Genomic DNA, 54,923 nt, shown 5'->3' on the forward strand with positions numbered 1-54,923 from the left:
CCATCCAGTCCATTGTAGCGGCACCATCATGCACTTCACCGATTTTGTGAGACACACCTGTGTAATAAAGGATACGCTCTGTTGTAGTTGTTTTACCAGCATCAATATGTGCTGCAATACCTATATTTCTAGTATATTTTAAATCTCTTCCCATTTTCTTAATTAAAATCTAAAGTGTGAGAATGCTTTATTTGCTTCTGCCATTTTGTGAGTGTCCACTCTTTTCTTAACGGCCGCACCTTCCTCTTTAGCTGCAGCTAAAATCTCTGCTGCTAAACGTTGTGCCATAGATTTTTCGTTTCTTTTGCGCGCATAACCAATCAACCATTTCATAGCTGTTGATACTTTGCGGTCTGGACGAATTTGCATTGGAATCTGGAAGGTTGCACCACCAACACGACGGCTACGTACTTCTACGTGAGGCATCACATTAGATAAAGCGTCTTTCCAAACTTCTAAAGCTGTTTTTTCGTCATTATTTTTTTTCTCTTCAACAATATCAATTGCATCATAGAATACCTTAAAAGCTACAGACTTCTTACCATCCCACATCATGTTGTTCACAAAACGTGTTACCAACTGATCGTTAAATCTTGGGTCTGGTAAAAGTGGTCTCTTTTTTGCTGCTCTTTTTCTCATGTCTTCTTCTTAAAGTTTTAAATTACTTTTTAGGGCGTTTTGCACCATACTTAGATCGACGTTGTGTGCGACCAGCAACACCTGCTGTATCTAATGCACCACGAACAATGTGATATCTAACACCTGGCAAATCTTTTACCCTTCCACCTCTAACCAATACTATCGAGTGCTCTTGTAAGTTGTGACCTTCTCCACCGATGTATGCATTAACCTCGTTTCCGTTTGTTAAACGAACCCTTGCTACCTTACGCATTGCTGAGTTAGGTTTCTTAGGTGTTGTTGTATAAACACGAGTACATACACCACGTCTTTGCGGACACGAATCCAAAGCAGCCGATTTACTCTTCTTGGTTATTTTGGCTCTTCCTTTTCGTACTAATTGTGAAATTGTTGGCATATATTACTATATAAATATTTGTTTAACCCTCACTTTTGAGGGCTGCAAAGGTAGAAATATAAATTTATAATTCAAATAGATGAGAATTTATTTTTTGAAGAAATAATAGGATTCATTTTTTACATATATATAATGGTCTATTTTTACGTTATAAATTAGATTTGAGACTAATAAAAATAAGAATCAGGACAGCCTGAAAATGCCGAAAAAAAAATACTCATTTTTTATATTCTTTTTATTGATTTTTGTCAATGAGACGTTCAGTCAATCGCTTTCTTTGGAGGTTAAGCCTGAAAGTGAGCGGAAAACAGCAATTGTTGATTCTATTGGCTACAAAAAGAAGTTTAGTAATTATTTAAGTATCACATCAGAACTGGATACGCTAAGATACAAACTAACGCGATTAGGGTATATAGACACCACTTTAGATTCTGTAACTAAAGAAAATGACACCTTATTTAGAGCTAAAATGTTTTTAGGTGAAAAAATAAATCGAATAAGAATTCATTACGATTCAATCTTTAATACAGAACTATTAAATTTTATAGACCATACTTCTGGTGATCATTTTTTTGAATTGGATATTGCCCAACTAGAGTCTTCACTTAATGAACTCAATTCAAAAGTCGCAGAGCAAGGAGATCCTTTTTCAACGCTACAGTTAGTGAATATTTCTAAAATGACTTACGACTTGATATCTGCGGATTTAAAAATTGTCTCTAATCAGAAAAGACGGATTGATAAAATCATCGTAAAGGGCTATGAAAAGTTTCCACAATCTTACATAAAAAGATTTATGAAATTAAGAACTGGCAAAACCTTAAACCTAAACGACATTAAGGACAAAGTAGAGCTATTGGATGATTTGCGTTTTGCCAATAAAATAAGAGATCCTGAAGTACTTTTTACAAAAGATTCTACAACTTTATATCTATACTTAGAAAAAACTCGGGTTAATAACTTTGATGGTTTTTTAGGTTTCGGCACCAATGAAAATACCAATAGAATTGAATTTGATGGTTATCTGGATTTAAGATTGATAAATAATTTAAACTTTGGTGAAACCTTAAATCTTTTCTACAAAAGCGACGAGATTGATCAGCAAACCTTTAGGGTAGATACCGACTTACCATATTTGTTTGGCTCGCCCATTGGCTTACAAATTGGATTAAATATTTTTAGAAAGGATACGACGTTCTCAAATGCAAGTCAATATGCAAAAATTAATTACCAAATTAATGCACAGCACAGAATTGCTGCAGGAATAACTTCTACGAACTCAACAAATCTTTTAGACAATGACACCTCTATTCTAAATGATTACACGTCTAATTATTACACTGTAGGTTATAATTACACCAAATCACAATTTTACGACCCACTGTTCCCCATAAACTTTTGGTTTGACCTATCGGCCGGCTTTGGAAATCGAGAAAATGATTTGGGAAGTCAAAGTCAAACTGTTTTTAATTTAAACACTTACAAGATTTTTAATTTAAATCCCAAGAATAGCATTTATGCCAGACTTAATGGAGCCATCCTCACATCGGACGATTATCTGGATAATGAACTGTTTAGGTTTGGAGGTATCAATTCTATTCGTGGCTTTGAAGAAAACAGCTTAGTAGCAAATCTATTCGGTGTTATTAATACTGAGTACCGTTATCGCCTAAGTAATAGCATATACGTACATTCTGTCTTGGATGCAGCATATTTTGAAAACCAAATTACAGATGCGAAGGAAAAATTATTTGGTTTTGGGTTTGGATTAGGTTTGCTAACTAACGCAGGGCTTTTCAGATTAAATTACTCTAGTGGAAAATCTGAAAATCGACAATTTAGATTATCGGACTCAAAAGTCCATGTAAGTTTAACGGCCACTTTTTAGTTAGGTTTCTATACCTTTGCAACTAATGAAAAAAGACACTACAATTTTTGGAATAAGGGCAATAATCGAAGCTATAAAATCGGGTGAAACGATTGATAAGGTTTTTGTTCAAAAAGGATCAAGAAGCGAACTCTTTCAAGAGCTCGAACACCTACTTAGATCCGAAGGCATTAACGCTTCTTATGTCCCTATTGAAAAGCTAAACCGATTGACCAAAGGCAATCATCAAGGTGCAGTTGCCCAAATTTCACCGATTGCTTTTCATACTATAGACGACCTTGTAATGAACGCCTTTGAATCTGGAAAAACCCCCTTATTTTTATTATTAGACCAATTGAATGATGTCAGAAATTTTGGTGCCATAGTCCGCACTGCAGAATGTACAGGTGTTTCTGGTATTATCATACAGAAAAAAGGAGGGGCTCCCATAAACGGCGACACTATAAAAACCAGTGCTGGTGCCATTTTTAAAATACCCATATGCAAAGTTGACCACATTAAGGATGCTGTTTTCCATATGCAATCCTCAGGCATTAAAGTTATCGCTGCTACCGAAAAAGCCGATGATTTCATCTACAATATATCTTTTAAAGAACCATGCGCTATTATAATGGGTTCTGAAGGTAAAGGAATAAATCCTTCAGTTTTAAAAGTCGTGGACCAACAAGCCAAGCTTCCTATTTTAGGTGAAATAGCATCTTTAAATGTTTCTGTGGCTTGTGGAGCATTTTTATATGAAGCCGTGAGACAGCGTAATTAATGATTAGTGAGATTAAAACAGGTTTAAATTTTTACCCTAAGCAAAACTTAATCTTTATTTTTCTTAAAAATGTAATTGATCTGTGTTGTTTGCTTGGATTCTGATTCAGGCTCAATGTCATCTTCTGGTAGAACCTCTATAAAATTTCCGTTTTCATCAAAATGCTTCATAAAAGGATCGTCCTCTTCATTATAATCGGGTTGTTCCCATTTGTATCGTTCTGGTTTTGCAATTTGCTTTCTAAATATAAAAGCAAAAATGAGGCCTGAGATTAGTCCACCTAAATGACCTTCCCAAGAAATTCCATCCTTAATTGGAAATACGTACCAAATCATACTTCCATACAAAAATATAACCATTAACGACAAAGCAATTAGTCGGTAATGTTTTGCGAAAACCCCTTTAAAAAATATAAAACTCACCAAAACATAAATTAATCCACTGGCACCGATATGGTTACCTGGCCTACCGATAAGCCATGTCAACAAACCCGATAATAAAACCCCATAGAGAATAACCTTCCAAGCAATTCTATTATAGAAATAAAAAAGCGATAATGACAATACTAAAAGCGGAATGGAATTGTTATACAGGTGGTCAATGTCCGAATGTAAAAAAGGACTGGTGAAAATTCCTAAAAGCCCTTCTATTTTTTGTGGTTTAATACCAAACGATTTAATACCATAATCAATATTTATCTGGTACCAAAACACCAGCCATATTAAAAAGACCATGAGTAATGGGTAAATAATTATTGAATTTGAATATTTAAATTGCTCTGCGGACATCGTAAATTTTCAATGATTACTTCAAATTTATAACCAAAATATGATACCATGAAAAATTGTCATAGACACGCACTTTATATTCGCATTTTGTAATTTTGAATTATGAACACTCCTTTAGCCGAACGACTGCGCCCAAAAACGCTCAAAGACTACCTAAGCCAACAACATTTGGTTGGGAAAGATGGTATGTTGTACGCACAAATAAAAAGCGGAGTTATTCCTTCCCTCATTTTTTGGGGTCCTCCAGGTATCGGAAAAACAACGCTGGCCAATATCATTGCCAACGAATCTGAACGACCATTTTACAAATTGAGTGCTATAAATTCTGGTGTAAAGGATATTAGGGATGTTATAGACAAGGCCAAAAAAAGTGGAGGCCTTTTTACCGCTAAAAATCCTATTCTTTTTATTGACGAAATTCATCGTTTTAGTAAATCGCAACAGGACTCGCTTTTGGAAGCAGTTGAAAAAGGCTGGATGACTTTGATTGGGGCCACAACCGAGAACCCTAGTTTTGAAGTCATTTCCGCTTTACTTTCAAGATGTCAAGTTTACACTTTAAATCCTTTTAATAAAGCCGATTTAGAAGCATTACTGAAACGTGCGATGGAAGAGGACGAGTTAATTTCTAAACTGAACATTAAGTTAAAGGAAACCGAAGCTCTTTTAAGGCTTTCTGGCGGAGATGCTAGAAAACTACTCAATATTTTTGAGTTGTTGGTAACGTCTTTTGAAAATGAACCTATCGTTATTACTAATGCACTTGTCACGAAACAAGTTCAGCATAAGGCAGCACGTTACGACAAAACAGGCGAACAACATTATGATATCATTTCGGCTTTTATAAAATCCATACGTGGTAGTGATCCCAATGCCGCTGTGTATTACTTAGCACGAATGATAGAGGGTGGTGAAGACGTAAAATTTATTGCTCGGCGCCTTTTAATCTTAGCTAGTGAGGATATTGGCAATGCCAATCCTACGGCCTTGGTTATAGCTAACAATACCTTTCAAGCGGTCTCTGTTATTGGCAATCCTGAATCTCGAATTATTTTAAGCCAATGTGCTACTTATTTAGCAAGTTCACCTAAAAGTAATGCTGCTTACGAAGCTATTAATAAAGCGCAACAACTAGTTAGGGAAACAGGAGATCTATCTGTACCATTGTCTATCAGGAATGCTCCCACAAAACTTATGAAAGAATTAGGTTACGGAGATGACTATAAATATGCCCACAGCTATGAAAATAATTTTGCAGAGCATGAATTTTTACCTGAAGAAATTAAAAACACTAAACTTTACGACCCTGGAAACAATGCTAGAGAACAAGCGCAACGCAATTATTTAAAAGCGCTCTGGAAAGAAAAGTACGGTTATTAAAATTTAATGTTCAAAGGTTTTTCCTTAAGTTGACCCTCTTTATTTTCTGAATAAACCCACTTCCCTTCTCTTTTAATAACCATGGCATTTTGATCCTTTACCAAAAAGATATCTGGCGAAGCTGTTTCTAAGAGTACCATAACTATTTTTGGTTCGGAATCTAGTAATTGAAATCCGCCTGAAATTTTTTCAGCATAATAGACAATATCTGTCTTTGTATTTGATGTAACTGACTCCTTTTTCACTTCCTTTTCTTCAACAGTATTAACTTCTTTTGTATCAGGAGTTGAAACTTCTTTTTCTTCTATTTTTTCAGCCACTACATCTTTTTCAGTTGTAATTTCTTTTGTCTCCTTTTTGACTTCTACAACTTGCTTAACTTCTTCCATTACCTCAGGTTCCGTAGTCAAAGTATTTTGCAGTTTTGAAAAATTCAATGTCACAAAGGCTCTCTTCAAGGCTTCCTTATAGGCAATATCTAAATCTTTTTTATTGGTCGCCCCCTCTTCTGATTCTAAAATTGTTTTTCCAAAACAATCTTTAAACGAGATCTTCAACTTTGTTTTTAGAAATGTACCCTTCACTTTATGAACATCAGCGTACATCGCCAAGCATCTATTATTAAAAAGATCTTCTGGGAGTTCTTCTCCTTCATCAAAATACACATCAAATCCTTCCTGTTTAAGTAAAAATCTGGTTTGGGTATTTAATCTATATGAGTCCTTGCCCTTTAAAAAATCATATTGCAATGGCACAATAATGTATTTGTAGTCTTTAGTCTTAGATTGCGACTTTACGCTCAAAACTGTACATATTACAAAAAGTATGATGACAAAATTCCTCATTATAGTAGTGTTTTTATCTCTATTAATTGATCGATAGCTTTATAGGGTATCGATAAACTCTGTTTTCTAACATTAAAAAATATAGTATTCATGCCAACGCGATCTGCTCCTTCTATATCTGCTTCAAGGCTATCTCCAATCATTATACTTTCTTCAGCATTAGCATTGGCAATATCTAAAGCAAAATTAAAAATTTTTGGATTGGGTTTCTTTACGCCAACCATTTCAGAATTTGTAATGGTCTTGAAATAGTGTCGTATATTGGAATTCTTTAATTTTCGCTCTTGGGCTTCCTCAAAACCATTGGTGATAATATGTAATTCATATTTATCTCTTAAATAATCCAAAACTTCGGAAGCACCTTCAAATAAATGGTTAAACGTCGTTAAATACTCAATATATAAAATTGATAACTGGTTAATTGTTGTATCGTCAACGTCTACTTTTATGGCATTAAAAGCATCTTTCAGTCTTCCATAGCGTAAATCTGACTTAGAAATTCGTTCTTCTCTGTAGAGTTTCCAATAGTTAAGGTTGATCGGCTCATAGACTTCTAAAAATTCATTTAAGCGCACATCAATATGGTTTAACTCAAAAATCTTTTTAAACGTTAATCCAGAGTTTTTGTCAAAATCCCAAAGTGTATGGTCTAAGTCAAAAAACACATGTTTTACCCTATCCTTCATTCAACAGTTTCTATAATTAAATTAAAAAGTGCTTTATACCCTTTCCAACGTTCTATATTACTAAATGTATAATTATGGAATACGGGAACAAAGGTACCATTTACAGCCTTTACCTCATCCATAAGTTTCTGTAAATGTTCGGATTTGTCCAGTTGTGAATCGTACTTTAACAAAGCATAATCCAAACAATGGTAAGGGTGTATTCTTAACGGTGTCTGTACTTCATAATCCAAATCGTACCATTGAAAAGGTGTACATGTGCCAGCCCTAAAACCCAAGGTATCTACATAGCCCATTGAAAAATCCTCGTTGATTTCTAACTCAATTAGATTTCTATAGGACTTCGGAAGGTTTAACTTGGAAAACGAATGCCTTACGGCTTTTAACTCCGAGTTAATAATACTTTCCATCTTAAGCTTTTCTTTCTTTAAAACCGAAATATTTTCCAAAGCAAAATAAGAAGCTTTCAGACCAACATCACTATAGTCGGCAACAGATTTAATAAGCGATACAAATTCTTTTTTGTTGATGCTTATGTTCTTATCATAGGTTGAATAATCTCCTATTAAAAACAAGACCATAAATTTAAAATCACACTGTTTCTGTTTTGTAATAATCCATTTAAAAGTGTCATATGGATCTCGTTTAAATCCCATAAGAACAGAGTAACGCTGATATAATTGCCTTAACTTAAACCTACCTATATCACTAAGGGTTCCTCCTATAGTACGGAGCAATCCTTTTTTTCTAAAGTAATAAGCCATGGGTACATCAATGATAGGCTGTAGCTTAAAGCTTCTCTCGGAGAATATAAAATCGGGAAAACGCTTTTTAAGAACATCCTGCAATTTAAATGCCCATATGTCTACTATGGGTTGATTCAAAAACCGATGCTTATAAGCTAAGCTCTCTTGTGCCATAAATCGTCCATAGTCATCCTTTACATGAGGGAGATATTCTTCATATCGGCTTAATAAATAGAATGATGCTGCAAAAATATCGAATGGCAAATCGCTGCGCTCTCCTGTTGGAAAAAACCCTTTGGTCTCATCCCACTGTTGCACGGTAATATCGATATCAGACAAACCCTGTTCAAACAACAAATTATTGCTGCGCACAAAGAACTCACTACTTAGCGGCTTTTTTGTGTAAGACATTTTTAAGCTGTTGTGTGCAATAAAATCTTCAACCTTAGATGTAAACCCCACTTCTATATTGAGAATGCGTTTGCATATATGTTTAAAGGTATATTTTAAACGTGGTGTAATCTTATGGGTGTAGACTAATAACATTACAACAATTCTTCATCAGCGAAACTAAAATACGCTTTCTCGGTTATAATAAGGTGATCTAAAACCTTGATATCCAAACTTTGTGCCGCTGATTTCAGTTTTTGAGTAATATCTTTATCGGCCTGACTTGGCTTTAAAGTCCCAGAAGGATGATTATGGCATAAAATCAAGGATGTAGCACCAACCTCTAGGGCATTCTTTAAGACTAGTCGCACATCGACTAAAGTCCCAGTAATTCCACCTTTACTTAATTGATTTTTATGAAGGATTTTATTAGAATTATTAAGATATAATATCCAAAATTCCTCATGAGGCAATTCGCCTAAAATTGGTTGCATAATTTCATATACTGTACGGCTCGATGTTATCTTCTTGAGTATTGAAGCGTCCTCTAATCGTCGACGTCTTCCAAGTTCTAAAGCTGCTGCAATTGTTATGGCTTTAGCTTCACCTATCCCCTTAAATTCCATCAATTGCTTGATAGATAGTTTTCCCAAAGCATTAAGATTATGGTCTACACTTGCTAAAATACGTTTACATAAATCCACAGCACTTTCTTCTCTGCTTCCTGAACCAATTAATATGGCAACGAGCTCAGCATCACTTAATACAATTTTCCCTTTATCTCTTAGTTTTTCTCTAGGTTGATCATCTTGTGACCATTTTTTTATGGAGAGTGAAATCGATTTTTCTGACATGCCTTAAAGATAAAAAATTGTAATTTTATGCATCTAATTAAATCAATATTTATGCAATCTATTTTTGATGAGAATGCTTATAATGAAATCAAAGCCCGAATGGATAAACTCAATGAAAATTCAGAAGCCGATTGGGGAAAAATGAATGTTGGACAAATGGTTTGGCATTGTCAAGGCCCACTTAATATTCTTTTAGGAAAAACCGATTATGGAATGAAGCCAAGTTGGTTAGCAAAATTATTTTTTAAAAAATCATTGTATAATGATAAGCCCTGGAAAAAAGGGCTTCCAACTGCTAAATTCTTAAAAACAAAAGATGAGAAAGATTTTAATGCTGAAAAAAATAATCTTGAAACTTTAATTGATGAAGCTTATGCACAAAGAGAAAAAGCTGAATGGGAACCTCATCCCGCTTTTGGTTATTTTACAGCTCAACAGTGGGGACAAATGCAATATAAGCACTTAGATCATCACTTAAGACAATTTGGTGTATAATGAATTATCCCCCAAAACATCATCAAAATGATAATATCAATCGCATGATTGATGTTATTAAAACCTATCCTTTAGCTACGGTAATTTCGGTAAAAAACAATGAACCTCTCATTACGCATTTACCTTTGGTTTATGATGAAGGAAAACTGATCGGACACATTGATATTTATAATCCTCAGGCGCAATTACTCAAAGATGATAACAATGTTACTATCATCTTTGGTGGTCCACAATGCTATATTTCACCGACTGTGTATTCAACAACTCAACTACCGACTTGGAACTACATAAAAGTCCACATAAAAGGTATAGTAAAAGCTATTGAGAGCAAGAAAGCTTTAAAGCAGTCCCTAATAACCATGACCGAATTTTTAGAAGCACCTGACCATGAATATGTGCTAGAGCCAGACAATCCACGTTTGAATACCAATCTCAATTACATTGAAATGTTTGAAATAGACATTGCCCATTGGGAAGGCAAATTTAAACTCTCACAAGACAAAAAAACGAGTGACATGAAAGCCGCTAGAGAGGAATTGATACGGGCTAATCAAGAAAGTATCCGCTTATTTTTGGATAAAGTATTCTGAAAATCAATACCTTTAAGAGACCATCCTAAAACAGCTAAAAATGAAAGACATTAAAAAAGAAGACATCAAACAAGAAGTTTTTGATCTTTACGATGACTATGCACACAATAAACTCAACCGCCGTCAATTTGTTGAAAAGCTATCTATTTATGCTGTTGGTGGCTTAACAGTGCCATCATTACTAAGCTTCATGTCCCCAAATTATATTGATACGCTCTTGGTGAAACCAGATGACCCCACCCTTGATTCTAATTTTATCGACTACGAATCACCAAAAGGTGGCGAAACCATTAAAGGTTTATTATCCAAACCCAAAGTACATGAAGGAAAACTACCTGGAGTCGTGGTTGTCCATGAAAACCGTGGACTTAATCCATACATTGAAGATGTTGGAAGGCGTGTTGCTAAGGCCGACTTTATCTCATTAGCTCCAGATGCCTTATCACCTTTAGGCGGCTATCCAGGGAATGATGATGATGGTAGAACCATGCAAAAGAAACGCGATAGAAACAAAATGCTAGAAGACTTCATTGCGGCTTACAACCATTTAAAAAACCATAAGGATTGTAATGGTAAAGTAGGTGTCGTTGGTTTCTGTTTTGGTGGTTGGATTTCTAATATGATGGCTGTACGATTACCCAATCTTGGTGCCGCAGTGCCCTATTATGGCAGACAGCCTGAAGCTGAGGATGCTAAAAAGATTAAAGCACCGCTTTTACTCCAATATGGTGAGTTAGATACAAGAGTAAATGCAGGCTGGCCAGCATTCGAAAAAGTACTCAAGGAAAATAATATCGAATATGAGGCGTATATCTATCCTGGAGTTAATCACGGTTTTCATAATAATACAACACCGCGTTATGATAAGAAAGCCGCACAACTATCTTGGGATAGGACTATTGCTTTCTTTAATAAGCACCTAAAGTAAACTTCAACAAAGGAATTTGCATACAAGGTTTTTTAATTTCTGAAGTGTATGAAACGTATACAACTTTTTGAATTTGAAGATTTAAATTGGTTTCCAAGTACCATTAGAACTGGCATGACCAATCTATTAGTTGTATTACAAAAAATGATGGGTACATCAGATATAATTGCCTCAATTATCTCCAATATCAAACTAAGAAATGACTTTTCTAAAATTATTGATTTGGGCTCAGGCTCTGGAGGTATTATGTTAGAGGTTATTGAAAAATTAAATAAGAATAATCAAAAACAAATTCAATTACTCTTAACCGACCTGCATCCAAATCCTAAAATAGTAAAACGAATAAATTTAAGTAACATTGCTAATGTGTCTTATAATGAAAATTCGATTGATGCCACTAGTTTAGGTAATTCACCAACAGGGTTAAAAACCATGATGAATAGTTTTCACCATATGCCTCCAGATGTTGCTAAACGTATTCTAAAATCGGCACAAGATAATAAGGAAGTGCTCTTGATTTATGAAATTGGGGAAAACACCATTCCAACCCTACTTTGGTGGTTGCTATTGCCGTTATCTTTAGCGATACTCTTTATCATGGCATTATTTATGACGCCTTTTATAAAACCTTTGAGCTGGAGTCAATTACTCTTTACCTATCTAATTCCTATTATCCCATTGTGCTATGCTTGGGATGGACAAGCTTCAATAATGAGAATCTACACATTTAATGATATAGAATATCTCATAAAGGATTTTAGAAATGAATCTTATAGTTGGGAAATAACCCAAGCCCAAAAACCAAATGGGAAAAAGGCAGGCTATTATATTTTAGGACTACCTAAGTAATTATTTAAAGAAATACCACTTCAAAAATTCCCAACTAATCATTATGTAAGAATCCAACCGCCTCACAACCGATGGAATGTCTTCACTCTGATAAGAAGAAGTATCACAGATTAGATAGTTCTTTATTGATTTTATTCTACAAAAAAATTCATTCCTCAAAAACAGAAGTTCTATCTTTATTATAAATTAAGTTATTGATTCATGCATCAAAGGGCTATAAAAAAAGGGGAAATAATTCAACGAAGTGGTGAATTAAATTCAAAAATCTATCATGTTCACGAGGGTTTATTGAGAGGTTACAGTATCGATGAAAAAGGCAAAGAACATATTTTTATTTTTGCTCCAGAAGGATGGACCATCGCTGACAACCAGTCACCAGAGGCTCCATGTGATTTGTTTATTGATGCCCTCGAAGATTCCATTGTTACAGTCCATGAAAAGGATATTTCCAAAGAACATCAAAATGTAAAACCTTTGGTAAAACGACTTGCCGTTTTACAAAAACGAATTATTATGCTTATGAGCTACTCAGCTAAAGAGCGTTATGCTCATTTTTTGGAAACCTATCCAAACATCATACAGCGCGTACCCCAAAAAATGATCGCTTCTTATTTAGGTATCACACCAGAAGCCTTGAGTACCTTAAAGCGCAAGCTCATCAAAAAATAGTACGTTCTTAATCTAGATTAATGCAAAAGTGAATGGGTTATCGCATTTTTGAATAAACCAATTATTTTTAAAATGAAAAACCTAGCGCTACTATTTAAAATTTCTACAATACTTTGGATTATATGGGGACTTGTCCATGTGCTTGCTGGCGTGATGACCATGCGAGGTATATTAACAGATGATATTACCGCCTCTGTTGCCGGTATCGCAGATGCTGTGGATCCAGATACTCTCAGAGTGGATTATCCAAAAGCTTCAGGAGCTATAATTGGGCAACATGGTTTTAACCTATTTTGGATTGGTGTTGTGACGTTTATTTCTGCTTTTTACGTTTGGAAAGGCAATAAAAATGCCATTTTCTTAGCCGCTATAACTGGTGGTCTAGCGGATTTAGGCTATTTTTTATTTATGGATTTGGGTGGCTATGTAAAGTTTATGCCAGGCACTGTGATGACCATTGTGTCCTCCTTTGCTATTATATTAAGTTTCTATGCTTATTTTAAAACGAAAGCAGCGACTAAATAATTCATTAAACCAATTCACTCTTCTACTAAATAACTATCCAATCGTCTTACAATCGATGGAATATCCTCACTTACAAAAGAGGATGTATTGTAGATAAGTCCATAGCCATCCGCATAATAAATATGATCCAATCCTGGGGATTGGCTTCCATTATTTAAAATCGCATAACGTTGCGAGTAGGTGCTTATAAAACTACCAGCCTCAACGGTAATCTCATTATCCAAGGCAATTAACTGGTCATAGACAGTTCCCCAATCTGAGGTAGTCAAAACTCGAGCCGTGAAATGATTATTAGTGTATTTGATTCTACCATTGTCTTTCACCAAATAGCCCAAAGAATCCCTCAGCAACTCAAAATGCTCACCGTTAGGGTTGCAAAAGGCAATGCCAGCTTCGTTACCTGTGGTCCATCGTCTAAACTTGTAATAGGTTTTATTATTTAAAACTTCAGTGCTTACAATGCTTACAGAATCAATGACACCAGTATCCTCATAGGTCTGCGTCGTAGCATTGTATTGGTAATTTTTATAAACCCATTGATTGCCTACGGTGAGCGCATAAAAATTTGAACTTGGATCTTGATGATCTTGATTATGATCCGAGGTGGAACAAGAAAAGGCTACTAAGGCGAGAAAGCATAAATAAACTGTTCGTTTCATGATTGTTGTGATTGACTAATACTTTGAAACGTAAAGCTGCTTTATCTTTTTTGAGGTTGGTTAAACTAAATAATTTAACGCTTTGAAAAACAAAATATTGTATGAAAGGCGGTGAAATCAATTTAAAACAATCGTTTAACCTCATCAAAATCCAAACCTCCATAATTGCCTGAGCTCATTAAGAGCAACGCTTTATTTTCAAAATTTTGAGAAAACAAGAAATTTTTAAAATCATCTGGATTGGTGTAGATAATTAAATCATCACATTGAAAAGCATTTGAAATTTGTTCGTGTGTTACTTCTTCCAGCTTTTTAATTTGAACTGCATGCGGTGAATAAAACACTACAGCAATATCAGCAGCATCTAAAGCGCCTTTATATTCCTTTAAAAATTCTGCGTTTAAACTGCTATAGGTATGCAACTCCAAACAGGCCAACAAAGCCCTGTTGCTATATTGTTCCTTAACCGCTTTCGTCGTGGCTTCTACCTTACTTGGTGAATGCGCAAAGTCTTTATAAGCCACACTTTTAGAGTTTTCTGCAATTTTCTCCAAGCGTTTACTCGCCCCTTTAAAGGTAGAAATGGCTTCGTAAAAATCATCTTCATCTATACCCATATGCTGGCAGATCCATTTGGCACCTGCTAAGTTGTTTAAATTATGCGCACCAAAGACTTCAATCGGCATAGGCCCTTCTGGAGTTTCTAATAAAGTTTCACCATCTTCAACGGTATACTCGGGAGTCGTATAGGGTATTTTTCGTATTTGATTCTCCGAAGCTTCCACGACACGTTTGACTTCAGCATCTTCTTCGTTGTAATTAATACTACCACCTAAAACAATGGAATCAATAAAGATTTTAAACTGCTCGACATAGTTTTCGTAGGTTGGAAACACATTAATATGATCCCAAGCAATGCCACTTAACAAAGCAATATTCGGTTTGTATAAATGAAACTTTGGTCGTCGGTCCATCGGTGAGCTTAAATACTCATCCCCTTCCAAAACCATAAAATCATTGTTTTCAGTCAGTTTTACCATCACATCAAATCCTTCCAACTGCGCTCCGACCATATAATCCACATCTTTATCGTGATAATGCATTACATGTAAAATCATAGAGGTTATGGTTGTTTTACCATGGCTTCCACCAATAACAACACGTGTTTTGTTTTTGGCTTGCTCATACAAAAATTCAGGATAACTGTAGATTTTAAGACCTAACTCTTGGGCCCTTAGCAGTTCAGGATTATCCGCTTTGGCATGCATTCCTAAGACTATAGCATCTATATCTAATGTGATTTTTTCTGGATACCAACCAAATTCTTCCGGCAATAAACCTTTAGCTTTTAACCTTGATTTTGAGGGATCAAAAATTTCGTCATCACTCCCAGTAACGTTATAGCCTTTGTTATGAAGTGCCAAAGCCAAATTGTGCATGGCTGCACCGCCAATGGCAATAAAATGTACGTTCATAGTTTTGCTTTGCAACAAATATCAATCTACAAAAATCAAATTCCAAATAACTCTCCACCTATTATGTCAATTCGAGTGAATTCTATTCATTTCAATCATAGAATTCACTCAAACCGACAGTTAAGAGATTGCCGCGCGAAGCTCGCAATGACATTCACGGGTTTTTATAATTCAGGATTTACAGCTAGACTATTAAATAGCTTTGCCTTGGTACTAAAGAACTTAAACTCGATAGAAATGGCTTTCAACTGGCTATCAATCAGCTTAGATTCACGAGAATTCACCAAAAACAAAGAGCTTTCTCCTAGTTCAAACTTTCGTTCTTCAGCTTGCAGTAAGCGCTCGGAATCAGTCACCATTTGCTGCGTAATATCATTTTGCAATACATAAGAATCAAGTTCTTGTTGTAAGGCATCTATCTTATTCCTAAGGTTGACTCGCGTAGCATCGATTTCGAATTCTGTGTCTTGTAATTTGATTTTTGCCAATCGTAAATCCCCGCGTTCTTTCCTTAAGAATAATGGAAAACTAATATTAAGACCTCCTTTATATTCTGCTGTATTAAACGTACGAGCTACATCTGGATTTTCAGTTAAGAAATTATATTCCACATCCACTTTTGGCAATAACTTATTAGCTTTTAATCTAGTATCAACTTCCAAACTTTGTAATTTGTAATCCAAAGAAATCATTTTAGGATGCGCTTCTACTATAGCTTCATTATCTTGTAATTGATTAATGCTAAAAGTCATATCGATAATCGGCTCAGAATTAACATCTGGAATGACATTGGGTTGTAGTTCCACAGGAATATTATTTTCTAGCCATAAGAATGTCGATAATTCTAAAGCTGCTTTCAATAGTTTTACGCGTGATTGTTCTAGGCTTAAACGACGTTGATTAATGGCAATCCTGGCTTCTACCACATCGATTTGAGCACGTTCACCAACTTCTGCGCCACGCTCTACACCTCTAAATCGTTGCTCGGCATTAGTGAGGAAATTTTGAAATAACAACAACTCATTATACGCTTGTAACCATTTAAAATAAGCCATTGAAGCTTCAAATAAGATGTTGTTGACAAAGATATCTCGATCTGCTTTGGCTTGTTCTCTAAATAATTTCGCCTGCTTTAAAGAAGCCATACGATCATTTATTAGAAAACCTTCTGCCAGAGACATTTTAACTCCAGCCGAATATAAACCATCATCTGGAACGTCAAATTCAGGATTTAAAAAGTCCCCTGAATTTTCTTCAAAGGTAGCCTTAAGCTCAATCCCATACCAGGTTGGAATTTTAAACATTCCATTGAGCTGATCCCAATACTCTTGTCCTTTAAACTTCTTTCGGTCGTAATCTACTTCAAACTTTGGATCAAAAGCTCCCCTTGACCTAAGCAGTTCTGCCTGACTTTCGTCAATGACTAACTCTGCCTGCTTGACTATGGGGTGAAACTTTTTAACATACGCCAAGTACTCGTCAAACCTCAGTATTTCAGAAATATTCTCTGTCTGCCCAAAGCTCGAAAAACCGATACATATTAGAAGTAATGTGCTTAGATACTTCATGATTTATTTTTTGTCTTTTTTAGAACTATCACTGCCCTCAGGTTGATAATAATTAGGTGGGAAACCATTTAACTGCCGCCATAGCTCAAACCATATAGGCACGTCCTCTAATAAGGCGATAGTTCTTGCCCCAGAACCAGCTCTTATATCTTTCGGCCAAGGATGATCCTCTGGGTCTGGCTTTAATAGCACCCTAAATCTGCCATTAGAACTTATAAAACGTTCTACAGCTACGACCTCAGCACCGTAAGTACCGTAGGACACATTCGGCCATCCGCTAAAGATAATTGCCGGCCATCCATCAAACTGAATCCGAACTTTTTCACCTTTATGAATTAGAGGTAAATCTAAAGGTTGCACATAAGTTTCAACAGCTAAATCAATATTTTCGGGTATGATGCCTACCAGCTCTTCACCTTCCTTAAAGGTTTGCCCTACTCCACCGCGAAATGCTGTATTTATAAAACCATCATAAGGTGCCGTGATGTATTGCATATCTCGCCTTAGTTCATAATTTGAGACCAAGTTTTCTAATTTTTGCACATCTGCCTCAGTACTGAATTGACTGGATTGGGCTGAAAATTTTTCACTACGGGCCTTAGAAATCTTATCAGCAAATTCCTGCTTTACACGATTTATTTCCAATTTGGCATTAGTGACTTCTGTTTTGCTCACCAATAATTTTGCTTCTTGGGATGTTTCTTTTGCTTGGGTTTCTTGAAGTTTTATGGCGGCATCTTCCAAATGCTTTCTAGCTACAAAACCGTCTTGAAATAAACTGTCTGCCCGATTGTATTTGATTTGGGCTATTCTTAGATTGGTACGCGCTGCAACCAAATCTATACTATCCGCTTTTACCTTCTGTTTAGCCTGAGCTAATTTATTGTCGGCTTGCTCTAGTTTCAATTTACGTTCGTTTATTAATGCACCTATTCGCACCTCTTGTGCTTTTACTTTTTCTTCGTACGACTTCGCAGAAAACTCCTTAGCATCTCGCTGTTGTTCGGTTCGTTCTACCAAATTAGGATCAAAATACTCACTTTTAATCTCTGCAATCTGCATAATGGTGTCGCCCTTTTTCACCGTTTGGCCTTCTCGTACATACCACTTCTGAATACTCCCTGGTATAGGAGATTGTATGGTTTGAGGTCTTTGCTCAGGTGTCAGTGAGGTCACCTGTCCTCTTCCTGAAATATTTTGCGTCCAAGGCAAAAACAAAATGATAAGACATACAATTGCAAAACCGGTTAAAAATTTTTTGCCCTGCTTGTAATAGTCTTTATTAAAAACATGCTTTGAAGACTTATACTTCGTTAAGTCAACCGTTTTATTCAATGGGTTTCTAGATATATTTAACATGATATTTTGCTTTAAACGATTTCACCTCTTTTTAAAGTAATTGTATCCGTACACTCACTTGCCCAGTCATTATTAAAACTGACTACAATTAGTGTCCATGGATTAGATTGATCTGTCAAGAACTTTATAAGTTCTTGAGCTTCCTCGCGTTCAAAATGTTCTAAAGGATCTTCTAACAATAATAACTTAGGCTTGCGTACAATCGCTCTAGCCAATATTAACTTTTTGGCTACGGTGTATGAGGTTTGCTTTGCTTCAGGATAAATTATAGTATCCAAACCTTTTTCGGTATCCTTAATATATTCTGATAGCTTTACATTTTTCAGTGCCTCCCGAACTTCATCTAGCGAGATGTCTGGATCACCAAACGTAATGTTATCCTTTAAGGTACCTTCAAATGGAGTTTCATCAGATAAAGCAACACCCAAATTGGATCGGTATTTGTTTGTATGAATACTTTTTAAGTTAACATCATTAAGATAAATGACTCCTTCAGTGGGTTTAATTATACCAGCAATTAGCCTCAATAAGCTTGATTTTCCTGCACCACTTGCACCACGAACCAGAACCTTGCTTTTTGCCTTAATATTCAAAGAAATACTCTTTAATATTGGCATGGGTCTATCAGGAACCGTATAGCTTACGTTATCAAGTTGAATATTAAAATCATCTGTAAAAACCGGATCTTCACCTTCTTGACTCTCGATTTTCTTATCAACGACTTGTCCCATTTTTTCTAGAGATGTTAAAACATCATAAAAAGATTCCAGACCCAAAATGAGCTTTTCAACTGAGGTGATAATCAATAAGATAATAATCTCAGCAGCAACGAACTGACCTATGTTCATTTCCTGACTCAGCACCAACAAACCGCCAATGATTAAAAGCCCTGCAGTTACAATGACCTTAAAGCCAATCATTTGAATAAATTGAAGTACTAAAATCTTAAAGTGATTTTCTCGGTCTTTCAAATAGCCATCTACCAAATAATCGTTCTTGCTTAATGCCATTGTCGTTTTACCCGACATTTTAAAACTGATAATTGATCGTGCTACTTCTTGTATCCAGTGGGCTACTTTATATTTTTGTTTGGATTCCTTTAAACTGGTCACCATACCGCGTTCTATGGTGTACTTAAATACGACATATATCAATACAATCAATAAAATACCAAAGGCAATAAAGAATGGATGATACAGTGATAGTAAAATCAATGCAAAAACAATCTGTAAGGCTGCTGCCGGTACATCCAATAAGAGTTTCGCTAGGCCTTTTTGAATATTAAGGACATCAAAAAAACGATTTGCTAATTCTGGTGGATAGTAATTTATCAACTCATCCATCCTTATTTTTGGGAATCTGTAGGTAAACTCAAAAGATGCTCTCATAAAAATGCGTTGTTGTATCGTTTCTATGATTCGCATCTGCATTAATTGCAGAACACCAACAAATGCCACACCTAAAGTAACAAGTATTACAAGTACGATCCAAGACGTGCTTACCTGCGCACCTTGAATGAGGTTTATAATGGCCTGGATTCCTAAAGGAAGCGTCAGTGCTATGAGTCCTGAAAATACAGCATAATATAAAACCTGGGTTATATCTTTTCGCTCTAGCTTTAATATGCCAACGAAGCGCTGCCAAGGAGTTAATAGTGGTTTATTTTGATCCATGAGTTGTTGTCTTTAATGCGTTTTGGGTTAGATTTAGAAAAAATTCTGTAGGTGTAACGTTCTTACCACAGTCCGTAATAGAGCTGAAATGTACCTTCAAAAAATGTTGATGTAATGCACCTTCTACAATAGTGCTTGCTAAACTCAAGGGAAACTTGTAATCCGAGTTACAACTTTTAATTATTTCACTCAAACGTTTAATCAATCTTTTGTATATAACAAAGTAACCCTCTTTATTTTCGCTATCAACTTCTTTAGTTAAGTATGATTTTGAATATTCATTAATAATTATCCTATTAAGAATAACTTCATTAATATGTGTATAAGTAACATCTTCCTTTATGGTGCGAGTTACCACCTCTATAGCTTTCAATAACTGTTCTTTATTGTCAGGAACATTATGCGTAGCAAAAACCATTTGGTACTCTATCCAAGCCCAATACCAAGATGTCAAATAAAGGAGCAGCTTATGCTTACTTTCAAAATAGCGGTAAATTGAACTTTCGTTAGAACCAATTTTTACTCCCAATTTTTTAAATGTAAAACTATCGAAACCAATTTCATCTATCAACAAAATACTATGCTCAATAATCCGCTTACCCAAATCTGAGGACTCTGGATCTTTGATATAGATCTTATCAGGCACTGCAATCTTTAAATTTGATAGTAGATTAATCATATTTTAAATTTTAGATTGCAAATATAATAGCAATACTATCGATTTTGCGTATTTAACAAATATTTAGGCTATTAAAAATAGTTATAGATATTATAAATAAAGTTTATGATTTGATTGTTACAGCTTGGAAATAGTGACTTTTTCTTTTTGAAAAACTTTGATTTTTGGCAAGCCAGCAATGGCTTTATCAATCCATATAAGTGCTTCTTCTTTATTCTCTTTATGCTTGTAGATTTGAGCTAAGCGATAATAAGCCCAAGCTTTTGGAACTCCATCTTGTGCAGAATGATTTGCTAAATAGGCCTTAAGGCATTTTTCACCTTTGTCTAACTGAATATTATAATCTGCACAGACTTTTCCTATTTGATAATGCATGGCATTACGTTGGTGTTTTTTATGTGCTTTTTCAATATTGTCTATGGCCCGATCTGGCTCGTCTTGTTCTTCATAAAAGTTGGTTAATTTCTCATAGCACGTTACCGAACCTCCAACTTTAATAGCAAGTTTATAATATTTTTCCGCCAGTTCTGGCTCATCATCATATTCATAAACATAACCTTTGGCCAAATACCCGTCTACTTCCGATAGATTTTGTAACTCGCTAGCATACTTTAATGCTTTTGAAGTACTACCACCAACAATCCCTGGAAGTGACACATATAACTCTACCAAAGCCCAGCGCGTATCAATATGGTTTGAATCTAATTCTGCTGCTTTTAAAAAGGAGCGTTTTACATCACCAATAAGACCCAATGCTCTTAGTTTACTTACACTTAAAGCTTTCATACCTAAAGCACCTCCATACTTGTAATGGTAATTAGCATTATTGGGTTCATCCTCAGCCAATGTTTTATATTGCGCAATGGCTTCATCCCACTTTTTCTGATGCCCAAAAGCGTCACCCAATAATTCTACAGCTTCCTTGTCATTAGGATTAGATTTCAAAAAGGACTCCATTTCCTGTTGTGCTTTTTGAAAGTTCTTCTGATCTAAATAGGATTTTGCATTCTCTTTTGAAGCCTGGGAAAAACAAAACGAAGACATTAAGATTAACCAGAAAAATCTATTCATACCTGATGCAATTTTTTACAAAAATACAATTTATTAACGTGCGCATTCACTCACAAATTGCTTAACTTAACTCATTGAAATGTCGTATTGCCCATTTTGAGCTTTTTTTGGAATACCTTTTGAAGGTATTTTGCTGAAAATATTATTATCAATGAAAAACCTTATCCCAATACTAATGCTAATTTGCTTTGCTTCTTTTTCTAATGCACAGAATAATTTTGACGACCAATGGAAAAAGGTAATCAAATTTGAAAATGAAGGTTTAACCAAGAGTGCAGCCAAACTTGTTGACACGATTTACAAAGAAGCTATAAAATCTAAAAACGAACAACATCAGATTAAGGCACTGCTTCATAAGAGCAAATATATGCTTACCCTTGAAGAGGACGCACAACTCAACATTATAAACCGCTTTAAAACTGAAATTGAAAAAGCAGATAAAGTCGTAATCAAGCATCTACTTGAAAATATGTTAGCCACCCTGTATTGGCAATATTTTCAACAAAATCGATATAGGTTCTATAACCGCACCAACACTAAAAAAAAAGTTAGTGACGATTTTAGAACCTGGGATTTAGAAACCTTATTCAATGAAATTCATGTCTATTATCAACGCTCTTTAGAAAATGGACTCTTACTTCAGCAAGAATCTTTAGAGAACTATAAGACACTTCTAAATGAAGTTGAAGGTTCTAAAACCTACCGGCCAACCCTATACGATTTGTTGAGCCATAATGCGCTTCAATTTTATAAAACCAGTGAAAATAGTATCACTAAACCTACCTATCAATTTAAAATTGAAGACAAAGCCCTAATTAGTGATAGTGAGCAGTTTATTAATGTTGATATATCCTCTAAAGATTCACTGTCCTTACAACGCAATGCGCTTAAAATCTATCAGAACCTTATAAAGTTCCATAGAGGCAATGTAGTTACTAAAGCTTTTGTTAGTGCAGATATAGAACGTTTAAAATTCGTAGCGCAACATGCCATTTTTGACAGCAAAGATGATTTATTAATACAGACACTCAAAGCTAAAGCTGAATCCATAAAGAGTTCCCCCCTTTCAGCTTTATATAATTTTGAATTGGCTTCGGTGTATCGCCAATTGGGCAATCAATACAACAGCAACTCATATCAAGGTGAAGTTGATGAGAACCATCGTTGGAAGTTTAAAGACGCTGTAGAATTATGCGATGCTGTTATTTCTAAATATCCTGAGAGTGATGGTACAAAAGCATGTGAAATTTTAAAAGCACAAATTCTACTACCAAGTTTAAGACTGCAGACTGAGGAATTTATTCCTATCAATTCAGCTTCTCGAATTTTAGTAAACTACAGAAACTTAAAATCACTCGATTTCAAAATATATGAAGTTGATATCAATCAGATCAAAACGTTTAATCAAACCTACAATGCAGAGGACAAAGTGAAATTTTTCAAGAAGCTAAGTCCAATGCTATCATTTTCAAGCACTTTAAAATCTGAAGGAGATTATCAAGAACACAGTACGGAAGTCATCATACCTCAATTGTCCAATGGTTTTTACCTCATTAAAGCCGATACCAATACTAAGGATAGTGTATTTGCGGCCACCCATATTCAGGTCACTAATTTGGCATTGATTGAGAGTAACGAAAATAACATCGTAGATTATCAACTCATAGATAGGAATAACGGATTGCCTATTGCTGATGCCGTGATTAACATCACCTACAGAAATAACAGAAATAAACTGTTTTCAAAAAAGTTGTCTACGAATCGTTTTGGGAAATTTGAATTCAAGAAAGACAAAAATTATTACAGAGGTGTTGAAATAAGAGTCGATTATAAAGACGATATTGCATTCTTCGGAGATTACTACATTAGTAGAACGTACAATCAGAGAACCGATAACGAGACTCGATACAGAACATTTCTGTTTACAGATCGAAGTATTTATAGACCTGGGCAGACGGTTTACTTCAAAGGTATAGTTACCAAAACCAAAGATGATAAATCATCGATTGTAGAAAACGAAAAAGTCCTTACTACACTTTACAATGTAAACGGTGAAAACATCACTGAATTAGAACTCGCCACAAATGAGTTTGGGTCGTTTCATGGTGAATTTGTATTGCCTAATGGTGGGCTGACAGGTAATTTTCATATCGCAAATAATGTAAAGAATTTTGTGAATACAGGACGCACTTATTTTTCAGTTGAAGAATACAAACGACCAAAATTTAAACCAGAATTTCAACCCGTTACAGAGACTTATAAAGTCAATGATAGTATTACAGTAAAAGGGACTGCAGTCGCTTTTGCTGGCAGCAATATTACTGATGCAAAAGTAGTATATCGCGTTAAGCGCCAAGTGCAATATCCCAGTTGGTGGTATTGGAAACGTCCTAATTATTACAATTCAGAACCACAAGAAATTACGTTTGGAGAAAGCCTTACTGATGACTCTGGTAATTTCGAAATTACCTTTAAGGCACTTCCTGATGAGTCGGTAGCCAAGGAAAATCTCCCAATATTTAGATACGAAGTTACAGCAGATGTTACTGATATTAATGGTGAAACAAGGTCTACAAATACAGTCATAAATGTAGGATACCATGCTATGACTTTAAATATTGTGGCACCACAAACCATTGATAAATCCAAAAGAGATATTGAAATTTCCTTAGTTTCACGAAATTTAAATGGTGAAGATGTCCCAGCAAAAGGGATTTTAAAAATCTATAAACTTGAAGCACCTCAGAATGTCCTAAGACCTAGACCATGGAAGGCACCAGACTATCAAGTCATTTCCAAAGAAGAGTTTAAACGTTTATTTCCTCATGAACCCTATAATAATGAACATCTTTCAATCAATTGGCAAAAAGGGGAAGAAGTCTTCAGTACTGATTTTAACACTGAAAAAACTAAAACCATTGCTCTAAAAAAGCTAAAAAGATGGGATTCGGGGAAATATATCATTATTGCTGAAAGTAAAGACAGATTTGGACAAAATGTTAAAGGCGAAGTATTTACATCTATTTATAGTAATACTGACAAAACCATTGCCGATAATCAATTATTTGAAGCCTCGTTAGATAAGGATAATTACAAGGCTGGAGATATGGCTAAGCTCACTATTGGATCCGTAGCAAAAGATATTACAGTTACCGTCGAGATAGAAAAAGATGGTAAAATCATTTCGACACAACTTGCAAAACTTAGTAACTCCAAGCAATCTTTGAATATCCCTGTTGTGGAAAGCGACCTTGGTGGGTTTGAAATACATGTTGGTTTTGCGGCTTTCAATGCTTATGTACAACAAAGTTTTAGGGTTAATGTACCTTATCCAAAGACCGATTTGGAAATTGAAACCACAACGTTTAGGGATAAGCTAAAACCTGGGCAAGACGAAATCTGGAGTTTCAAAATTAAAGGCCCTAAAGGTGATAAAATCTCCGCTGAATTATTAGCTAGCATGTACGATGCATCTTTGGATGAATTTAGAGAACACAATTGGAATTTTAGCCCAATTACCAGACCCTATTATTACGGTAGAATTAATAAAAATTCTGGGCAAAGTTTTGGCAATACTAGCTTTAGGTTATTTAATCGTTTTGGAACTATTGCCAATTTAAATCCCCAAGGGTTTGATCAACTAAATTGGTTTGGGTTTTATTTTGGAGATCATCGCAATATGTGGAAAACAAAAAATTCAGATATAGTCTATGCACCAGACAATATTATGGTTCTTGAAGAGTCAGTGGAAGATAATGAAATGGCATTTGCTGTAGCACCAGCTTCGGCTGGGGATATGCCACAAAATGAAAGGTCAAATTCTTTTTCGAATGATGACATATGGACAACAAAAAATTCAGACGAAAATTATAATTTGAAAGAATCAGATGGAGAATTTGGCAATACCCAAATCCGCAAAAACCTTAATGAAACCGCATTTTTCTTTCCGCAATTACAAACCGACTCAGAAGGAAGCGTAAGTTTTAATTTTAAAGCTCCTGAAGCCTTAACCAAATGGAAATTACAATTATTGGCACATACCAAAACTTTAGAAAGCGCAGTTACAGAACTGGAAGCAGTCACACAAAAAGAGTTGATGGTGATTCCAAATGCACCTCGTTTTTTAAGAGAAGGCGACCAAATAAGTATTAGTACAAAAATTGCAAATCTTACAGATAAAAAGTTATCTGGAATTGCTCAGTTATTTTTATCAGATCCAATTACTGGGAAATCTTTAGATAGTGAATTATTGGTAACTGAGGCTCTCGAAGTTACCAATAAAAATGGGGAAAATGTCGCTTCGAGAACCTCAGCGACCAAAAGTTTCATTGTAAACGCCAAAGGAAATAACCAAATAACGTGGAACCTTACCATTCCCAAAGGGATTCAAGTTGTTCAGTACAAAGTTATGGCTAAAGCAGGTGATTTTAGCGATGGCGAACAAAATGCATTACCTGTTTTATCCAATAGAATGCTCGTAACGGAAACCCTACCTATGTGGGTACGTTCTAATCAAACGAAGACGTTTAGGCTCGATAAATTGGCAAACTTAAATTTGGTACCTGATGTGGTTACAGAGGGAACTCGAAGTACTCTTGAAGGCACCAATAAAGACACTTCGAAAACCTCAGTATCCACATTGAGACATCACAAACTGACCCTAGAGATGACCTCCAATCCAGCATGGTATGCGGTTCAGGCCTTGCCTTATTTAATGGAGTATCCTTATGACTGTAACGAGCAAACCTTCTCAAGATATTATGCCAATGCCTTGGCGCAACATATTGTAACATCCAACCCAAAAATAGAAGCAGTTTTCAACCAATGGGCTTCAACAAGCTCGGCCAACACTGAAGACGCACTTTTGTCAAATCTTGAAAAAAATCAGGAATTAAAGTCGTTATTGATTCAAGAAACACCTTGGTTATGTGATGCACAATCCGAAACCGAACAGAAAAAACGTATCGGCTTATTATTTGACCTTAATAAAATGAATAATGAGCTAAGTTCAGCATTGCGCAAACTAAAGAACAATCAGTTACCTTCAGGTGCTTGGCCGTGGTTTAATGGCGGCTATGCTAACCGTTACATTACACAGCATATCATTTCTGGCTTTGGCCATTTAGATAAACTGGGTGTCGCTTCGAGTGACCTCAGCGATCAAAATGAAATGGTAAAAAACGCTATTCAATATTTAGATACAGAATTTGTCAAAGAATACAACGATATTAAAAAGTACAATAAAGATGCTGATTTAACTAAGGACCATTTATCGTATATGCAATTACACTACTTGTATGTTCGTAGTTTTTATCAAGACATAAAACCATCTAAAGAGGTAGATACCATAATCAATTATTACAAAAGTCAGATTAAAAACTATTGGTTGTCACGTCCATTATATGCCAAAGGTTTAATGGCATTAATCATGCATCGAATGGATGAAGCTGAATCTGCCAGTAAAATTCTGAAGTCATTGAAAGAAAACAGTATTACTTCGGAGGAATTGGGTATGTATTGGAAAGAAAACACCAATTCTTGGTATTGGTATCAAGCTCCTATTGAAACACAAGCCCTATTGATTGAAGCCTTTTCAGAAACTGGGCCTGTCATTCAGAGCGAAGCGAAGAATCTTGAAGATATCGACAACTTAAAAATCTGGTTGCTAAAGCATAAGCAAACCAATCAATGGAAAACTACTAAAGCAACAACAGAAGCTGTGTATGCGTTACTGCTTCAAGGTAGTTCTTGGATAGATGCAACAGACATTGTGGATGTAAAAGTTGGTAACGAAACCATTTCACCAAAGACTTTAGAAAACGTAAGACCAGAAGCTGGCACAGGATATTACAAAACGTTTTGGAATGGTTCTGAAATTAAAAAAGAACAAGCCGATGTCACCATTGCTAAAAAAGGAGATGGTATTGCTTGGGGAGCCTTATACTGGCAATACTTCGAAGATTTGGATAAAATTACCTCAGCTGAGACCCCTTTAAAGCTCAACAAGAAACTCTTCTTAAAAACCAATACAGATACAGGTGAAGAAATTTCAGAAATCACTTCAGAAACTAAACTAAACGTCGGAGACTTGGTAAAAGTCCGTATAGAATTGCGTACAGACCGTTCGATGGAATTTGTACATCTTAAGGACATGCGTGCAGCAGGTTTTGAGCCTATCAATGTCTTTTCACAATACAAATGGCAAGATGGTTTAGGGTATTATGAAAGTACCAAAGATGCGGCTACGAACTTCTTCATAGATTATCTCCCTAAAGGAGTTTATGTCTTTGAATATGATCTTCGTGTTAATAATGCTGGTGATATGAGCAATGGTATCAGTACCATTCAATCTATGTATGCGCCAGAATTTAGTAGTCATAGTGAAGGAATTAGGGTAACTGTTCAATAGACTTATAGCTAGTTTAAAAGGATATTTTCTATCTTTATTAAACTAACTAATAAAATTTATCATTATGAATGCAACAGTTTTTAAGGTTATCCGAATCGTTTTTGGAATCCTATTGGTGATTTTTGGGTCCAATAAATTTTTGAATTTTATGCTAGCACCTGACGACATTCCAGAGCAAGTTATGAATTATATGACTGCATTATCAACCACTAAGACTTTAGTATTGGTTGGACTTGTAGAGGTCCTAGCAGGATTAGCTTTTATATTTAATAAATATGGTGGCTTATTGGCTATTATATTAATGAGTGTATCTATAAATGCAGTTTTATTCCATATATTTTTAGGTCCAGCAGATATTGCTGGCGCAGCAGTTCTTTTGATTTTGAATATTGTAATGCTCTTTGGTTACAAGGACAAATACAAGGATTTATTAAGTTAAAAAACTATAAAGAGGTCGCCCATAGCGATCTCTTTTATTTTGGAGGATAACCAGAAAATATTTTCTCTACCAATTTTACAAAAGCCTCTTCTCGCTTTTCAGGTGAAGCTTTTGGCTTATAGGTGCTTTCACTAACAGCCTGCCAAAACAGTCTTTCGTTTTGTTTTTTATCCACAAAATCAACGACAAGTTCTCTGGTATTTTGATTACTACTTAAAGGAAAACCGACCGAAACGCCTCCTCCAACATTTCCCCCAGTACCACCAGCTCCTACTCCAATATTAGAGTTATTTCTGTTTTGAATATCCTGACTTTGGATATCAATAAAAAAATCGGGATTATCAGAACGTGTCAATCCCATTGTAGATAGTTTGGCATCTATGGCTCTAATGATTCGCTTAGTATCTAACTGGCTCAGCCCAGTTTGCATATCATCAAAATAATTGTACGTTTTGTACTTGGTGAAATCAGTCGATTCCTCATAATCATAGTTAACTACAGTACCACAAGACGTTACAATCAAGGCCAATAAAATAAATCTGAAGGCTTTCATACTTTTTCTTTTAAAGATATTAAAAAATGGAAAAGTGAAGAAGAACTTTAACTATTCACCCCCAGAATCTGTCTCAACGACTTTGGTCAAGGATGACAAAATAATACCTGTTGAAATAGCTACAATTGCTAAGCCGATAAGTAAAATGAAAAATGTAAACACCCGACCACTAGTCGTAATTGGATATACATCACCATAGCCTACAGTAGCCAGCGTCACCATAGACTACTTTAAATTTGGAAGGGTCTCTACCGAAAAGCCAATAACAGGTAAAACGATTAAAAACTGAATAAAAAAAGCAAAACTCTTACTGAGTTGATTATCGTTATACTCTACTATATTCTTGATAGTTTGCTTCATATGGCTAGGATTTAGTCATTCAGCATTTTCCATAATTTATCTTTTAATTCCGTAAGGCCTTGTTGGGCTACAGAAGAGATAAACATATACTCACATTCTAAATCTTTATCTAAAATAGTAGAAATCTCAGACTTTAACTCATCATCTAACATATCCGATTTTGAAATGACCACAAAACGCTCCTTATCTAACATCATTGGGTTATAACGTCTTAATTCATCAACCAAAACTTCATATTGCTCTACGATATCTTTAGCATCAGCTGGAATTAAAAACAATAAGATAGAGTTGCGTTCTATGTGCCTTAAGAAGTAATATCCTAAACCTTTTCCCTCTGCAGCACCTTCAATGATTCCTGGAATATCAGCCATAACAAACGATTGATAATCGCGATATTGTACAATCCCTAAATTAGGTTTTAAGGTTGTGAATTCATAATCGGCAATCTTAGGTTTTGCAGAGGTTAAAACAGATAATAGTGTTGATTTTCCTGCATTAGGAAAGCCCACCAAGCCAACATCTGCTAAGACTTTGAGTTCTATAGTGATATTCTTTTCTTCTAAGGGAATTCCTGGTTGTGCATACCTAGGAGTTTGATTTGTAGCGCTTTTAAAATGCCAATTACCTCGACCACCTTTACCTCCTTCGGCTACTATCTTTTCTTCCTCATCTTCAGTGATTTCAAACAAGGTGTTTCCGGTATCAGTATCCTTAACAACTGTGCCTAGAGGCACTTCGATAATAGCATCTTTACCATCAGCTCCCGTACTTCTTCCAGAACTGCCATGCTCTCCGTGACCAGCCTTGATGTGTCGTTTAAACTTTAGGTGAACTAAGGTCCAAAGGTTAGAATTACCTCTTATAATGACATGACCTCCACGACCACCATCACCACCATCAGGACCTCCCTTGGCAATATACTTTTCGCGATGTAAATGTGCAGAGCCCTTACCTCCATTACCAGAAGCCACGTGCATTTTCACATAATCAACAAAATTTCCTTCAGTCATGTTTTGTCATTCCTGCGAAAGCAGGAATCTCAGTTTTTTGAAGTTGTTGTATATCAGATTCCTGCTTTCGCAGGAATGGCAGTTTTAGAGTTTATCAATCACGCCACTTAAACGGACTGTAATCTCTTCGATGCTCCCAACACCATCAACACCAAAATATTTACCCTGCTCAGAATAGTAGTCTTTCAGTACAGCCGTTTTATCGTAATATTCCTTAATACGATTTCTAATGATATTCTCATCAGCATCATCAGGTCTTCCACTAGTTTCACCACGTTTTAGCAAACGTTCAACCAAGACCTCATCATCAACTTCAAGAGCAACCATTGCATTAATCTGAGAATCTTTGCTATCCATTAACTCATCAAGTGCTTTTGCCTGCGCATCTGTTCTTGGGAAACCATCAAATATAAAACCATTGGCATCAGAATTCTTTTCAACTTCTTTATTCAACATGTCAATGGTTACTTGGTCTGGCACCAGTTCTCCCTTGTCCATGTAGGACTTAGCCAACATACCTAAGGCAGTTTCATTTTTAATGTTGTATCGAAATACATCACCCGTAGAGATGTGTATTAAATCGTATTTTTCCTTTAAGAAATTAGCTTGAGTTCCTTTCCCTGCACCTGGAGGTCCAAATAGCACAATGTTTGTCATATGTTGTGTGGTTTTTAATTGATATACGCTTGGCAAATCCCTTCCAAGGCCTTTGTAGTCCAATCCATAACCAACGATGAATTTGTTCGGAATTTCTTTACCTATATAATGAAGTTTAAAGTCCTTATCATAGGCTTCAGGCTTATAAAATAAGGTAGCAATAAGAAGCTGCTTTACATTTTCGTTTTTAAAAATACGGTGTACTTCCCCAAGTGTATTGCCAGAATCTATGATATCTTCTAAAATAACAACTGTTCTTCCTGTTAAATCCTGTGTAAGTCCAATCAGTCTTTGGATATCTTCTGTGGACTTCACCCCTTCATAAGACGCTAGCTTTATAAAGGTGACTTCGCAGGGTTTGGGGTACTTTTTCACAAAGTCGCTCACAAACATAAATGAGCCATTTAAAATCCCAATAAAAACTGGCATTTCATCCCCTAAATCCAAGACTATCTCATCGACCATTTGCTGCACAGCTTCATCTATCTCTTGCTCAGAGATAAAAGGTTTAAAGTATAAATCGTGAAGCTTAATAATCATCTTATTATTTTAGAAATGCAAAGATAATGAATTGATTGACGAATGTTGATTTTTGATTTATGAATTTGGAAGTATCTGCCTTAATTAACGTATTTTTGCATGAAATCAATGTTGAATTTTTAAAGATTTCCACTATCGTGGAAAGTAAAAATGAATTACTTCTCTTCTGACTTTAAACTCGGTATTCTTGGTGGTGGCCAATTAGGCAAAATGATCTTATACAGCACACGTAAGTTTGATATTTATACCTGCGTTATCGACCCAAGCAAAGATGCGCCAGCAAGATTAGCTTGCGATGAATTTACCGTTGGTGATATACTAGATTATGACACCGTGGTTAGTTTCGGGAAGAAAGTCGATATACTCACTATAGAAATTGAAAATGTAAATGTAGATGCCTTAGAAACGCTTGAAAATGAAGGGACAAAAGTATATCCCTCTGCAAAGACCTTAAAAACCATACAGAATAAGGCACAGCAAAAGTTATTCTATCGCGATCATAACATACCTACAGCTGATTTTTCGCGTTTTGCGCATACTTCTGAAATTAATGATGCCGTAGAAAATGGAGGATTGAGCTATCCTTTTGTGTGGAAAAGTGCCCGATTTGGATACGACGGACAGGGTGTTAAAGTGGTAAGACGCTATACGGATTTAGTAGATTTACCTAATGTGGAATGCATTGCAGAAGATCTTATTCCATTTAAGAATGAATTGGCAGTAATCGTCGCGAGAAATGCCAAAGGACATTTAAAAACCTACCCAGTAGTTGAAATGGAATTTCACCCTGAAGCCAATCAAGTGGAGTATGTGATTTGTCCCGCTAGAATCCCAGAAGACATAGCAAAAAAAGCAGAATTAGTAGCCTTAAAAACGGCAGCAGCTTTTGAGCATGTTGGGTTATTGGCTGTAGAAATGTTTCAAACCGAAGACGATAATATTTTAGTTAACGAAGTAGCTCCAAGACCACATAATTCTGGTCATTACAGTATTGAGGCCAGTTACACCAGTCAGTTTGAACAGCATTTGAGATGTATTCTCGGATTACCACTAGGAAATACAGAAAGTAAGGTTGCTGGAGTCATGGTTAATTTAGTGGGAGCTGAAGACCATACTGGCAATGTGCTCTATAAGAATATTGAAGAGATTATGGCAATGGATGGTGTGACACCTCATATTTATGGAAAAAAACAAACCAGACCTTTCCGGAAAATGGGTCATGTGACCATAGTAAATAAAGATATAGCAATGGCACGTAAAATTGCAGAACAAGTAAAACGAACAATTGAAGTAATCAGTAAATAAATTGTATGAGTAAGGTTGGAGTTATTATGGGAAGTAAAAGCGATTTGCCAGTAATGCAAGACGCTATTGACATTTTAAAAGGGTTTGATATAGAGGTTGAAGTCGATATTGTTTCAGCACATCGCACTCCTGATAAATTATTTGATTATGGTAAGAATGCGCACTCAAGAAACATTAAGGTTATTATCGCTGGCGCAGGTGGAGCTGCCCATTTACCAGGGATGGTAGCATCATTATCTCCCCTCCCAGTAATTGGTGTTCCAGTAAAAAGCAGCAATTCCATAGATGGCTGGGATTCTGTACTATCTATTCTGCAAATGCCTGGCGGAGTTCCTGTCGCAACAGTTGCATTAAATGGCGCCAAAAATGCTGGAATCTTAGCCGCTCAGATTTTAGGAAGTTCTGATCAATGTATTTTAGATAAAATTGTGGTTTATAAAGAAGGTTTAAAAGCAAAAGTCATCGACTCCGCCAAAGATCTATAAAAAAAGCCTTGACATGATGTCAAGGCTTCCTTTGCTATTAACCAATCCTTCGGAACAAAAAATTTTGTTCAAAAAGATGACGCAAAAATAACCAAAACTTAACAAATAACAAGATATTTTTTATCATAAAATCAAGTTAAAATTCACATTATCAATACAATACGTAAGAAAATATAGACGGATTAAAAAATGACAATTCTTAATAAAACCTTTGTAACACCTTACAATACTGCACCTTTTTCAAAAATAAAAAACGAAGATTTTCTTCCTGCATTTAAGACAGCTATCGACAGAGCAAAAGCAGAAATTGAAACAATTACAAATAACGACGAGATACCATCTTTTAAAAATACTATTGAAGCATTAGACTATTCTGGTGAAGAATTGGATCGGGTTTCGAGTATTTTTTTCAACTTAAATTCGGCCGAAACTAATGATGAGATTCAAAAAATTGCACAAGACGTCTCTCCACTTCTTTCAGAATTCAGTAATGACATTACACTGAATGAGGACTTATTTAGACGCGTAAAAATAGTTTACGATTCGAAAGCCAGTTTACATCTAACAACCGAACAAGAAACACTGTTAAATAAAAAATATAAAAGCTTTTCAAGAAACGGAGCTAATTTACCCGAAGATAAGAAAGAACGATTGAGAGCGATTGACAAAGAATTAAGTCAATTAAAACTAAAGTTTGGCGAGCACATTCTGGCTGAAACCAACACGTTTGAAATGCACTTAACTGATGAGTCCGACTTGTCTGGTTTGCCCGAAGGTGCAAAAGAAGCCGCTAAACAGCTTGCTGAAAGTAAAAGGAAAGCGGGTTGGTTAATTACCTTGGATTACCCGAGTTATATTCCGTTTATGACCTATGCCGATAATAGACAACTAAGGGAACGATTATCTAAAGCCTTTGGGAGCAAAGGGTTTAAAAATGATGATTTAGACAATCAGGCTATAGTATTGAGAATTGCCAATTTACGATTTGAACGTGCGCAACTTTTAGGTTATAAAACGCATGCTCATTTCGTGTTGGAAGAGCGTATGGCAGAGACTCCAGAAAAGGTGAACATATTCCTCAACGAATTATTGAAAAAAGCCAAACCAGCCGCTGAAGAAGAATTTAAAAATTTGGAAGCCTTCGCCAAGGATTTAGACAACATTGACCAATTGCAAAAATGGGATTCGGCTTACTACTCTGAAAAGTTGAAGCAAAAACTATTCAACTTAGATGATGAACAACTTAAGCCTTATTTCAAATTAGAGAATGTTATTAATGGTGCATTTACAGTTGCGGAAAAATTGTTCGGCTTACGATTTGAGGAAGTTCACACCATTGATAAATACCATGAAGATGTACTCACTTATAAAGTTGTTGACACTAACGATGAGTTAGTTTCTATTTTTTACGCTGACTTTTTTCCAAGAGCTGGAAAACGCAATGGTGCGTGGATGACTTCATTTAAGCCCCAAATGATTAAGAGTGGAGTTAACGAAAGACCTCATGTATCTATAGTCTGCAATTTTACCAAACCAACTAAAAGCAAACCATCATTGCTTACGTTTAATGAGGTCACTACGCTATTCCATGAGTTTGGCCATGCGCTTCATGGCATGCTTGCCAACACCACCTATCCAAGTTTATCTGGTACTAACGTGTATTGGGACTTTGTGGAGTTACCAAGTCAAGTTTTAGAAAACTGGTGTTATGAAGAAGAAACACTTAAGTTATTTGCCACACATTATGAGACTGGAGACCTCATTCCGATGGAACTGATCGAAAAGATAAAGGCATCTGCTACATTTCACGAAGGTATGCAGACCTTACGCCAATTAAGTTTTGGCATGTTAGATATGGCTTGGCATGCTGGCGAATCGCCCGAGACCGTAAAATCAGTCAAATCGTATGAATCTGAGGCTTTTGGTGAAACACAACTTTATCCTGATGTTGCTGAAAACTGTATGAGTACGGCTTTTGCACATATCTTCCAAGGTGGTTACTCTTCTGGGTATTACAGTTATAAATGGGCTGAAGTTTTAGATGCCGATGCCTTTGAATATTTCAAAGAGGAAGGTATTTTTAATAAAACCGTTGCCGAAAAATTTAAAGCTTACATTTTATCCCAAGGAGGTACGGAAAACCCTATGGCTCTGTATAAAAAGTTTAGAGGACAAGAGCCAAAGCCCGAGGCCTTATTGCGACGTGCAGGATTAATAAAATAAGCATCCTGATTTTTCGTTTTAGCTTAATGAAGCTATTGAAAATTTTAGGGCATATATTTATAATAGTCGTTCTTACGGTACTAACGCAAATTGGAGGATTGATTTGGGTAATTGCTTTAGTCATTTCATACTGGCTTAAATGCAAAAAACGTTATACATTTCCGATAACTTATCTTGCTTTTAACCTCATATTAATACCATTAATTGCTCCTTGTTTTGGAAGAGTTCAGTTACCTGTTTTTGATTCCGCAATTAAACCCCAAAGTTATTTCTATGCGTTAGCATTTAGAAATTATGTAACACCAGAGTTAAAGTACAATTTAAAGGATGCCAGTACAGATTTAATGTACTTGGATATCCAAATCAACTATTTGGATGCTAACTTCCCTTTTTTTGATGGATTTCCATTGTTGCCACATTTAAGCCATAATGATGGTAAAAAAGTGGATATTGCCTTTCAATACAAAACAGCCGACGGAAAACCAACAAATAAGAAACCATCGCTATTAGGTTATGGCAACTATGTCAATCTAGAAAATCCAACAAACAATTACTGTAAATCCAAAGGCTTTTGGCAGTATGACATTACAAAATATCTGAACCTTAACATTAATAGTGATTTGGCATTCGATAAAGAAAATACAAAAACACTTATCCAAGGTCTTCTATATCGAACACAAAATGAAAAACTATTTATTGAACCTCATTTAAAAGAAGAATTAGGGTTAAAGAGCTATTCTGAAATTAGGTTTCACGGTTGCCAGGCTGTGAGGCATGACGACCATATACATTTACAGATAAAATAAACTTTCAATAATTATTGAAAATTTAAAAATTATTGTATATTTGTAGCATGGAATATGTAGAAGCAAAAGAAAAATTTATCAGCACTTGGGGAAGCTTGGGTACACTTTGGGGTATTAATAAAGCCATGGCCCAAATCCAAGCCCTGCTGTTTATTTCTACAAAACCATTGTCCATGGAAGATATTATGGAAGAACTTAAAATCTCCCGTGGTAACACGAGTATGAATCTAAGACAGCTTATTAATTGGGGCATTGTCACCAAGGTTTTGGTTTCAGGTGAACGCAAGGAGTTCTTCACCACTGAAAAGGACGTACAAGAACTGGCTCGAACTATAGCAAAAGAACGAAGCCGAAGAGAGATAAAACCGGTGATTAAAGTTTTGGAAGAAGTCTCCTCCATTAAAGATGATGGCACGGAAAACACTAAAGAATTGATAAAGCAAACTAAAGCCTTAAAGGATTTAACAGACGATTTGGATACTTTAATGAACAAACTCGTAAACCAAAAACAAAACTGGTTAACGAAGTCGGTCTTAAAGCTGATGAAATAAAAGTAAATTTTTTTAAACCAAACTTTCAATTTTTTCTGAAATTTTAAAAACATAAATGAGCTACAACTTAATTACATACTTCATATATCTGCCAATTATCTGCTTCATTATGATAAAAATTGGATGGTTAGTTTATAAAAACGGGGAGATTTTCTTACTAAATCTGTTTGATGGCAATATAGATTTAGTAAGAAGCATCAATATGATTTTACTAATTGGATATTACTTAACAAATATTGGCTATGCCATAATAACTATAGCATATTGGGGACATGTTTCAAGTCTTGGTGAAATGGTTGGTTCATTGAGTAAAACTCTAGGTAAAATAATCTTACTACTAGCTGTACTGCATTACAACAATATTTTCTGGCTAAAGCAAATCGAAAAATCAAAACTTTTAAAATAATAAATTATGGAAAATTCTAAAATCATCATCGGTTACATTATTTATCTACCTATAGTTATCATACTTACTATCTACATTTCTAAAATGCTTTTCAAAAATGGTAGAATCTTCATGATAGACATTTTTAAGGGCAAAGAGGATATTGCATTGGCAACAAATAAGTTGTTTGAAATTGGATTTTATTTAATCAACATTGGCTTTGCTCTATACATAATGGAAATATATTACCATAAGCATAGTGAAATGAGCTATCAAACACTAATGGAAATACTGAGTAAAAAAATTGGCGGCTTCACTATTTACTTAGGGATTATGCTATTTCTAAACCTATTCCTATTCTTCAGAGGTAGAGGTATATCTAGAAAGACGTTAATGAAACCCAATCAGCAATAATTCAAAATCAATACATAATGAAAACACAAAGTATACCCTACACTAATTACAAAGAACAGAACCGAATAGACATGGTAGATTTTTATAACGAAGCTACCGAAGATTATGAGTTTTGGAGTAACGATTACAACATGCATTTTGGTTACTTCATCCCCTTTAAAACCAATCCGTTTAAGCGCGATTCCATGCTTAACCAAATGAATAGACAGGTCATAAAACGACTTCATATAGGTAAAACCAAAAACCGTCTTGTAGATTTGGGTTGTGGTATGGGAGCTACTATGCGCTATGCTTTAAAACACTACAAAAATGTAATGGCTTATGGTGTAACACTATCTAACTTTCAAGTACAGAAAGGGAATGAATTGCTTAAAGGAAAAAATGGCATTATCCTAAAGGAAAACTACAACAACACATCGTTTCAGTCCAATTCTTTTGATTCTGCCTTGGCAATAGAAAGCTTTTGCCACTCGGGTCATGATTATAATTCCTTAAAAGAAATGCACCGAATTCTAAAACCTGGTGGACGCTTTGTAATAGCAGACGCTTTTTTAAAAAAAGACAAAACAAAACTCTGCAAAGGCGGTAAATATGCGTACAATAAATTGTGTAGCCACTGGAATCTGGAAAAATTAGAAACCCATCAATTCATCAAAGCAAAACTAGAGGAATTAGGCTTTATTGGTATCAAAGTTGAAGATGTGTCATTTAGGGTTGCACCTTCGGTACTTCATGTTCCTTTTGCAATTACAGGATTTATACTAAAAAAGCTATTTGGTTTCAACACCATTAAAAGAGAAAGCTTCCATAATCTAAAGGGGTCATTTTACGCACTATTATCTGGCTTGCATATGAAAAGCTTTGGATATTATATGATTAGTGCCACCAAAAGCTCGTAAAATGTAAAAGTCTGTTTTAGAAGTTAATATTTTATCCTATTTTTGATGAAGCAATGAGATGTATTAATGGCTGACCATAAAATAGACCCTAATAACTGGATTAATTTATATTCAGACTACCTGTTTAACTATACGATTTCTAGAGTTAGTGATAGGGAAATGGCACAGGATTTAGTTTCAGAAACTTTTTTGGCAGGACTTAAATCCATGGCTAATTTTAAAGGTGAAGCCAGCGAACGCACTTGGTTAATCTCTATCCTTAAACGCAAGATTATCGACTACTATCGCAAAATAAATTCTAACAAAGGTAAAGCCGAAGTTAGAATGAGTTATAATAGCGATACTGAAGCTGAAGGTGATTGGCTTGAAGAACGCGTCGCCGATCCGTTTGATAAAACGGCCGAAGATAAAATAGAAAACTCTGAATTGGGTGATGCCATATATGATTGTATGGGTAAATTACCAGAGAAACAAGCTGAAGTTTTTAAGATGAAAACGATTTTAGGTTACGATACAGAAACGATTTGTAATGAATTAGAAATAACTGCGTCTAACCTTTGGGTAATCATCCATAGAGCAAGGACAGCTCTGGCGGATTGCATGGAAAAAAATTGGTTTTAATACAATGAAAAAAAGTCTTTTATTTATAAGTTGTGAGGAAGCACAACATATTTGCGACAAAAGGCAATATGGTGAAGCTACTGGCTGGGAGCGTGTTAAATTAGGCATCAGACTCTCTTGGTGTCGTATTACTCAGGCTTATGTTAATAGAAATAATAAGTTAACCGAAGTGATACAAAAAGCCGATGTGGATTGCTTAAACAATGATGAGCGTAGTAAGCTTAAACAGCAATTCGAGGAAGAGCTAGCCAAGCATCAATAGTATTGCCAACCACAGTATTGGCACACTTTCCACCCAAAATGCACTGTAATATTTTGATTGGTTTTTGTTTGAAAACAGCAAAAACAAAAGTGATACAAATAGGATAATCACTGTCGAAATTATGGCATCATAATCTATGTCATCCTTAAAATATTCCAAGAAAAAAAATATCAATAGTAAAAACACTCCAATGGTCTTAGTTTTTTTGATGCCAATTCTTTGGGGTACAGTTGCTAGTTTTATACTGTCATAATTAAGATCTCTAATTTCGAACGGCAAGGTCAAAACTATAACGAGCACAAATCGTTGGATAAAAGTAATGACTGTATCTGAATTGATACTTACTTCAACCTCAATTAACGGAAGAGATACTGTAGTAAAAGCCCAAACCAAGGCAATGACATAAATCTTCAGGCCACTTATTTGCCTTAGATTCTTCTGTTCGTCTCTAAAATAGCGTATCGGCACCAAAGGAATAGCATATAAAAATGTAATAAGCCCAAATATTGATAAATATACAAGCGAATTGACGCTTAGTTCAATCGCATAGTAACACATCGCAATAAAGGCCATTAATGAAAATATCTGAATCGTTTTCAGCCAACCAGCCAATCGCCTATGATGAAACTTGGTGATACCAAAATACTTTATGAAGTTATAAGCTGTTATCGTAGCAAAAAACACAAAATAAAGCACATCTCTAGAATAAGCCAATTCAAATTGGAGTAACGTCACCCAAGTGAAAGAATAAACAGCAAGTGCAACATGTATACTACTATTTATATAAAAATTAAGTAAACGCTTTAAAATCCCCATTAAACAAAAATAATCAATGTGTTAATAACACGTATTTTCGGTTAAAAACTTTAGTTTACATTAACTAAAAACAGAGGCTATTTCCGTATTTTTGCATATCAAAAAAATTAGCTGATTTTAGAATGGACACAACCTCTTTTGCACTTAGACATATTGGCCCGAATTCAGACGAAGAAAAAGCCATGTTAAATACTATCGGTGTTACCAGTATTGAACAACTAGTTTCTGAAACTATACCTGCTGGTATTCGTCTCAAAAAGGATTTAGATTTGGATGCTGCTATGAGCGAGCAAGATTATCTTGATCATATCTATAAATTGTCGCAACTCAACAAAGTTTACAAATCATATATAGGCTTAGGATACCACCCTTCAAATTTACCAGCTGTAATACAGCGCAATATTTTAGAAAACCCTGGTTGGTATACGGCGTATACGCCTTATCAGGCCGAGATTGCACAAGGACGTTTAGAAGCCCTTTTAAATTTTCAGACCATGGTGATTGACCTTACCGGAATGGAAATTGCCAATGCCTCGTTATTGGATGAAAGTACTGCAGCAGCAGAGGCCATGGGTTTATTATTTGCGGTTAGGGATAGAGCTCAAAAAAAAGCAGGCGTTAATAAGTTCTTTGTTTCAGATTTAGTCTTGCCGCAGACGATTGCTTTATTAAAAACTAGAGCAACTCCTATAGGAGTAGAATTAGTAATTGGTAACGAATCGCAATTCAATCTTACTGAAGAATTTTTTGGTGCACTTTTACAATATCCAGGCAAAAATGGTCAGATTACTGATATTAAGTCCTTCATAGAAAAAGCCAACGCTTCAAACATTAAAGTGGCAGTAGCAGCAGACATTCTAAGTCTTATTAAGCTTGAAGCACCTGGTAAATTTGGAGCAGATGTGGTTGTTGGTACAACGCAACGTTTTGGTATTCCAATGGGTTACGGTGGCCCTCATGCGGCTTATTTTGCCACCAAAGAAGCCTATAAACGTGATGTCCCAGGAAGGATTATTGGAGTTACTAAAGACGCCAATGGCAATAGAGCGTTGCGTATGGCATTACAGACCAGAGAACAACATATAAAACGCGACAAAGCAACTTCAAACATATGTACTGCACAAGTACTATTAGCCGTAATGGCAGGTATGTATGCTGTTTATCACGGTCCAAAAGGTTTAACCTTTATCGCTGATAAAGTAAAAAACACGACCTCAACCCTATCCAATGCTCTTGAAGATTTAGGTTTAGAACAAGTCAATACACATTATTTTGATACGATTCAAATCAAAGCTAATGCGGTTAAGGTAAAATACGAAGCTGAAAAAAAAGAAGTAAACTTTTATTATCCCGATAAGGATACAGTCACCATTTCAATTAACGAAACTACAACAGTTTCAGATTTAAATGAAATCATTGCAATTTTTGAAACTGTCATAGGACAAAAAACAAATACTATTGTTTCGATTTCGGAGGCAGATACAATTCCGGAAGGATTGAAACGCCAAACGGACTTTTTAAGCTTTGATGTGTTTGATTCCTACCATTCCGAGACCGAATTAATGCGTTACATCAAAAGATTAGAGCGTAAAGATTTGGCCTTAAACCACTCCATGATATCTCTTGGTTCTTGTACCATGAAACTTAATGCGGCCGCGGAGATGTTACCCTTGAGTTGGAGCAGCTGGGGAAATATGCATCCTTTTGCACCCGAAGAACAAGCCGCAGGTTACCAATTTATGTTAAAGGCTTTAGAGGATCAATTGACAGAAATTACAGGTTTTGCAGCGACATCCTTGCAACCAAATTCTGGCGCCCAAGGAGAGTTTGCTGGTCTTATGGTGATAAGGGCTTATCACGAATCTCGTGGTGACCATCATAGAAATATTTGTTTAATCCCTTCTTCTGCACACGGCACCAATCCTGCAAGTGCAGTTATGGCTGGTATGAAAGTTGTTGTTACCAAAGCCTCAGAAGATGGAAACATTGATGTTGATGATTTAAAGGAAAAGGCCGAACTGCACAAAGATAATCTTGCTGCATTAATGGTCACCTACCCTTCTACCCATGGTGTTTATGAATCTGCGATTAAAGATATAACGCAAATTATTCATGATAATGGCGGACAAGTCTATATGGATGGAGCTAATATGAATGCCCAAGTTGGTTTGACCAACCCAGGAAATATTGGTGCAGACGTGTGCCACCTTAACTTACATAAAACATTTGCCATTCCACATGGTGGAGGCGGACCTGGCGTTGGTCCTATTTGTGTGGCTAAACAATTAGTGCCTTTCCTTCCTGGAAACCCAATAATAAAGACTGGTGGACATCAAGCCATATCGGCAATTTCAGCAGCACCATTTGGTTCTTCATTAGCTTGTATTATTTCATATGGTTATATCAAAATGCTTGGTGCTGGTGGATTAAAAAAAGCTACTGAAGTCGCCATCCTTAATGCTAATTATATCAAAGAGCGCTTAGAAGGTTATTATGACACGCTTTACACTGGCGAAAATGGACGTGCAGCACACGAAATGATTATAGACTGTCGTGATTTTAAAGCAAAAGGTATTGAAGTATCTGATATTGCCAAACGTTTGATGGACTATGGCTTCCATGCGCCAACTGTTTCGTTTCCTGTTGCTGGTACAATGATGATAGAGCCTACAGAAAGTGAGAGTAAAGCAGAAATGGATCGTTTTTGCGATGCTTTAATTTCCATTAGAGCAGAAATTGATAAAGCCACAAAAGAAGAGACAAACAATGTATTGAAGAATGCACCTCATACTATGGATATGCTAACTTCCGACGAATGGTTACTACCATATACGAGACAAGAAGCTGCGTTTCCTTTAGATTATATAAGGGACAATAAGTTTTGGCCAAGTGTAAGACGAGTAGATGATGCTTATGGCGATAGAAATCTGATTTGTAGTTGTGCGCCTATTGAACAATATATTGAAGCCTAGATAAGTGGTTGAACATCGTAAAACAACATCTATTTTTCGTCTTATATAATTAAATATGGTTACATTGGCGTTTCTGTATATAACATTATTTTAGAACCCCACGTTTATGAACATTAAAATAACAGGAACAGGTAGCTATATCCCTAAAAGTATAGAAAAAAATGAAGATTTTCATCAACACATATTTCTTAACAGCGACGGCTCCTCAATAGATTATCCTAGTGAAGTCATCGTAGAAAAGTTTAAAGCTATTACTGGCATTGTTGAGAGACGTTATGTAGACGACCAATTAGTTGCTTCGGATATTGGTTTTCTTGCCGCACAAAAAGCAATAGATGATGCTAATGCTAATCCCGAAGAGATTGATTATATCATATGTTCCCATAATTTTGGAGACGTTAAGGCCAATACTATTCAGAGTGACATATTACCGTGTTTAGCATCGCGTATTAAGCATAGACTGAGAATAAAAAATCCGAAATGTGTAGCTTATGATATTCTCTTTGGCTGTCCAGGATGGGTAGAAGGCGTTATACAAGCCAAAGCTTTTATAAAAGCCGGAATGGCAAAACGATGTTTAGTTATCGGAGCTGAAACATTATCGCGTGTAGTTGATAAACACGATAGGGATTCTATGATTTATTCTGATGGTGCAGGTGCTAGTATTGTTGAGATTTCTGACGATGATAGTGGTATATTAGCGCATGAGTCAGCATCTTTCACCTACGATGAGGCCTATTACTTATTCTTTGGAAATTCAAACAATAAAGATTTATGTCCCGATACGCGCTACATAAAAATGCATGGTCGAAAAATTTATGAATTTGCGTTGACCAATGTAGCTCAAGCCATGAAGGATTGTTTAGATAAAAGTGGTGTGGATATATCAGAAGTAAAAAAGGTATTAATCCATCAGGCCAACGAAAAAATGGACGAAGCCATTATTAAACGTTTTTACAGATTATTCAAAGCCCAAGCACCTGAAGATATTATGCCAATGAGCATCCACAAACTAGGTAATAGCTCTGTTGCCACGGTACCAACCCTTTTTGATTTAATTAGAAACAATCAGCTTGATAAACACCAAATCAACAAAGGTGATATTATTATATTTGCAAGTGTAGGTGCTGGTATGCATCTCAATGCGATTGTTTACCGATATTAATCATAAGATTTTCCGATTTTCTCGGATAACAACTATGTACGAGAAAACCTTCCCAAATAAGCGCTTTAGATTAACCCTAGAGTTTCTTAAAAAACATGTAGACCCATCAGAATCTATTCTGGATTTAGGCGTTAAAAATCCTTTTTCAGAGATTTTGATTTCTGAAGGTTATAAGGTTGAAAACACTAAAGGTGAAGATTTGGACGAGAACCGCTCTACAATAGAAAACTCAAATGCCAAGGTCGTAACAGCCTTAGAAATATTTGAGCATCTTTTATCGCCTTATGAAGTTTTAAAATCGATAAAAGCCAATAAGTTAGTGATTAGTGTACCTTTAAAATTATGGTTTGCTTCTGCTTATAAGAATGAATATGATAAGTGGGACAGGCATTACCATGAATTTGAAGATTGGCAACTGGATTGGCTATTAGAAAAAACGGGATGGACCATAAAAGATCGTGCTAAATGGACGAATCCTGTAAAAAAACTTGGTATTAGACCAATTCTAAGACAATTTACTAATCGTTATTACATAGTTTACGCTGAAAGAAATCCCAAATAACAATCTCTAAACAACAAATTGCGATTGGATTTATTTAGTTTTGGAACTTGGAATTAAAGATTTTGAACTTTTATATCATCATCCCAGCACATAATGAAGCCACCTTTATTGGGCAAACACTGGAATCTTTGGTTGGGCAAACCTTGTTACCTAAACAACTTGTGGTTGTCAATGATAATTCTACTGATAATACCCAAAGTATTGTCGAAGATTACCAAGCCAGGTTTAATTGGATATCCTTGGTAAATACCAGTTCTTCAGAACAACATTTACCAGGATCTAAAATCATCAATGCATTTAATAAAGGCTTAGACATTTTAGATGATCAATATGATATCATTTGTAAGTTTGATGCTGATCTTATTTTTCCAAAAAATTACCTAGAGCAAATCGCGGATCATTTTAAAACCAATCCAAAATTAGGTATGGCCGCCGGCTTTTGCTACATCAAAAAAAACGGTGTCTGGATTTTAGAAAACTTAACGCGTAAGGATCATATTCGAGGAGCTCTAAAGGCCTACCGAAAAGCTTGTTTTGAGCAAATCGGACAATTAAAACCTTCGATGGGTTGGGATACGGTTGATGAACTCTTGGCAAAATACCATGGTTGGGAGATTTTAACGGATGAGTCACTACATGTTAATCACCTTAAACCTACCAGTGAATCCTATAACAAAGCTTCAAAATATTTACAGGGAGAAGCCATGTACAAAATGCGCTATGGCTTTTGGATTACATTGCTATCGGCTTTAAAACTAGCCTATAAAAAACGAAGTCTTCATCTATTTAGAGATTATATAAAAGGCTATTTTAAGGCCAAATCCAATAATGTTGAATTCTTGGTTTCTAAAGAAGAGGGACAATTTATAAGACAACTGCGTTGGAATGGAATCTTTAATAAACTGAAATAAAACCTAATTCAATTCAGCAAGTAAGGCTCTGGCTTTTTCCGAATTAAATAATCGGTCAACCACTATTTTATTTAAAACTTCCTTGGTCTCCTCTACTCTGTCCTGCTTTAGATACAAAAGGGCTTTATACCAATAGCCTTTTTTGGAATCCAACAGGTCACTGTTAATCAAGTCCTCAAAAGTTTTCTCAGCAGCACTGTATTCCCCTAATTCTATTTGAGAAATCCCTAAGTACAAAAAAACATTACCTTCAAATTCAGAAGCGCCTAATTGCTCTTGAAAAATGATTAAGGCCTCTTTGTACTTTTTATCCTCAAACAACTGTTGGGCTTTAGGTAACTCACCGCTGTCATGAGCTCTAGAAGCAAAAGAGGGCAAATCGTTAAGTTCAATATATTCGTTATATAATTCCTGACTTGAGGGGTTATGATTAAAGAAAAATTGAACCCCTAGGAAAACTACAATAGAAGCTGCTGCCAGATAATAGTATATTGTTTTTGATTTTGTTTTTTTCTGATTGGAATTATTGAATCTGGTATTAACTTCAGTCAGCGTTTTTTTTAAATTTTGTACATCTTCGCCCTCAAGAATTTCTTTATAGGCATCAATTTCTACTCCATCTACATTAGAAAAACTCCATCTATCTTCATTCAACGCATCAAAAAGTTGCTTTTCTAGATTATATTGTTCCTTAAATACAGCATCTGACGCCAATCTATCCAAAAAAGCTTTTTGATCCGCCTCGGGAAGTGCACCTCTAAGGTATTTTTCTATTAATATGTCGTCTTCTATACTCATATATTGGTGAGTTCTCTATAACGAACATCCTTTCTAATCAATTCTTTCAATTTATTTTTGCACTTAAAAACACGTTGTCTCGCAACAGTTTCAGAATTATAATGCAATTTTTCTACGATTTTTGCATAGGATACTTTCTCAAAAAAAAGCTTAAGTATAACTCTACAATTATCAGAAATTTTATCTAAGCACTCTGTAAAGAGCTCCCAGCGTTTTTGTTCAACAATAGCTCTTGCAATATCCTCATCATCGTCCTTAAGTTCTACTATTGTCAAATTTGTTACCTCTTTCTTGGACTTATTCAACTCGCGGCGCCATAAATTTTTGCAAACCGTAAACAAATAGGCTTCAAAACTGGTATTAATGACAAATCTTTCTTTTTTATAACGCACCACTAATTGCAGTAATGCCTTTTGGAAAATATCTTCAGCATCCTCCTTTTGTCCATTATTATTTGCAATGAAGCTTAAGACTTTGCGAAACGACCCTTCATAAATATTCTTCACTACTGTCTCATTATTACTTATTAATCCTTCTAAAAAAAAACTTGGGTCGTTCATGTAAGTTAAATTTAATAGAAAAATGATTTTGATGGGTAACAAATATATATTTTTATGTACAAAATGGTAAAAACAATATTTATTATGACAACAAAACCATTTAAGATTTTTAGCTTATTAGTTATCACTTTAGTACTAAGCTGTTCCGTTAACGAACTACAGGATAAGACTGACTTAGAAACCGATGATTCTTATAACCTTACTGCAAAATCTATAAATACTTCTAATTTTATTAGTATTACTTTCCACGACTATGCATCTCAACAAGATATTGACGATGCAATAAGTACCTTAAACCCAATAAATCACTTTACCTGTGCAAATAACCCAAACATTATTGTAATGCGATTTGATCAATTATTTCCTGTTAATGGGAATGGTCGCGGAAGTGGGTCTGGTTGTGGTTCTTGTAGCAGTGCGGACGGTAGTGGCGGATCAAGTAGCAATAACGATGAGGATCCAATTATAAAAAGTATCGGAAGTATTATAAGTATTCAGAGCTATAGAGTAGGTATTTGGTGCAACTAATTCTTAAGAATTGAATTATTCGATAAAAGTATTCCTAACATTTTGCTTTATGTCTGTCTCTTTATTGAAACTTACAAGCCAGGTAAAGACTTCAGACATAAAGCTTTTTGATAGTATATCTTCTAAACTTTATAAAGAAAACAAATTTGATAGTCTTGCTAAATTCGCTCATGATAAATCCATTGAGTTTTACAAAAGAAAAGACTTTACTAGTGCTATTAAATATGCAGAAATAGAGGTTGCCATTGGACTTAGAAGCCTAGACAGTGTAGCATACAAAAACGCTTTATTTAATTTAGGACTATTTTATTTAAGAAATAAGAACTATTATCAATCCGTTGCTACGCATCAAAAAGTAATCGACAGTTTTGATATTGATAAAAAAACATTTCAGTCCTATTGTGAGCTGGGTCGTTTATATAGAAGATTAGGTGACTTTCACCAAGCTGTGTCTTATTTTGAGAAAGGTATCTCAGAGCCAACGTATTTTGCAGAAAAAGAGCTAATAATTAATTATTCTAACCTCTTGGATGTCTACGATACTTACAATACCAATATTGATGGATTTTTAGAAAAGAAACTGAACCTTCTCAAAAAAGTAGACGCATTAATCAGGTCAATTAAACTTGATGATTTTAGGGTAACCAATAATGAGATTAATTTCGGAAATTATTACAGCAATGAAGAAGTCTTAGATATTCAAAAAGCAAAATTTCATTTCGATAGAGCATTAGAAAGAGCTAAGAGTGTTAACGATACTTCTAAAATGGCTTTAATTAATAACAATTTAGGTTATTTGTATAATTTAGCCAATAACGACAGTAGTCTATTGTATATAAAAAGAGGCATTAAATTATCCCATCCTAATGACCCTATCCTAATAAAATTATACACAAATTTAAGCGAATATTACTACCGTAAGGATAATATTGACCTGGCTATTAAAGCCAATCATAAAGAATTATCCTTATTACTCCCTGAGTATTTAGACCTAAATGCCAAGTCAATGCCGAGTCTGGAGACTATCACTTTATCACAAGACAAAACCCATACCGTTTTCACATTGAAGAATAGAGCTTTATTCCTTGTTGAAAAATATAAATCTTCAAATCAAATAAAAGACATAAAGCTTGCAAAAGAAACTGTAATCTTAGCCGATCACTTAATTGACAATATCAAAAAGGAAAGTATTGCCATTAAAAATAAGTTATTCTGGCAACAAGAAGCTTCTCAAATTTACATGTTGGCTATAAGAGTCAGCTATATATTAAATGATATAGAAACGGCTTTCTATTTTATGGAAAAAAAGAAAGCGGTTTTGCTATTAGACAATTTAACCGAAAAGGAGCTACGCAAACAGTTAAAAATACCTGATAGTGTATTGGAAAAAGAATTTATCATAAAACAATCTATTTCTGATATAGAAAACAAAATTTATTATTCCGACAAAACCAAATTAGACTCTTTATCTAAAATTCTTAATTCGCTTAAAATTAAACATACTGAATTCTTAAAAAAGCTCAAAAATAAATACAGCGACTATTATGACTCTAAAGTAACCAATCAAATCATTAACCTAAAAAATGTTCAAGAGAATCTAGAGCATGATAACGTTATTTTAGAATATGTATTGGATAGTTCAGGTGGCTATCTAATGACTATAAGCAGAAATAGTATCGGTTTTTTTAATTTTGGAGATACTGAAGAATTAACAAAAAAAATTAGTGAATTTAACAGCACCATATCACAGCCTTTTACAACCACAGAGCAAAAGTCAAACTTTAATAAAATTGCCTATTCACTTTACAATGAACTTATACCTGTTTCTTTAGAAAATGCTAAAAAACTTATTATTATTCCAGATTACAACTTACAAGTACTTTCTTTTGAAGCACTTAAAACCAGTGATAATGACAAAGATTATCTTATTAAAAGGCACGAAATATCATATGCATATTCATTAACCTTTTCAAACAAAAATAGTAAAGCCAAAGAAAATTATAAATCAGACATTACTGCTTTTGCACCTGTGACTTTTAATAACGGTCTTGCCGAACTGAATAATACAAGAAATGAAATATCAAAACTGAAACAACTATTAAACGGTGATTTCTATTTGAATGACCAAGCAAATAAAGATAATTTTTTAAACAATATTTCCAACTCTCAAATTATCCATTTAGCTACACATGCCAACGCAAACGATTCTATTTCGCCATGGATAGCTTTACAAAATGAAAAAATTTATTTGAACGAACTTTATAATATTCAAAGCAACGCTCAACTTGTCACATTGAGTGCTTGTAATACAGCTAGTGGTCAAATAAAAGAGGGAGAAGGTATATTTAGCTTAGCGAGGGGATTTTTTCATTCTGGTTCAAAAAGTGTTGCTAGTACATTATGGAATGTAAACGATAAATCCACATCTCTTATAATTGAAGAGTTTTATAAAAACCTAAACCAAGGTCAAACCAAATCTGAGGCGCTTAGAAACTCAAAACTCAGCTATTTAGAGAAAAATTCACTGAGTAACGCCTCACCTTATTACTGGGCTTCTTTTGTGTTGATAGGCGATACAAACACTGTTAGCCTTGATAACAGCTATTTCTTTTATTATTACCTAACCATTATCATCTTACTAATCATCATCACTTTATACTTTACAAATAAAAAAAAGCGAGGCATTTAGGGTAACAATATTGAAATTCTGGAACATTAGAGAAAATAAAAGAATTCTCTACTATGAAGGACGCATTAAGTTTTCTTATTCAGCAATTACTCAAAGCCCATAAAATATCAATAGATTTTGAAGAATTGGATTTTCAGATTCAAAGTCATCCTACTTATCCAAGCTTACATGCTGTAACTGGCGTCTTAGATCATTTTAATATAGAAAATCTTGCTTTGGATGTACCTAATACGCTAAAAACTTTTCATCAGTTGCCAAATACATTTTTAGCCCAAATAGAAGTTAATTCTCTTAAACAATTGGTTGTTGTTACAAAAACTAAAAATGCTTGTAAAATAACCATCAGCGAAAAAGAAAGGAAAACCTTATCCCAATCCGAGTTTTTAAATCAATTTACAGGGATTTTATTAGCTGTTGAAAAGGATAATACCGCCAAGTCAAAATCGAGTGAACCAACATTAAATCCAAATATAATTAAAGGCTTAACTGTTGGAGCTCTTTTAGTATTTGCCGTTATGTTGGCCCTATCGCAACCCAATATAATTGACCTTAGTTTTCTATGCTTATCAATATTAGGAATTTACATCTCCATTAGTATTTTAAAGCAAGAACAAGGAGAAAGCAATATTCTAGGTAATGCGTTTTGCTCTAACCCAAGCGAAAAAAAGAGCTGTGATGCAATCCTTAAATCTAAAGCGTCCACAATATACAAGAACTTAAAGCTTAGTGATTTGAGCGTTATTTATTTTACAGGGCTTGCTCTGGCTATCTCTTTTTTAACCTTGAGCAATAGAACCATCTTTATCCCTAAGCTCATAAGCTTAATAGCCCTGCCTATAACTATTTACTCAATTTACTTTCAATCTATGGTAATGAAAAAGTGGTGCTTTTTATGTTTGAGTATCCTAGCGGTTATGTGGTGCCAAGCTTTTATCACAGCATTTAACTTTCAGTCCTCATATAGTATTCAAGCCATATTGATAGCTATCCTAGCATTTTCTCTTACTGCGATACTTTGGTTAGTGGGTTCAAAACTTTTAAAAGATAATAAGGCACTTAAAAAAGTTAAGGTAAGTTATCATAAACTAAAGCGAAACTTTGAGCTACTTAGTGCAAAACTAGACACATCAAAAACAATCAACACTTATATAAAATTCACAGAGGAAATAATTTTTGGAAATAATAATAGTAAGTTAAACATCGTATTTATAACCAACCCATTATGCGGACACTGTAAGCCTGTGCATAAAACCATTGAGCAGATATTAAACACTTATCCTAAATCAGCAAAACTGACGGTAAGATTTAATATCAATCCAACGAACCCTGGAAATACAGCAGTTAAAATTGCCCTAAGGCTTTTAGAAATATATAATATCGAAGGCATTGAAACCTGTTTAGAGGCAATGCATGAAATCTATGGTGATTCTAAACCAGATGATTGGTTGGATGAATGGAATGAATGCTCAAGGCCAAAAATGTATTTACCAATTCTCGAAAATCAATATAATTGGTGCTCTCAACACAGCATCAATTTTACGCCTGAGATTCTAATTAGTGGTAAAGCTTATCCAAAAATGTTTGATCGCAACGACCTTATCTATTTTATAGAAAACCTAGAGGAACTATCAGAGATCAATAATCCAAATATACCTTTTGTAAACGCAAAAAATATACAATAACAAGGCCCTAAAAAGGGCTTTGTATTGAACAGTATTCTCTCGCGAAGAATAGACACAAAAAGTAAGTGTCTTTAACTGTTCACTGCAAATGTAATTTTTATAAATAATTTATTATGAAAAATTTAAAAAATTTGGGAAATGTCCTAAGTGCAGCAGAAATGAAGAATATCAATGGCTCTTGGGGAGGCAACCCAACATGTATGGAACCTTATTATGTTAATCAATTTGGAAGATTTGCCCACCGAATCCATGGTGGTTGTGTCAATAATCCAAACGACTTTAGCTATTTATGGAATTGGTAAAACCAATGCTATACTAGCTTAATTATTGAGCCTCTACAATTAGAGGTTCAATTTTAGAATTACATAACCTCTTATACTTGAAAAAGAAATTCCCAACATACAAACAAACAGAAGCCAAGGACTGCGGTCCAACCTGCATTAAAATTATTGCCAAACATTACGGCAAGACCATAAATACTCAAGAGCTAAGACAACTGAGCGAAACCACAAGAGAAGGCAGTAGCTTAATGGGTATAAGTGATGCCGCCGAATCCATAGGATTTCGTTCCCTAGGTATAAAGCTGGCTTTTAATAAGCTGTTGGAAGCACCCTTACCTTCTATCGTCCATTGGAATAAAAACCATTACGTCGTTGTTTACAAGATTAAAAACGATACTGTTTATGTTTCTGACCCAGCACATGGCTTAATTACCTACGGTAAACAAGAATTCTTGAAGCATTGGATAGGCAACAATGTCAATGAAAACACCGAAGAGGGCATTGCCTTAATTGTAGAACCCACACCAAAATTCTATACATCTGAATTTGAGGATAATGAGGACTTTGGTTTTGGCTTTATTTTTAAATACCTATATAAGTACAAAAAATTTATAGTTCAGTTAATCATTGGATTAGTAGCTGGTAGTTTACTTCAGCTTGTACTTCCATTTTTAACCCAGAGTATTGTTGATGTAGGAATTCAAAATCAAGATTTAAACTTTGTGTACCTCATTCTATTTGCCCAATTAGCGTTATTTATCGGTAAGGCATCTTTAGAGATTATAAGAAGCTGGATACTTCTACATCTTAGTACTCGGATAAATATTTCTTTAATCTCGGACTTTTTTATAAAATTGATGAAACTGCCTATTTCTTATTTTGATGTGAGAATGACTGGTGATTTGTTGCAGCGAATCAATGACCATAAGCGTATAGAGCGAATCCTTACTACCTCATCATTAACAATCATATTCTCATTTTTCAACCTCGTTGTCTTTAGCCTTGTATTGGCATATTATAGCCTACAAATATTTGGAGTTTTTATACTTGGTAGTATTCTGTACATAATTTGGGTATTATTTTTCTTCAAAAAGCGTAAAGAACTAGATTATAAACGCTTTTCTCAAGTTAGTGAAGAACAAAGTAAAGTCATTGAACTTATTAATGGCATGCAGGAAATTAAGTTGCACAATGCAGAACGGCGCATGCGTTGGAACTGGGAATACGTCCAAGCTAAACTCTTTAAAATTGCTTCAAAAAATCTTGCTTTGGAACAAACACAAAGCGTAGGTTCAAATTTTATAAATGAACTCAAAAATATGTTCATTACCATACTATCTGCAACTTTGGTTATTGAAGGCGATATCACTCTTGGAATGATGATGGCCATAAGTTATATGGTGGGACAACTCAATGGGCCTATTATTCAGCTTATTTCTTTTTTAAGAGAGGTGCAAGATGCCAAAATCTCTATTGAGCGTCTTGGTGAAATTCATGACATGGAGGATGAAGAAAACCCTGAAGACCATAAAATCACTACAATCCCAGAAAATAAAGACATACAGCTAAACAATGTATCGTTTAGGTATACAGGTGGCTTAGAACCGGTTATAAAAAACCTCTCCTTAACCATACCTTCAAATAAAACAACTGCAATTGTAGGTTCGAGCGGCAGCGGCAAAACAACCTTAATGAAACTATTGTTAAGATTTTATGATGTTGATCAAGGAGATATACATATAGGACCCTTTAATATCAACAATATATCCCAAAGAACCTGGAGAGCCAACTGTGGAGTAGTAATGCAAGAAGGTTACATCTTTAATGACACTATTGCCAATAATATTGCAGTTGGCGAGGATTATATAGATATAGACCGATTAAAGCATGCCATAGATGTTGCCAACATTTCAGATTACATTGACCAATTACCATTAAGTTATAACACTAAAATAGGAAGTGAAGGTACGGGTTTAAGCACTGGTCAAAAACAAAGACTACTTATTGCTAGATCCGTTTATAAAAACCCCAAGTTTCTATTCTTTGATGAAGCTACCTCTGCACTAGATGCTAATAATGAAAAGACCATTATGGAAAATCTCAATACGTTTTTTGAGAATAAGACAG

Annotated in this window: 53 protein-coding genes; 30 read left to right on the forward strand and 23 right to left on the reverse strand. The window is 35.1% G+C overall.

The genetic code is table 11. The features are described 5' to 3' along the window. The 3 genes from Q0992_RS00890 to rpsL all read right to left on the reverse strand — a co-directional run. A partial coding sequence (locus Q0992_RS00890) for a GTP-binding protein (protein WP_299519443.1) occupies positions 1-154 on the reverse strand: 154 nt, incomplete at its 3' end. Positions 155-162: 8 nt separating this feature from the next. Next, positions 163-639 (reverse strand): 30S ribosomal protein S7, encoded by a 477-nt coding sequence (rpsG, locus tag Q0992_RS00895; RefSeq protein ID WP_299361193.1) that lies wholly within the window; start codon positions 637-639, stop codon positions 163-165. 22 nt (positions 640-661) lie between these two features. Continuing rightward, positions 662-1,036: a 30S ribosomal protein S12 gene (rpsL, locus tag Q0992_RS00900; RefSeq protein WP_008269190.1), complete on the reverse strand. Its 375-nt coding sequence runs from the start codon at positions 1,034-1,036 to the stop codon at positions 662-664. 199 nt (positions 1,037-1,235) lie between these two features. Here rpsL and Q0992_RS00905 point away from each other — a divergent pair, with 199 nt between their 5' ends. Together Q0992_RS00905 and rlmB are read left to right on the forward strand one after the other, a co-directional pair. Beyond that, a complete protein-coding gene (locus Q0992_RS00905) occupies positions 1,236-2,924 on the forward strand; it encodes a POTRA domain-containing protein (protein WP_299519333.1) in 1,689 nt (562 codons plus the stop codon). A gap of 25 nt (positions 2,925-2,949) precedes the next feature. Further along, complete coding sequence (gene rlmB / locus Q0992_RS00910; protein WP_299519335.1) at positions 2,950-3,684, forward strand: 23S rRNA (guanosine(2251)-2'-O)-methyltransferase RlmB; 735 nt, start codon at positions 2,950-2,952, stop codon at positions 3,682-3,684. Between the two features lie 47 nt (positions 3,685-3,731). Here rlmB and Q0992_RS00915 read toward each other — a convergent pair whose 3' ends face one another. Next, on the reverse strand, positions 3,732-4,418 hold the full coding sequence (locus Q0992_RS00915) for a rhomboid family intramembrane serine protease (protein WP_299519337.1): 687 nt from the start codon (positions 4,416-4,418) through the stop codon (positions 3,732-3,734). A gap of 156 nt (positions 4,419-4,574) precedes the next feature. Between Q0992_RS00915 and Q0992_RS00920 the strand changes: the two genes are divergently transcribed. Then, positions 4,575-5,852 carry a replication-associated recombination protein A gene (locus tag Q0992_RS00920; RefSeq protein WP_299519340.1) on the forward strand — a complete coding sequence of 426 codons (1,278 nt, stop codon included), beginning with the start codon at positions 4,575-4,577 and terminating at the stop codon, positions 5,850-5,852. On the opposite strand, the gene Q0992_RS00925 is transcribed toward Q0992_RS00920, so the two are convergent. From Q0992_RS00925 to radC, 4 genes are read right to left on the reverse strand one after another with little or no spacing between them, the layout of a single operon-like run. Continuing rightward, complete coding sequence (locus tag Q0992_RS00925; RefSeq protein ID WP_299519343.1) at positions 5,849-6,697, reverse strand: hypothetical protein; 849 nt, start codon at positions 6,695-6,697, stop codon at positions 5,849-5,851. The genes Q0992_RS00920 and Q0992_RS00925 overlap by 4 nt on opposite strands. After that, positions 6,697-7,383 (reverse strand): YjjG family noncanonical pyrimidine nucleotidase, encoded by a 687-nt coding sequence (locus Q0992_RS00930; RefSeq protein ID WP_299519345.1) that lies wholly within the window; start codon positions 7,381-7,383, stop codon positions 6,697-6,699. Before Q0992_RS00930 ends, Q0992_RS00925 begins: the two co-directional genes overlap by 1 nt. Then, the gene (locus tag Q0992_RS00935) at positions 7,380-8,675 is read right to left on the reverse strand and encodes a polysaccharide deacetylase family protein (protein ID WP_299519346.1); all 1,296 of its coding nucleotides are present in this window, start codon (positions 8,673-8,675) and stop codon (positions 7,380-7,382) included. Before Q0992_RS00935 ends, Q0992_RS00930 begins: the two co-directional genes overlap by 4 nt. Continuing rightward, a complete protein-coding gene (radC, locus tag Q0992_RS00940) occupies positions 8,675-9,373 on the reverse strand; it encodes a DNA repair protein RadC (protein ID WP_299519347.1) in 699 nt (232 codons plus the stop codon). Before radC ends, Q0992_RS00935 begins: the two co-directional genes overlap by 1 nt. 51 nt (positions 9,374-9,424) lie before the next feature. Between radC and Q0992_RS00945 the strand changes: the two genes are divergently transcribed. From Q0992_RS00945 to Q0992_RS00970, 6 genes are all read left to right on the forward strand, one after another. Then, positions 9,425-9,868, forward strand: coding sequence for a DUF1569 domain-containing protein (locus Q0992_RS00945; protein WP_299519350.1), 444 nt, complete (start codon positions 9,425-9,427; stop codon positions 9,866-9,868). Beyond that, positions 9,868-10,458 (forward strand): FMN-binding negative transcriptional regulator, encoded by a 591-nt coding sequence (locus Q0992_RS00950; protein WP_299519352.1) that lies wholly within the window; start codon positions 9,868-9,870, stop codon positions 10,456-10,458. The genes Q0992_RS00945 and Q0992_RS00950 overlap by 1 nt, the downstream gene beginning before the upstream one ends. 40 nt (positions 10,459-10,498) lie before the next feature. Beyond that, positions 10,499-11,386: a dienelactone hydrolase family protein gene (locus tag Q0992_RS00955; protein WP_299519354.1), complete on the forward strand. Its 888-nt coding sequence runs from the start codon at positions 10,499-10,501 to the stop codon at positions 11,384-11,386. A 48-nt stretch (positions 11,387-11,434) separates the two neighbouring features. Next, positions 11,435-12,235 (forward strand): hypothetical protein, encoded by an 801-nt coding sequence (locus tag Q0992_RS00960; protein ID WP_299519356.1) that lies wholly within the window; start codon positions 11,435-11,437, stop codon positions 12,233-12,235. A 201-nt stretch (positions 12,236-12,436) separates the two neighbouring features. Next, complete coding sequence (locus Q0992_RS00965) at positions 12,437-12,904, forward strand: Crp/Fnr family transcriptional regulator (protein ID WP_299519357.1); 468 nt, start codon at positions 12,437-12,439, stop codon at positions 12,902-12,904. 72 nt (positions 12,905-12,976) lie between these two features. Next, a complete protein-coding gene (locus Q0992_RS00970) occupies positions 12,977-13,429 on the forward strand; it encodes a hypothetical protein (RefSeq protein ID WP_299519360.1) in 453 nt (150 codons plus the stop codon). Positions 13,430-13,443: 14 nt separating this feature from the next. Here the strand turns inward: Q0992_RS00970 and Q0992_RS00975 are convergent, their stop codons facing one another. From Q0992_RS00975 to Q0992_RS01005, 7 genes are all read right to left on the reverse strand, one after another. Then, positions 13,444-14,088, reverse strand: coding sequence for a hypothetical protein (locus Q0992_RS00975; protein WP_299519362.1), 645 nt, complete (start codon positions 14,086-14,088; stop codon positions 13,444-13,446). 122 nt (positions 14,089-14,210) lie between these two features. Further along, on the reverse strand, positions 14,211-15,563 hold the full coding sequence (gene murC / locus Q0992_RS00980) for a Mur ligase family protein (RefSeq protein WP_299519364.1): 1,353 nt from the start codon (positions 15,561-15,563) through the stop codon (positions 14,211-14,213). A 164-nt stretch (positions 15,564-15,727) separates the two neighbouring features. Beyond that, the gene (locus tag Q0992_RS00985; RefSeq protein WP_299519367.1) at positions 15,728-17,131 is read right to left on the reverse strand and encodes a TolC family protein; all 1,404 of its coding nucleotides are present in this window, start codon (positions 17,129-17,131) and stop codon (positions 15,728-15,730) included. A gap of 3 nt (positions 17,132-17,134) precedes the next feature. Further along, positions 17,135-18,490 (reverse strand): HlyD family efflux transporter periplasmic adaptor subunit, encoded by a 1,356-nt coding sequence (locus Q0992_RS00990; RefSeq protein WP_299519369.1) that lies wholly within the window; start codon positions 18,488-18,490, stop codon positions 17,135-17,137. Between the two features lie 11 nt (positions 18,491-18,501). Beyond that, positions 18,502-20,163, reverse strand: coding sequence for a peptidase domain-containing ABC transporter (locus Q0992_RS00995; RefSeq protein WP_299519371.1), 1,662 nt, complete (start codon positions 20,161-20,163; stop codon positions 18,502-18,504). Next, positions 20,150-20,842, reverse strand: a complete 693-nt coding sequence (locus Q0992_RS01000) for a TetR/AcrR family transcriptional regulator (RefSeq protein WP_299519374.1) — start codon at positions 20,840-20,842, stop codon at positions 20,150-20,152. Before Q0992_RS01000 ends, Q0992_RS00995 begins: the two co-directional genes overlap by 14 nt. A gap of 117 nt (positions 20,843-20,959) precedes the next feature. Then, positions 20,960-21,913, reverse strand: a complete 954-nt coding sequence (locus tag Q0992_RS01005) for a tetratricopeptide repeat protein (protein ID WP_299519377.1) — start codon at positions 21,911-21,913, stop codon at positions 20,960-20,962. Between the two features lie 151 nt (positions 21,914-22,064). Between Q0992_RS01005 and Q0992_RS01010 the strand changes: the two genes are divergently transcribed. Together Q0992_RS01010 and Q0992_RS01015 are read left to right on the forward strand one after the other, a co-directional pair. Beyond that, the gene (locus Q0992_RS01010; protein ID WP_299519380.1) at positions 22,065-28,322 is read left to right on the forward strand and encodes an alpha-2-macroglobulin family protein; all 6,258 of its coding nucleotides are present in this window, start codon (positions 22,065-22,067) and stop codon (positions 28,320-28,322) included. Positions 28,323-28,386: 64 nt separating this feature from the next. Beyond that, positions 28,387-28,761 carry a DoxX family membrane protein gene (locus tag Q0992_RS01015; protein WP_299519382.1) on the forward strand — a complete coding sequence of 125 codons (375 nt, stop codon included), beginning with the start codon at positions 28,387-28,389 and terminating at the stop codon, positions 28,759-28,761. 34 nt (positions 28,762-28,795) lie between these two features. Here the strand turns inward: Q0992_RS01015 and Q0992_RS01020 are convergent, their stop codons facing one another. From Q0992_RS01020 to Q0992_RS01040, 5 genes are all read right to left on the reverse strand, one after another. Beyond that, positions 28,796-29,314 (reverse strand): DUF4136 domain-containing protein, encoded by a 519-nt coding sequence (locus Q0992_RS01020; protein ID WP_299519383.1) that lies wholly within the window; start codon positions 29,312-29,314, stop codon positions 28,796-28,798. A 51-nt stretch (positions 29,315-29,365) separates the two neighbouring features. Beyond that, positions 29,366-29,536 (reverse strand): ion channel, encoded by a 171-nt coding sequence (locus tag Q0992_RS01025; protein ID WP_299519384.1) that lies wholly within the window; start codon positions 29,534-29,536, stop codon positions 29,366-29,368. 3 nt (positions 29,537-29,539) lie between these two features. Further along, positions 29,540-29,674 (reverse strand): hypothetical protein, encoded by a 135-nt coding sequence (locus Q0992_RS01030; RefSeq protein WP_299519386.1) that lies wholly within the window; start codon positions 29,672-29,674, stop codon positions 29,540-29,542. Positions 29,675-29,685: 11 nt separating this feature from the next. After that, positions 29,686-30,684, reverse strand: coding sequence for a GTPase ObgE (gene obgE, locus Q0992_RS01035; protein WP_299519388.1), 999 nt, complete (start codon positions 30,682-30,684; stop codon positions 29,686-29,688). An 84-nt stretch (positions 30,685-30,768) separates the two neighbouring features. Beyond that, positions 30,769-31,878: an adenylate kinase gene (locus tag Q0992_RS01040; RefSeq protein WP_299519448.1), complete on the reverse strand. Its 1,110-nt coding sequence runs from the start codon at positions 31,876-31,878 to the stop codon at positions 30,769-30,771. Positions 31,879-32,031: 153 nt separating this feature from the next. Between Q0992_RS01040 and Q0992_RS01045 the strand changes: the two genes are divergently transcribed. From Q0992_RS01045 to Q0992_RS01090, 10 genes are all read left to right on the forward strand, one after another. Next, a complete protein-coding gene (locus tag Q0992_RS01045; protein ID WP_299519390.1) occupies positions 32,032-33,186 on the forward strand; it encodes a 5-(carboxyamino)imidazole ribonucleotide synthase in 1,155 nt (384 codons plus the stop codon). A 5-nt stretch (positions 33,187-33,191) separates the two neighbouring features. Continuing rightward, on the forward strand, positions 33,192-33,671 hold the full coding sequence (gene purE / locus Q0992_RS01050; RefSeq protein ID WP_299519393.1) for a 5-(carboxyamino)imidazole ribonucleotide mutase: 480 nt from the start codon (positions 33,192-33,194) through the stop codon (positions 33,669-33,671). 189 nt (positions 33,672-33,860) lie between these two features. Beyond that, the gene (locus Q0992_RS01055; RefSeq protein WP_299519395.1) at positions 33,861-35,894 is read left to right on the forward strand and encodes a M3 family metallopeptidase; all 2,034 of its coding nucleotides are present in this window, start codon (positions 33,861-33,863) and stop codon (positions 35,892-35,894) included. Between the two features lie 26 nt (positions 35,895-35,920). Next, positions 35,921-36,700: a hypothetical protein gene (locus Q0992_RS01060; protein WP_299519398.1), complete on the forward strand. Its 780-nt coding sequence runs from the start codon at positions 35,921-35,923 to the stop codon at positions 36,698-36,700. Between the two features lie 47 nt (positions 36,701-36,747). Further along, positions 36,748-37,251, forward strand: coding sequence for a MarR family transcriptional regulator (locus tag Q0992_RS01065; protein ID WP_299519401.1), 504 nt, complete (start codon positions 36,748-36,750; stop codon positions 37,249-37,251). A gap of 109 nt (positions 37,252-37,360) precedes the next feature. After that, positions 37,361-37,657 carry a hypothetical protein gene (locus Q0992_RS01070; protein WP_299519403.1) on the forward strand — a complete coding sequence of 99 codons (297 nt, stop codon included), beginning with the start codon at positions 37,361-37,363 and terminating at the stop codon, positions 37,655-37,657. A gap of 6 nt (positions 37,658-37,663) precedes the next feature. Beyond that, positions 37,664-38,050 carry a hypothetical protein gene (locus tag Q0992_RS01075; RefSeq protein WP_299519405.1) on the forward strand — a complete coding sequence of 129 codons (387 nt, stop codon included), beginning with the start codon at positions 37,664-37,666 and terminating at the stop codon, positions 38,048-38,050. A 17-nt stretch (positions 38,051-38,067) separates the two neighbouring features. Then, the gene (locus Q0992_RS01080) at positions 38,068-38,949 is read left to right on the forward strand and encodes a cyclopropane-fatty-acyl-phospholipid synthase family protein (RefSeq protein WP_299519408.1); all 882 of its coding nucleotides are present in this window, start codon (positions 38,068-38,070) and stop codon (positions 38,947-38,949) included. A 66-nt stretch (positions 38,950-39,015) separates the two neighbouring features. Then, positions 39,016-39,570, forward strand: coding sequence for a sigma-70 family RNA polymerase sigma factor (locus Q0992_RS01085; protein WP_299519410.1), 555 nt, complete (start codon positions 39,016-39,018; stop codon positions 39,568-39,570). A gap of 4 nt (positions 39,571-39,574) precedes the next feature. Further along, positions 39,575-39,832 (forward strand): hypothetical protein, encoded by a 258-nt coding sequence (locus tag Q0992_RS01090; protein WP_299519413.1) that lies wholly within the window; start codon positions 39,575-39,577, stop codon positions 39,830-39,832. On the opposite strand, the gene Q0992_RS01095 is transcribed toward Q0992_RS01090, so the two are convergent. After that, positions 39,815-40,567 carry a hypothetical protein gene (locus Q0992_RS01095; RefSeq protein WP_299519415.1) on the reverse strand — a complete coding sequence of 251 codons (753 nt, stop codon included), beginning with the start codon at positions 40,565-40,567 and terminating at the stop codon, positions 39,815-39,817. The genes Q0992_RS01090 and Q0992_RS01095 overlap by 18 nt on opposite strands. Positions 40,568-40,770: 203 nt before the next feature. Here Q0992_RS01095 and gcvP point away from each other — a divergent pair, with 203 nt between their 5' ends. The 4 genes from gcvP (at position 40,771) to Q0992_RS01115 (ending at position 46,258) form a co-directional block, all read left to right on the forward strand. Continuing rightward, entirely contained in the window at positions 40,771-43,620 is a 2,850-nt protein-coding gene (gcvP, locus tag Q0992_RS01100) for an aminomethyl-transferring glycine dehydrogenase (RefSeq protein WP_299519417.1), read from the forward strand. Between the two features lie 106 nt (positions 43,621-43,726). Further along, a complete protein-coding gene (locus tag Q0992_RS01105; RefSeq protein WP_299519420.1) occupies positions 43,727-44,785 on the forward strand; it encodes a 3-oxoacyl-ACP synthase III family protein in 1,059 nt (352 codons plus the stop codon). Positions 44,786-44,819: 34 nt separating this feature from the next. Beyond that, positions 44,820-45,347 carry a methyltransferase gene (locus tag Q0992_RS01110; RefSeq protein WP_299519423.1) on the forward strand — a complete coding sequence of 176 codons (528 nt, stop codon included), beginning with the start codon at positions 44,820-44,822 and terminating at the stop codon, positions 45,345-45,347. 62 nt (positions 45,348-45,409) lie between these two features. After that, complete coding sequence (locus Q0992_RS01115) at positions 45,410-46,258, forward strand: glycosyltransferase family 2 protein (RefSeq protein ID WP_299519484.1); 849 nt, start codon at positions 45,410-45,412, stop codon at positions 46,256-46,258. Between the two features lie 3 nt (positions 46,259-46,261). Here the strand turns inward: Q0992_RS01115 and Q0992_RS01120 are convergent, their stop codons facing one another. Both Q0992_RS01120 and Q0992_RS01125 read right to left on the reverse strand, forming a co-directional pair. Next, positions 46,262-47,056 (reverse strand): tetratricopeptide repeat protein, encoded by a 795-nt coding sequence (locus tag Q0992_RS01120; RefSeq protein WP_299519426.1) that lies wholly within the window; start codon positions 47,054-47,056, stop codon positions 46,262-46,264. Beyond that, complete coding sequence (locus Q0992_RS01125; protein WP_299519429.1) at positions 47,053-47,616, reverse strand: sigma-70 family RNA polymerase sigma factor; 564 nt, start codon at positions 47,614-47,616, stop codon at positions 47,053-47,055. The genes Q0992_RS01120 and Q0992_RS01125 overlap by 4 nt, the downstream gene beginning before the upstream one ends. Before the next feature lie 84 nt (positions 47,617-47,700). Between Q0992_RS01125 and Q0992_RS01130 the strand changes: the two genes are divergently transcribed. The 5 genes from Q0992_RS01130 to Q0992_RS01150 form a co-directional block, all read left to right on the forward strand. Continuing rightward, positions 47,701-48,144: a hypothetical protein gene (locus Q0992_RS01130; protein ID WP_299519431.1), complete on the forward strand. Its 444-nt coding sequence runs from the start codon at positions 47,701-47,703 to the stop codon at positions 48,142-48,144. 49 nt (positions 48,145-48,193) lie between these two features. Then, positions 48,194-50,833: a CHAT domain-containing protein gene (locus Q0992_RS01135; RefSeq protein ID WP_299519434.1), complete on the forward strand. Its 2,640-nt coding sequence runs from the start codon at positions 48,194-48,196 to the stop codon at positions 50,831-50,833. A gap of 53 nt (positions 50,834-50,886) precedes the next feature. Beyond that, positions 50,887-52,515, forward strand: coding sequence for a vitamin K epoxide reductase family protein (locus Q0992_RS01140; RefSeq protein WP_299519436.1), 1,629 nt, complete (start codon positions 50,887-50,889; stop codon positions 52,513-52,515). Positions 52,516-52,628: 113 nt separating this feature from the next. Next, a complete protein-coding gene (locus Q0992_RS01145) occupies positions 52,629-52,817 on the forward strand; it encodes a hypothetical protein (RefSeq protein WP_299519438.1) in 189 nt (62 codons plus the stop codon). Between the two features lie 77 nt (positions 52,818-52,894). Next, positions 52,895-54,923: peptidase domain-containing ABC transporter (locus Q0992_RS01150; RefSeq protein WP_299519441.1), on the forward strand; the 2,029-nt coding region annotated here is incomplete at its 3' end.

The organism is Winogradskyella sp. (genome assembly GCF_028289625.1).
GTDB lineage: Bacteria > Bacteroidota > Bacteroidia > Flavobacteriales > Flavobacteriaceae > Winogradskyella.

Excerpts from the sequence above, each read along its gene's own strand:
- gcvP (WP_299519417.1), top strand. The coding sequence starts at position 40,771 with ATGGACACAACCTCTTTTGCACTTAGACATATTGGCCCGAATTCAGAC.
- Q0992_RS01070 (WP_299519403.1), top strand. The coding sequence starts at position 37,361 with ATGATAAAAATTGGATGGTTAGTTTATAAAAACGGGGAGATTTTCTTA.
- Q0992_RS00970 (WP_299519360.1), top strand. The coding sequence starts at position 12,977 with ATGAAAAACCTAGCGCTACTATTTAAAATTTCTACAATACTTTGGATT.
- Q0992_RS01010 (WP_299519380.1), top strand. The coding sequence starts at position 22,065 with ATGAAAAACCTTATCCCAATACTAATGCTAATTTGCTTTGCTTCTTTT.
- rpsL (WP_008269190.1), bottom strand. The coding sequence starts at position 1,036 with ATGCCAACAATTTCACAATTAGTACGAAAAGGAAGAGCCAAAATAACC.
- Q0992_RS01015 (WP_299519382.1), top strand. The coding sequence starts at position 28,387 with ATGAATGCAACAGTTTTTAAGGTTATCCGAATCGTTTTTGGAATCCTA.
- Q0992_RS01125 (WP_299519429.1), bottom strand. The coding sequence starts at position 47,616 with ATGAACGACCCAAGTTTTTTTTTAGAAGGATTAATAAGTAATAATGAG.
- Q0992_RS01130 (WP_299519431.1), top strand. The coding sequence starts at position 47,701 with ATGACAACAAAACCATTTAAGATTTTTAGCTTATTAGTTATCACTTTA.
- Q0992_RS01055 (WP_299519395.1), top strand. The coding sequence starts at position 33,861 with ATGACAATTCTTAATAAAACCTTTGTAACACCTTACAATACTGCACCT.
- Q0992_RS00920 (WP_299519340.1), top strand. The coding sequence starts at position 4,575 with ATGAACACTCCTTTAGCCGAACGACTGCGCCCAAAAACGCTCAAAGAC.
- Q0992_RS00975 (WP_299519362.1), bottom strand. The coding sequence starts at position 14,088 with ATGAAACGAACAGTTTATTTATGCTTTCTCGCCTTAGTAGCCTTTTCT.
- Q0992_RS01080 (WP_299519408.1), top strand. The coding sequence starts at position 38,068 with ATGAAAACACAAAGTATACCCTACACTAATTACAAAGAACAGAACCGA.
- Q0992_RS01110 (WP_299519423.1), top strand. The coding sequence starts at position 44,820 with ATGTACGAGAAAACCTTCCCAAATAAGCGCTTTAGATTAACCCTAGAG.
- Q0992_RS00945 (WP_299519350.1), top strand. The coding sequence starts at position 9,425 with ATGCAATCTATTTTTGATGAGAATGCTTATAATGAAATCAAAGCCCGA.
- Q0992_RS00915 (WP_299519337.1), bottom strand. The coding sequence starts at position 4,418 with ATGGTCTTTTTAATATGGCTGGTGTTTTGGTACCAGATAAATATTGAT.
- obgE (WP_299519388.1), bottom strand. The coding sequence starts at position 30,684 with ATGACTGAAGGAAATTTTGTTGATTATGTGAAAATGCACGTGGCTTCT.
- Q0992_RS00905 (WP_299519333.1), top strand. The coding sequence starts at position 1,236 with ATGCCGAAAAAAAAATACTCATTTTTTATATTCTTTTTATTGATTTTT.
- Q0992_RS01120 (WP_299519426.1), bottom strand. The coding sequence starts at position 47,056 with ATGAGTATAGAAGACGACATATTAATAGAAAAATACCTTAGAGGTGCA.
- Q0992_RS00925 (WP_299519343.1), bottom strand. The coding sequence starts at position 6,697 with ATGAGGAATTTTGTCATCATACTTTTTGTAATATGTACAGTTTTGAGC.
- Q0992_RS00955 (WP_299519354.1), top strand. The coding sequence starts at position 10,499 with ATGAAAGACATTAAAAAAGAAGACATCAAACAAGAAGTTTTTGATCTT.
- Q0992_RS01140 (WP_299519436.1), top strand. The coding sequence starts at position 50,887 with ATGAAGGACGCATTAAGTTTTCTTATTCAGCAATTACTCAAAGCCCAT.
- Q0992_RS01065 (WP_299519401.1), top strand. The coding sequence starts at position 36,748 with ATGGAATATGTAGAAGCAAAAGAAAAATTTATCAGCACTTGGGGAAGC.
- Q0992_RS00990 (WP_299519369.1), bottom strand. The coding sequence starts at position 18,490 with ATGTTAAATATATCTAGAAACCCATTGAATAAAACGGTTGACTTAACG.
- purE (WP_299519393.1), top strand. The coding sequence starts at position 33,192 with ATGAGTAAGGTTGGAGTTATTATGGGAAGTAAAAGCGATTTGCCAGTA.
- Q0992_RS00935 (WP_299519346.1), bottom strand. The coding sequence starts at position 8,675 with ATGTTATTAGTCTACACCCATAAGATTACACCACGTTTAAAATATACC.
- murC (WP_299519364.1), bottom strand. The coding sequence starts at position 15,563 with ATGAACGTACATTTTATTGCCATTGGCGGTGCAGCCATGCACAATTTG.
- Q0992_RS01090 (WP_299519413.1), top strand. The coding sequence starts at position 39,575 with ATGAAAAAAAGTCTTTTATTTATAAGTTGTGAGGAAGCACAACATATT.
- Q0992_RS00930 (WP_299519345.1), bottom strand. The coding sequence starts at position 7,383 with ATGAAGGATAGGGTAAAACATGTGTTTTTTGACTTAGACCATACACTT.
- radC (WP_299519347.1), bottom strand. The coding sequence starts at position 9,373 with ATGTCAGAAAAATCGATTTCACTCTCCATAAAAAAATGGTCACAAGAT.
- rpsG (WP_299361193.1), bottom strand. The coding sequence starts at position 639 with ATGAGAAAAAGAGCAGCAAAAAAGAGACCACTTTTACCAGACCCAAGA.
- Q0992_RS01025 (WP_299519384.1), bottom strand. The coding sequence starts at position 29,536 with ATGGTGACGCTGGCTACTGTAGGCTATGGTGATGTATATCCAATTACG.
- Q0992_RS01105 (WP_299519420.1), top strand. The coding sequence starts at position 43,727 with ATGAACATTAAAATAACAGGAACAGGTAGCTATATCCCTAAAAGTATA.
- Q0992_RS01020 (WP_299519383.1), bottom strand. The coding sequence starts at position 29,314 with ATGAAAGCCTTCAGATTTATTTTATTGGCCTTGATTGTAACGTCTTGT.
- Q0992_RS01135 (WP_299519434.1), top strand. The coding sequence starts at position 48,194 with ATGTCTGTCTCTTTATTGAAACTTACAAGCCAGGTAAAGACTTCAGAC.
- Q0992_RS01145 (WP_299519438.1), top strand. The coding sequence starts at position 52,629 with ATGAAAAATTTAAAAAATTTGGGAAATGTCCTAAGTGCAGCAGAAATG.
- Q0992_RS00960 (WP_299519356.1), top strand. The coding sequence starts at position 11,435 with ATGAAACGTATACAACTTTTTGAATTTGAAGATTTAAATTGGTTTCCA.
- Q0992_RS00965 (WP_299519357.1), top strand. The coding sequence starts at position 12,437 with ATGCATCAAAGGGCTATAAAAAAAGGGGAAATAATTCAACGAAGTGGT.
- Q0992_RS01000 (WP_299519374.1), bottom strand. The coding sequence starts at position 20,842 with ATGATTAATCTACTATCAAATTTAAAGATTGCAGTGCCTGATAAGATC.
- Q0992_RS00985 (WP_299519367.1), bottom strand. The coding sequence starts at position 17,131 with ATGAAGTATCTAAGCACATTACTTCTAATATGTATCGGTTTTTCGAGC.
- Q0992_RS01045 (WP_299519390.1), top strand. The coding sequence starts at position 32,032 with ATGAATTACTTCTCTTCTGACTTTAAACTCGGTATTCTTGGTGGTGGC.
- Q0992_RS01075 (WP_299519405.1), top strand. The coding sequence starts at position 37,664 with ATGGAAAATTCTAAAATCATCATCGGTTACATTATTTATCTACCTATA.
- Q0992_RS01060 (WP_299519398.1), top strand. The coding sequence starts at position 35,921 with ATGAAGCTATTGAAAATTTTAGGGCATATATTTATAATAGTCGTTCTT.
- Q0992_RS01005 (WP_299519377.1), bottom strand. The coding sequence starts at position 21,913 with ATGAATAGATTTTTCTGGTTAATCTTAATGTCTTCGTTTTGTTTTTCC.
- Q0992_RS01085 (WP_299519410.1), top strand. The coding sequence starts at position 39,016 with ATGGCTGACCATAAAATAGACCCTAATAACTGGATTAATTTATATTCA.
- Q0992_RS00950 (WP_299519352.1), top strand. The coding sequence starts at position 9,868 with ATGAATTATCCCCCAAAACATCATCAAAATGATAATATCAATCGCATG.
- Q0992_RS01030 (WP_299519386.1), bottom strand. The coding sequence starts at position 29,674 with ATGAAGCAAACTATCAAGAATATAGTAGAGTATAACGATAATCAACTC.
- rlmB (WP_299519335.1), top strand. The coding sequence starts at position 2,950 with ATGAAAAAAGACACTACAATTTTTGGAATAAGGGCAATAATCGAAGCT.
- Q0992_RS00995 (WP_299519371.1), bottom strand. The coding sequence starts at position 20,163 with ATGGATCAAAATAAACCACTATTAACTCCTTGGCAGCGCTTCGTTGGC.